Source organism: Micromonospora parathelypteridis (assembly GCF_014201145.1).
GTDB lineage: Bacteria > Actinomycetota > Actinomycetes > Mycobacteriales > Micromonosporaceae > Micromonospora > Micromonospora parathelypteridis.
The window spans coordinates 5,432,122-5,488,083 of sequence record NZ_JACHDP010000001.1 but is presented as its reverse complement, the minus strand read 5'-3'; the positions used below and the strand labels follow the sequence as shown (position 1 = coordinate 5,488,083).

The window sequence follows — 55,962 nt, the reverse complement described above, 5'->3', positions numbered from 1 at the left end:
CTTCGACTTCACGTCACCGTTCGGCGACCCGCAGGCGGTGCTCCTGTTCCACCTCGGCGCGCACGCCACCTCGACGGTCCGGCTGGACAACATCTTCCTCACCCCGCTGGCCGTCGACCCCGCCACCGACCCGATCCTCTACTGGAACGGTGTCCTGCTGGCCACGTACAAGGCGCTGGACCTGCCACCCACCTCCTCCTCCCGAGAGGCGGCCATCCTGCACGCGGCGATGCACGACGCCGCCGTCTCGGTCACCGGTGTCGGCAACCCCTACCGGGTACGGGTGCCGGTCAGCTACCCGGGCACCCCGGAGAATGTCGTGGCGCCGTCGCTGCACGCGGCCATCGACCGGGCCGCGTACGACGTGCTGACCGCCCTCTACGGCGGCCAGGGCCAGTCCTACTCCCAGGCCCTCGCCGGCGCTGTCGCCCTGCGGCCATCCGGGGTGAACGCCGCCGAGGTCGCGCGGGGCGACACCGTCGGCGTGGCGGCCGCCGCCGCCAACCTGCAGGCCCGAGCCAACGATGGCGCCGGCAACGACACGGCATACCAGCTGGACGGCGTGCCCGGGTCGTGGCGGCCGACCAACGGACAGGCAGCGGTCAGCCCGAACTGGGGGTCGGTCACCCCGTTCACGCTCACCTCGGGCCGGCAGTTCCGGCCCGGCCCACCGGCCGGCGCCACCGGACACGCCGACCTGCTCGGTAAGCAGGAATACCGCACCCAGGTCCAGGAGATCCGCGACTACGGGGGCCGGACGTCATCGCTGCGGACCCCCGACCAGACGCAGATCGCGTTCTTCTGGGCCAACGACCTGGCGGGGACGTACAAGCCGCCGGGCCAGCTCTTCACGCACACCCGGATCGTGGCCGAGCACCGCAGGCTCGGCATCCTGGCCAACGCCCGACTCTTCGGGCTGGTCGCCCTCGCGCTCGCCGACGCCGCCATCGCCGCCTGGGACGCCAGGTACCAGACCCCCATCGACCTGTGGCGGCCGGTGACCGCCATCGAGGCGACCGATGGCCCCGGTTGGCAGCCGCTGTCGCAGACCCGCGACGGCGTGGCGTACACGCCGGCCTCCCCGGCGTACATCTCCGGGCACGCCACCTTCGCGGGGGCCTGGGCGGCGGTGCTGCAGAGGTTCTTCGGCACCGATGCGATCGCCTTCGACGCCACGACAGACGACCCGCACGCCGAGGGCGTGGTCCGGCACATGACCGGCTTCGGCCACGCCGCCGAGGAGAACGCGATGAGCCGGATCTACCTCGGCGTGCACTACCGGTTCGACGCGGACGCCGGGCTCGCCACCGGCCGTTCCGTGGGCGCGTACGTCTACGCCAACCGGCTGCGTCCCTGAGTCGCAGCCGGTGTAACGGGGGGATGCTCCCCGTCCGGTCCACGGACCGGACGGGGAGCATCACGTTGTCACCGCGACGAGACGCACTGCCAGTGGTCGAAGCCACCGGTACGCGACCAGACGTCCCGCGCCGCCCGGATGTTCCAACCCGGGTCCAGCGCGGTCGGGCGGTCGACACCGAGCCGGGACAACTCCATGTCGCTGAACTGGAACAACCCCCAGCGCCGGGCACCGTCCGCAACGACCTCCACCCGGTACGGGTCCAACCCGGACAGGCACCGCGCCACCTGCACCGCCCCCGTCGGATCCTCCGGGAAGACCCCCCGCAGGTACGTGCCGATCCGCTCCTCCGGCCAGGTGGCCGGCACCCTCGTGTCCGACAACTCGTCGAGCACCCGCCCGTCCACGATGCCGCTGACCGGCAGGCCGTCCAGCGCCTGGAAGGCCATCACCCGGCCGGTGGTGTCCGAGCCGAACCAGCCGTCCACCGGCACGTCCAGTCCGCCGGCCACCAGCCGCTCCTGGAGGTCCAGCACGCAGGGGCCGGACATGCCCTGCTGCAGCACCGCCGGGCAACCGTCGGTCGGCGAACCATCCGCCGTGTCGGTGCCGCCGGGTCGTAGCGCCCCGGACGCCCCGACCGTCAGCACACCGAGCACCGCGAGCACCGCCAGCCGACGCCAGCGCCGGGCCGGCCCGAGCGCCTCGGGTCGCGACGGCACCGACGAGGCTGGGCCGCCGATCGTGGACGGGTCGACGGCGGTCGGCGTCGGTTGGCTCTCCCGTCGTTCCCGCTCGCTGGCACGGGCCTCAAGGTCACGCCGCATCTCCACCCACCGCTCGACCTCGGCCGCCGAGGCCCCGCAGGCCGCCAGCAGCGCCAGGACAGTGCGTTCCCGAGGCAGGGTGGTCCGCCCCAGCATCGTGGCGAGAGTGCTCGGCGGCAGCCAGTGTCCGGCCGCCGAGGCCCGCCGGGAGATCTCCCGATAGGTCAGGCCGGAGCAGCGCCGAACGTCCCGCAGCAACGCGACGTACTCCCCCGCCGTGGCCGCCTGCGGCACCGGATCCCGGGCAGCGTCATCCATCGAATCCCCCGTGTCGTCGATGTCGTCGGGCCCGGACCGGTGCCGGTCGGCGCCCGCTGGCCGTACGCCGTTCGGCGGCGCCGCCATCGAGAAACGACGCTAGATAAACCCACCGGCGGGGACAACGCCCTGGTCACCGCTGGGCGCTGTCCGCGCAGCTCAGGGGCGCGTGTCCGGGTTTTGTCCGACCACCTCGGACAGTCGCTGGGCCCCCAACTTGCCCGGGCCCCGGGAGGTCTGGACAATCGGGCGATGACCATGGGTGAGCCACGGCCGGACGACGCGGCCGACCCGGCGGAGTTCGTCGACCTGTTGCGCCGACTCAAGGACCGGTCCCGGCTCACATACCGCCAGCTGGAGCAACGCGCCGCGTCGGCCGGTGACGTGCTGGCCCGCAGCACCGCCGCCGACATCCTGCGTCGGTCCACTCTGCCGCGACCTGAGGTGGTGGCGGCATTCGTCCGAGCCTGCGGCGCCGAGGACCAGGTCGAGGCGTGGTTGCAGGCGCGGCACCGCCTCGCGGCGGGCGCGTACGCGGTGACGTCGCCCGCCGACCAGCCGGGCGACGGCACCACCTCAGATCGCCCACCGGGCGACGGCACCACCTCAGCTCGCCCACCGGGCGACGGCACCACCTCAGCTCGCCTCCCGGGCGACGGCACCGCGGCGGGCGTCGCCCCGGCGGCGAGGCCCTTGAGCGTGACGCGACCGCGGTGGTTCGCGCGACCCGCGCCGCTGGCGCTGCTCGCCGTCGGTGCCCTGCTGGCTGCGCTCGCGGTGATCTGGATTCAGCGACCCGACGACGAGCCGCGAACGCCAACCCAGCTCTCCGAACCGAACAGTTCGGCGAGCGGCAGCCCCTCAGCCACGCCGGCCGGCAGCGCCAGCCCGTCGACCGCGCCGGGCGCGGGCCGCAGCCAGATCCGCCCCGCCCGCAACCCCCAGCTCTGCCTCACCGAGGGGCGGGACCGCACCGGCCAGTACCCGGCGGAGATAGCGGTCCAGCGGCCCTGCGCGGAGGCGACCCCACCCGACACCTACCTGGAACTGGTGACCGGCGGTCTGTACTACATCAAGTGGAACCATCCGGCGCACGGTCCGGGCTGCCTCACCATCCGCGACGCCGACCCCGGCCGGGACCTGCTCGAACCATGGCAGGACTGCCGCCCGGACAGGTGGATTCAGCTGTTCCGCTTCGAGCCGACCGGATCGACGCCGAGCGCGTTCCGCATCCGGCCGGCCCACACCGACCTGTGCGTCGGTCTCCGCGACGACGACACCGAGATCTCGGCCGAAGCGCTGGTCGAGCCGTGCACCACCAAGGAGGACCAGGTGTTCCTGGTCGACACGCTGCCGGAGGATTGACCGCCAGCGCGGGTCAGCGGGCCGGCGGCACCTGCTCCCAGCCGGCGGGCAGTGGGGGCGCCGACCAGGTCGGGTCGGGCTGCCACTTCGCCCACGCCGGGTCCCACCAGCGCTCGCCCGCGTCGAGCAGCGCGGCGATCCGGTCACCCTCGGCCTGGATCGCGTCTCCCATCCCCGGGTAACGCCCCTCGACGAGGCGCTGGGCGAACATCTCCACGTCCTTCCAGACGTACCGGTCGGCGTCCGCCGCCCACCACAGGTCCAGCTCGTGGTCCAGGGTGTCCACCCCGATCGGCGTACGTCGCACCGGGTCCTGGAGGTTGAAGTACCACCCGACGAAGTCACGGTCCGGGCCGGTCCAGAACACGTCGACCGAGTGCGCCTCGCCGGGACGTTGCAGCATCAGCTTGCCGTGCCCCCACCAGGAGCGGTGCCCGGCGGTCTCCCACGGGTGCCGCCCACAGGGAAAGACGCCGCTCTGCGGAAAACCGAACTCGGCTCCGGTCGGGAGGTAGAGGGCGAGCAGGTCGGGCGAGTCCTCGACGCAGATCGTCGGGCAGCCGAACCACACCTCGCCACGCAGAACCTCACGCCGAACGACCACGTCGCCCGGCGAAAACCGGTGTGCCGTCACTCCCGAACCTCCTCGTTGGCCGCCGAGGAAGCCTACGGGCTCGCGAGTGCCGGGCCGCTCCAACGGTCGCTTGATCAACTCCGTTTCGCCGATACTGCGGTAACCCGGTGCTTCGGATACCCCCACATCGGCGGAACGGAGTCGATCATCGCGCAAGCCGAGCGGAGACGATCAGGCGTCCACTGCCGCCATGACGTCGTCGGAGATGTCGAAGTTGGCGTAGACGTTCTGCACGTCGTCGCAGTCTTCCAGGACGTCGATCAGCTTGAAGATCTTGCGGGCGCCCTCTTCGTCCAGCGGGATGTTCATGCTGGGGATGAGCGAGGACTCGGCCGACTCGTACTCGATGCCGGCGTCCTGCAGCGCGGTCCGCACCGGGATCAGGTCGGTCGGCTCGGAGACCACCTCGTACGCCTCACCGAGGTCGTTGACCTCCTCGGCGCCGGCGTCGAGGACGGCCAGCATCACGTCGTCCTCGCTGGTGCCCTCCTTGGGCACGATCACCACGCCCTTGCGGGAGAACATGTACGACACCGAGCCGGCGTCGGCGAGCGAGCCGCCGTTGCGGGTCAGCGCGGTGCGCACCTCGGTCGCCGCCCGGTTGCGGTTGTCGGTGAGGCACTCGATGAGCATGGCCACGCCGTTCGGGCCGTACCCCTCATACATGATCGTCTGCCAGTCGGCGCCGCCCGCTTCGAGGCCGGAGCCGCGCTTGACGGCACGGTCGATGTTGTCGTTCGGCACCGAGCTCTTCTTCGCCTTCTGGATGGCGTCGAAGAGCGTCGGGTTGCCGGAGGGATCGCCGCCGCCGGTTCGTGCGGCCACCTCGACATTCTTGATCAGCTTGGCGAACATCTTGCCGCGCTTGGCGTCGATGACGGCCTTCTTGTGCTTGGTCGTCGCCCACTTTGAGTGGCCGGACATCTTCTACCTCCGTTGCTACCCGCCGTCTGCATCGACCGCACCGCTCACGCCCCGCTCCCGCCGGCGCACGCGGAGGTGCCGGTCAGCTCTGGTGGAAGCCGTGGCGGGCAGATGGCCCTGCCGAATCTCCGCAATCCTACCGACGTCCCCCGGGTCGCTGTCATGCACCGCGCGCGACAGCGCCGTCCCGTCCGCCCGGACCAGGGCAGACGGGACGAAAATCCCTGGACCGGCTACGTTCCCAGCAGCGCCCGGTCCGCCGGGCGCACCGCCCGGGACCAGCTCACGACCTCGGCGAGCATCGTGGACAGCTCCGCCTCCCGACCGTCGCGCGGTGCGAAGCGGCCAGCGGTCCGGTCACCAGGGTCGGCCTCGGTGAAGTCGAAGTCGGTGAAGATCGACAGCGCCACTCCCGTCGGCACCACCACGGTCCGCACCTCGGTCAGGATCGCCCGCAGGTGATCGGCGGCCCGATTGCCACCCTGCGCGCCGTAGCTCACCACCCCAGCCACCTTGTCCGCCCACTCCGCGTACAGGTAGTCGATGCCGTTCTTGAGCGCGGCCGGAATCGAGCGGTTGTAGTCCGGGGTGACGAAGACGAAGGCGTCGCAGGCGTCCACCACGGCCGCCCACCGCCGAGTGTGCGGGCGCCGGTAGTCGCCGAACAACGCCGGCACCGGCTCGTCGAGCAGTGGCAACGCCTGTTCCGCGAGGTCGACCAGCGTGAAGACGGCGTCCCCGGCGCGTACCGCCTCGTGCCGCTCGGCCACCTCCAGAGCCCAGCGGGCGATCGCCGCGCCGCGCCGGCCGGGACGGGTGCTGCCCACGATCAGACCGATCCGCAGGGGTCCTGTGCTCTGTGCGTTTCTCATGGCCATGAGCCTGCGAGCCGCGGGGCGATCCGGGGAGACCGCCGCGAGGATGGCCCTGCCAGGGCCACCCACCCACCGGCGCCGGCTGCCAGACTGACCCGATGATGGACGGAGAGCTGGGCGCCTTCCTCCGCAGTCGTCGCGAGGCCCGACGGCCAGCCGAGGTCGGCCTCGCCGAAGGCCCTCGCCGACGCACCCCGGGCCTGCGCCGGGCCGAGCTGGCGACATTGGCGCAGGTCAGCGTGGAATACCTGACCCGGCTGGAGCAGAGCCGGGACACCCGGCCGTCGCCGGAGATCCTCGCCGCGCTCGCCGACGCCCTGCGCCTGGACAGCGCCGACCGGGAACACCTGCGGCAGCTCGCCTCGGCCCAGCACGCCCGACAACTGTGCTCAGGCGACCGGCCAACGGTCTCCCGCACCGTGCGGCCAACGGTCCGCGCCATGCTCGACGCGCTGCGCGACACCCCGGCGTACGTGCTCAACCGGCTCGGCGACGTGCTGGCCTGGAACGAGCCGTTCGATCGGCTGGCCCGCCCGATCGGCCTGCTGAACGGGTCGCGGCCGAACCTGACCTGGTTCGTGCTGACCGACGAGCGGGCCCGAGAGCACTACCCGCACTGGTCGGCGCTCGCCGACCAGCAGGTCGCGGAGCTGCACCTGCTGCGCCGGGGTGACCCGGCCATCGACGCGTTCGCCGAGCGGCTCGCCCGGACGGTCGGCGCGCCGTTCACCGACCGCTGGCGGCGGCGACCGGTGACCGCCGCGCGGACCAACCCGCTGACGGTGCGCCATCCGGCGGTGGGGCTGCTGCGTTTCGACGTCGAGACGATGGAGCTGGCCGAGATCGACCCGCAGCGACTGGTGGTGCAGTTGCCCGCCGACGCCGCCACGGCGACCGCGCTGGACGAGTTGGCGGGCCGCCGCCCGGGGCAGCTACGCGCGGTCGCCGGCTGAGCGGCGGCACCGTCAGGAGACGCTGCGGACCAGGTCCACGAAGTACGCGTGCACGCGCAGGTCACCGGTCAACTCCGGGTGGAACGAGGTGGCCAGCAGGTTGCCCTGCCGGACCGCCACGATCCGGTCGGCGGCCGGGCCGCCGGTCACCGATCCGATCACCTCGACGCCGGCACCGACCCGCTCGACCCACGGCGCGCGGATGAAGACCGCGTGGAACGGCTCACCCGGCACCCCGGTGATGTCCACCGGCGCCTCGAACGAGTCGACCTGCCGCCCGAACGCGTTGCGCCGGACGGTCATGTCGATGCCGGAGAAGCCCCGCTGGTCGGGTCGGCCGTCGAGCACCTCGGTCGCCAACATGATCATGCCGGCGCAGGAGCCGTAGACCGGCATGCCGTCGACGATCCGCTTGTCGATCGGCTCGCGCATCTCGAAGATGTCGGTGAGTTTGCTGATGGTGGTGGACTCGCCGCCGGGGACGACCAGGCCGTCCACCGCGTCCAATTCCGCCGGACGGCGGACCGGGCGGGCGTCCGCGCCCGCCGCTGCCAACGCCGCCACGTGCTCGCGGACATCCCCCTGCAGCGCGAGCACACCGATCACGGGTACGGCCATGGCCCTTACCTCACCAGCCGCGCTCGGCCAGGCGGTGCGGCTGCGGGATCTCGTCGACGTTGATGCCGACCATGGCCTCGCCGAGGCCACGGGAGACCTTCGCCAGCACGTCCGGGTCGTCGTGGAAGGTGGTGGCCTTGACGATCGCGGCTGCCCGCTGAGCCGGGTTGCCCGCCTTGAAGATGCCGGAGCCGACGAAGACACCCTCGGCGCCGAGCTGCATCATCATCGCCGCGTCGGCCGGCGTGGCGATCCCACCGGCGGTGAACAGCACCACCGGCAGCTTGCCGCTCTCGGCGACCTCCTTGACCAGCTCGTACGGGGCCTGCAGCTCCTTGGCCGCGACGAACAGCTCGTCAGCCGGCAACGAGGACAGTCGACGGATCTCCTGACGGATCTTGCGCATGTGGGTGGTGGCGTTGGAGACGTCCCCGGTGCCCGCCTCCCCCTTGGAGCGGATCATGGCCGCACCCTCGGTGATCCGCCGCAGGGCCTCGCCCAGGTTGGTCGCGCCACAGACGAAGGGCACCGTGAACGCCCACTTGTCGATGTGGTTCGCATAGTCGGCCGGGGTCAGCACCTCGGACTCGTCGACGTAGTCCACGCCCAGCGACTGGAGGATCTGCGCCTCCACGAAGTGGCCGATGCGGGCCTTGGCCATCACCGGGATGGAGACCGCCTCGATGATTCCGTCGATCATGTCGGGGTCGCTCATCCGGGACACCCCGCCCTGCGCGCGGATGTCGGCGGGCACCCGCTCCAGGGCCATCACCGCGACAGCGCCGGCATCCTCAGCGATCTTGGCCTGTTCGGCGTTGACCACGTCCATGATCACGCCGCCCTTGAGCATCTCGGCCATGCCACGCTTCACGCGGGCGGTGCCGACAACGGGGGCGGTACCGGTGTTCGAGGCGGTGTTTTCGGGCACGGGTCATCGCTCCTTGGAGGCACTCTGGGGGTGGCAGCGAAAATGCTACGCGCAGGTCAACGCCTCACCGACAGCCAATCAGACCCCCGGTGGCCTGCACTGTGGCCCTGCTCACCGGTCCCGACGGGCGGGTCGGCGGCGGCTCCAGGAGCCGGCGCGCGGCGACAGGTCAGGTGGCGGGAACGTCCGCCGGGACGGTGAGGGTCGGATCGTCGATGTCGAAGTAGCGCGGCCACTCCCGGCCCCGCCCCATCCGCAACAACCGCACCAACGGACGGCTACGCGCCGAGCGGGCGTCGCGGACCAGATCCGTGTGCACCTGCCGGGACAGCGCGAGCCGACGACTGGCGGCGATGACCGCCCCGCAGTCCGGATCGCCCGGATCCAACTGGACGGCACGCAACTGCCGGGTGAGGTCGTTCTCCGCCGCCTCCCGCTCATCCGGGCTGGCGTCCAGAGCGATCCGGGCCGCCGCGTACAGCTCGACGCCGAAGCGCCGCTCGGCCAGCACGGCGGCTGCCGCGGCCCGGCGCAACAGGTGGGCGTCGAGGGCCCGAGCCGCCAGCTCCGCGCGGCCCTGCAGCCGCTCCACCCGGCCGGCCGTCCAGATGAGGTACGCCGCGACCAGCCCCAGGACCACGCTCGCGGCCACCACCCACCACATGTGCCGCATCGTAGTGCTGCTCCGTTTCGCCTCCGCTGAGGCGCGGCCACACCGGTCACCCCAGCGTCATCCGCACCATGTGCCACACCGGTTCAGCCCAGCCCCACCCACTCCTGGTCGATGACCCGCCCGTCGGTTGCCTCGATCGCCGCTGCGTATACCTCCAGAACGCGGCGAGCAACCACCGGCCAGTCGAAATTCGCCACCACCTGATCGCCGCAGGCCGTCAACGCGGCCCGCCCGGCCGGGTCGTCCAGCAGCTCGGTCACCGCGTCGCGCAGCCCGACCGGGTCACCGGTGGGGAAGAGTCGACCTGCGCGCCCGCCGTCGAGCACCCGCCGGAACGCGTCCAGATCGCTGGCGACCACGCTCGTACCCGCGGCCAGCGCCTCGGTGAGGATCATGCCAAACGACTCGCCGCCGGTGTTCGGTGCCACGTAGAGGTGCACGCTGCGCAGCATTCGCGCCTTGTCCGGTTCGGTAACCAGGCCGAGGAACGTGACCCGCTCATGCAGCTCGGCCGGGAACTGGTCGTACAGGTCGTCGGGATCACCCGGGCCGGCGACGAGCAACCGCAGCCCGGGCCGGGTGGCGGCCATCGCCACGAACGCGTCGCGCAGCACCGGGAAGCCCTTGCGCGCCTCGGTGAACCGGCCCAGGAAGCCCAGGGTGCCGCCGGTGCCCGGCGCGCACTCCCCCGGCCAGCCCGGCAACGGCTCGGCGTCGGCGAACTTGGCCACCGCCACCCCGTTGGGGATCTCCACCGCGCCGCCGTCCATGTGCTCGACCTGAACCTTGCGGGCCAGCGCACTGACCGCGATCCGGGCGGTGATCCGCTCCAACACGATCTGCAGCACGCCCTGCGCGGCGGCCAGCACCCGCGAACGGGTCATCGCGGTGTGGAACGTGGCCACCACCGGGCCGCGGGCGGACAGCACGGCCAGCAGGGACAGGCTCAACGTGAGCGGCTCGTGCACGTGCAGCACGTCGAAGTCGCCGTTGGTGAGCCACCGGCGTACCCGGGCGGTCGAGACCGGGCCGAACGCGATCCGGGCCACCGACCCGTTGTACGGCAGCGGCACCGCCCGACCGGCGGACACCACGTACGCCGGCAGCGGCGAATCCTCGTCAGCCGGGGCGAGCACGCTGACCTCGTGGCCGAGCGTGATCAGCGCCTCGGCCAGGTCCATGACGTGGTTCTGCACCCCTCCGGGCACGTCGAAGGAGTACGGGCACACGATGCCGATCCGCATGTGTCAGCGCCCCCCGTCCAGGACGGTGGGCCACCACGGCGACGCACTCCTCGCACCTATCGTGCCCACCTCCTCAGGCCTGACCGGAGGCCGGCGAGGGCAGCGCCGTGCCGTCCCCCGACCCCCGCTGATCCAGCCACATCCGCTGCAACATGTGCCAGTCTTCCGGATGCCGGGCGATACCCGCCGCCAGACGGTCGGCGATGAGCTGGGTCAGCGACCGGACCCGCTGGTCCAGAGGCCCCACCTCGGGCCCCGGCACCGGCAGCGGGCCGGCGAGCGACGCGCACGGCGCGTCCGGTTCGTACCACATCGAGGCCACGTAGAGCGGCGCGCCGGTGTGCAGCGCGAGCAGCGCCGGCCCGGCCGGCATCCGGGTCTTTCCGCCGAAGAAGTCCACCTCCACCCCACGGGCGGAGAGGTCCCGGTCGGCCAGCAACGGCACCACCGCACCGGCACGTACGCGGTCCAACAGCACGTCGAACGCCGGACGCGACCCGCCGTGGGTCGGCAGGATCTCCATCCCCAGGCTGGCCCGGAAGGCCATGAAACGCTTGTACACGCCCTCCGGCTTGAGCCGCTCCATGACCGTGGCGATCGGCCAGCCGTTGGCCGCCACCCAGGCACCCGCGGCGTCCCAGTTACCGGCATGGGGTAGCGCCACCACGGCGCCCCGGCCCGCGGCCACGTCGGCAGCGAGCAACTCCGCGCCATCCAGTCGGAAGCCGGACAGGATCTGCGCACGGCTCAACGCGGGCAGCCGGAACGCCTCCATCCAGTACCGGGCGTACGAGCGGAGCCCGCGCTTGACGAGATCGTCCAGCTCGGCCTCGGGCAGCTCCGGACCGACCACCCGGCGCAGGTTCGCGCGCAGTCGAGCCGTACCCCCGCCCGGGCGGCGGTGGGCGCGGTCCGCGCCCGCCTGAAACGCCGTCGCCACCAGCGGCCGGGGCAGAGCGCGGACCACCCGCCAGCCGGCGATGTAGCCCAGCTCGGTGAGGTTCACGCGGCCCGGCCGCGAGTCGTCCGGCACCGGGCCGGCGACGCGCCGCTCACGCCTGGCCGTTCGGCTGGAGCTGCTGGGCCTGGCGGTAGACGTGCGTCATCCGCTGCCCCACCGTAAAGATCGACACCGCGGCGAGCAGCCAGAGCGCGATCTCCAACGCCGGGTCGACACCGACGCCGGTGAGGATCCCGCCGACCCCGACGATCAGCAGCCGCTCGGTGCGCTCGGCGATGCCCACGTTGCAGGTCATGCCGAGCCCTTCGGCACGGGCCTTGACGTAGGAGACCAGACTGCCGGCGGCCAGGCAGACCAGCGCGGCGGCCACCCCGGAGTGGTCGCCCTGCGTGGCCAGCCAGTACGCGACGGCGCCGAAGACGGCGCTGTCGGCGACCCGGTCCATGCTTGAGTCGAGGAACGCGCCGAACTTGGTGGAGCCGCCGCTCATCCGGGCCATCGTCCCGTCGAGCAGGTCGGTGAGCGCGAAAACGGTCACGATTAACGCGCCCGCGACCAGGTGGCCGCGAGCACCGAAGCCGAGCGCGCCGACGAGCACACCAACGGTGCCCGCAACGGTGACGGCATTGGGGGTGACGCCCGCGCGCAGAAGGGCACGGGCAATCGGCTCGACGACGCGGGTCATCCCCGCGCGGGCCGACACTTGGAAGATCTTCGCCATGGCGGTCCCCACGATAACGGTCCGCCCAGCTCCGGCGATACGGCCGGTCCCTCCGACCCGCCCGGGGGAGGCTTGTGCCTACCCGACAACGGGTGTGAGATCGAGCCGGAGGGTGAGCCAGCTCACCCGTCCACCCGTCCCGTTCCCGCTGTGCAGCAGACCACCGGAGGATATCGCCGCGCACTCGCCCCGGGCCGCTTCCCGTCGCGCGGCGGTCGCCACCACCACCGGCTGAGGGAGGTGCGCCCCATGGCGCAAAAAAATCAGGACAAGGGTTCCACCGGCGGTACGCCGGTGGTGACCGAACCCGAGCGGGTACGCAACGTGGTGCTCGTCGGGCACTCCGGGGCAGGCAAGACGACCCTGGTCGAGGCCCTGCTCGCGGCGACCGGCACGATCGGCCGGGCCGGCACCGTCGTCGACGGCACCACGGTCGGCGACCACGACCCCGCCGCCGTACGTCAGCAGCGTTCGGTCAGCCTGTCCTGCGCACCGCTGCTGCACAACGGCATCAAGGTCAACCTGCTGGACACCCCCGGGTACGCCGACTTCGTCGGCGAGCTGCGCGCCGGGCTGCGGGCTGCCGACGCCGCCCTCTTCGTCGTCTCCGCGGCGGGCGGCATGGACGCGGCCACCGTCGCGCTGTGGGAGGAGTGCGCGGCGGTCGACATGCCCCGCGCGGTCGCGGTGGCCCGGCTGGACCAGCCCCGCGCCGACGTCGACGAGACGGTGGCGCTCTGCCAGCGCCTCTTCGGCGACAACGTGATGCCTCTTTACCTGCCGATGCTCGGCGACGACGGCGTGTCCACCGAAGGCCTGCTCGGCCTGATCACCCGCCGGGTCTTCGACTACACCGCCGGGCTTCCGGCCGACGTACGCGACCCGGACCCGGAGCACCAACCAGCCATCGACGAGTCGCGCAACGAGCTGATCGAGGGAATCATCGCCGAGAGCGAGGACGAGACCCTCATGGACCGCTACCTCGACGGCGAGGAGATCAGCACCGAGGTGCTCATCGACGACCTGGAGAAGGCCGTCGCCCGAGGCCACTTCTACCCGGTGGTGCCGGTCTGCGCCCAGACCGGCGTCGGCCTGGACGTGCTGCTGGAGGTGCTGACCGCCGCGTTCCCGTCGCCGCTGGAGCACGAGTTGCCGGCGGTGAGCGGCGTGGAGGGCTCGCCCCGCCCGCCGCTGACCTGCGACCCGGACGGGCCGCTCGTCGCCGAGGTCGTCAAGACCACCGTCGACCGGCACGTCGGTCGGGTCTCGCTGGTCCGGGTCTTCTCCGGCACACTGCGCCCCGAGCAGACCGTGCACGTCTCCGGGCACGGCATGGCCGAACGCGGCCACCCCGACCACGACGCCGACGAGCGGGTCGGGCACATCTACACCCCGCTGGGCGCCACCCTGCGCGAGGTGCCGCTCTGCGTGGCCGGCGACATCTGCGCGATCACCAAGTCGGGCAGCGCCGAGACCGGCGACACCATCTCCGCCAAGGACGACCCACTGCTGATCGCCCCCTGGGAGATGCCCGAGCCAATGCTGCCGGTGGCGGTCGTGGCCCACAGCCGCGCCGACGAGGACGCCCTGGCCCGCAACCTCGCCCGCCTCGTCGCCGGCGACCCCACGCTGCGCCTCGAACGCAACCCGGATACCCACCAGCTGGTGCTCTGGTGCATGGGCGAGGCACACGCGGACGTGGTGCTCGACCGGCTACGCGCCGGCGGCGTCGAACTGGACACCGAGCCGGTCAAGGTGTCGCTACGCGAGACGCTCACCGTGCCCGCGAAGGGGCACGGCCGGCACGTCAAGCAGTCCGGGGGCCACGGCCAGTACGCGGTCTGCGACATCGAGGTCGAACCCCTGCCCCCGGGCAGCGGCTTCGAGTTCGTCGACCGGGTCGTCGGCGGCGCGGTGCCCCACAACTACATCCCGTCGGTCGAGAAGGGCGTCCGCGCACAACTCGACCGCGGCCTGGTCGCCGGCCACCCGGTCGTGGACCTGCGGGTGACCCTCGTCGACGGCAAGGCGCACAGCGTCGACTCCTCCGACGCGGCCTTCCAGACCGCGGGCGCGCTCGCCCTGCGTGACGCCGCCGACCGTGGCCAGCCAGCGCTACTGGAGCCGATCGACGAGGTCACCATCCGGGTGCCGGACGGCTCGGTGGGCACGGTGATGGGCGACCTGTCCGGCCGCCGCGGTCGAGTGCTCGGGACCGAACCGGACCCGGACGCCGACGGCCGCACCCTCGTCCGCGCGGAGGTGCCGGCCACCGAACTGCTCCGGTACGCCGTCGAGCTGCGCTCGATGACGGCCGGCACAGGCACCTTCCGCCGCCACTTCGTCCGCCACGACCCCATGCCCACCCACCTCGCCGACCAGATCCGCAAGGAACAAACCCCGTAACCTCCCCCGCCGCGCCTGGGCAGCGGGGCCCAGCCCAGGCGCGCTTCAGCCCAGGCGCGTTTCAGCCCAGGCGGCCCCTGCCCAGCCCGGTCCAACTCGCCCAGCCCTGCCCGATCCGCCCCCGCACCGCCTCGGCTCGCCCCGCATCGGCTCGGCCCCGCCCCGGCCCGCCGCGTCCGACCCGCGATCTTGCACTTTGTGTCGCGTTAATGTCGCTATTGCCCTAGAAGTCCCGACAGGAAGTGCAAGATCGCGGGGATGGGGCGACGGGGGCGAGGTCGGCCGGGTCGGACCCGACCTTGCTGCCGCCGATCATGGAGTTGCGGTGCCTCGCAAAGGGTGCACTAGCCACCAAACCAGGCACCACAACTCCATGATCGACTCCGGCGGTCATGGGGGCAGCACGAGCGCGGCGGACCGGGGCAGCACGAGCCGAGGCAGCACAAGCCGAGGCAGCACGGGCGGGCAGCACGGGCCGGGGCAGGGGCGTGGGTGCGAGGGCAGCGGGGTCGGGGGTGGTTTAGGGGTGGGTTGTGGGGTCGGTGGGGCGGGGCCAGTGGGGGCGGTCGGCGTCGCGGAGGGCAGCGGTACGTAGTGCGGCCAACTGACGTTCCACCTCGGTGAACTGGTCCGCCGGCAGTGGACCCCGGTGCAGGGCCGCGGCGTTCTCCTCGACCTGCGCGACCGTACGGCAGCCCGGGATCGGGATGGTGCGACCGCTGCGGGCCCAGATCCAGCCCAGCGCACCCTGGGCGAGGCTGCGTCCGTCGGCGGTGAGCGCGGTGCGGACCGCGGCGACCCGGCGCAGCCACTCCGGTGCCGGCCGGCCGCCACGGAACCACTCCAACCAGCCCGGGGCCAACCCGCGTACGTCGTCCTGGGGCAGTATCGATCCGGCCGAGTACTTGCCGGTGAGCAGGCCCATCCCCAGCGGACCCCGGTTGACGCTCGCCAGGTCGTACTTGTCGCAGACGGCGAGCAGCTCGGGGGCGTCCCGCAGCACCGACAGAGTGTGCTGCACGGCGGTGGCACCGGCGGCGGCGTGCCCGAACGTGGCGGCCCGGTCGGGTCGGTCGGTACTCCACCCGTACGCCCGGATCAGCCCCTCGGCGACCAGGTCCTCGCAGGTGCCGACCAACGCCTGCGCCCGTGGCACCGGCAGGTCGGCCAGGTGCAGCTGGTAGAGGTCGATCCGGTCGGTGCCGAGCCGGCGCAGCGAGGCGGTCACGGCGCGCCGCAGGTACGCGGGCGACGCGTCCTCCCCGGTCGCCTGCCGGCTCGGCTCGTCGAAGGTGTACCCCCACTTGGTGGCGATCACGGCGTCGTCCCGGCGGCCGGCGAGCGCCCGGCCGAGCACCCGCTCACCGTGCCCGGCGCCGTACGTGTCAGCGGTGTCGAAGAGGGTGATGCCCAGATCGAGGGCCCGACGTACCGCCCGCGCGGACTCGTCGTCATCGACCGCGCCCCAGCCCAGCGGCTGGGAGCCCTCCGCCCAGGGCCCGCCGATCGCCCAGCACCCCATGCCGAGGGCGCTGACCTCGATGCCGCTGCGCCCCAACGTCCGTGTCGTGACTGCCATCGGCCGATCGTGCCACCTTCGCAGGTCGGGGCGTAGCAGATCCCGGGGGCGGAAACCCGGGTATGCGTCGACCTGCCCGTGCGGCATGATCGGCCGCATGCGGAGGCTGGGCGTGGACATCGGGGGCGTGATCATCGAGCCGGCCGACGGGGACGCCGACACGTCGTTCTTCGGCGCGCACTACCTGCGGACCCCCGTCGTCGACGGGGCTTTCGAGGCGCTGGCGGCGGTGGGTCCGGCGTTCGACGAGGTGCACCTGGTGTCCAAGTGCGGGGAGTCCACCGAGCAGCGCACCCGGGAGTGGTTGGCCCACCACGACTTTCCGGCGCGCACCGGCATCCCCGAGCAGCGGGTGCACTTCTGCCGCACCCGGCCGGACAAGGCGCCGATCGCCCGACGACTCGGGCTGACCCACTTCGTGGACGACAAGCTGGAGGTGCTCGGCTACCTCGACACGGTGCCGCGCCGCTTCCTGTTCCGACCCCGCCCGGCGGAGGTCGCCGCACACGCCGCGCTGCTACCTGGCGTACACCGGGTGGAGAGCTGGCCGGAGCTGACCCCGCTGCTACGCGCCGACTAGCCCGACCGGCGCGGACGCCGCACAACGCGGACGCCGCGCAACGTGGACGCCGGTCAGGACGGCCAGGCGCGGGTGAGCAGGTCGCGGGTGTCGCCGAGCAGTTGCGGCAGGACCTTCGTGCGGCCGATCACCGGCATGAAGTTCGCGTCACCGCCCCAGCGCGGCACGACGTGCTGGTGCAGGTGGGCGGCGATGCCGGCGCCGGCCACCCCGCCCTGGTTCATGCCCAGGTTGAAGCCGTGCGCGTTGCTCACCTTGCGGATCACCCGCATCGCGGTCTGGGTGTACGACGCCAGCTCGGTGGTCTCCGGCACGTCCAGGTCGGTGTAGTCGGCGACGTGCCGGTAGGGGCAGACCAGCAGGTGCCCCGGGTTGTACGGGTAGAGGTTGAGCACCACGAAGACGTGCTCGCCACGGGCTACCACGAGGCTCTCGTCCGGCGGCAGCTTCGGTGCCCGGCAGAACGGACAACCGGTGGGCTTCTCGTAGCCCTCGGCTGGGCGGTCCTCGCCGGATATGTAGGTCATCCGGTGCGGCGTCCAGAGCCGCTCCAGGCCGTCCGCCATGCCACCGATGTCCGTATGCCGTTCCGCGCCTGTCACGAGCCGATCCTACGGAGCCGCTCAGGCGAGCCGCGACACCTGCCGCCGGGGAAAATCCTTGCTGCAAATTCTTGACGGATCGATGCCCACGCCTGAAAATTCCATGCATCCACGAACTTCCATTTATTGATGGAGGGTTACATGATCCGACGGCTCGGCAGGCTTCTCGCGGCACTTGCGCTGACCGCCGCCACCACAGTGGCCGGCATCACCCTCACCGCCGGAGCGGCACAGGCGGACGGCTGCTACACCTGGGGTCGCAGCCTGTCCCAGGGGGCGTCCGGTGAAGACGTCCGGCAACTCCAGATCCGGGTCGCCGGCTACCCCGGCTACGGCGCCGTGCTGACCATCGACGGCGCGTTCGGCCCGGCCACCCGCTCGGCGGTGATCCGCTTCCAGCAGGCGTACGGGCTGTCCGCGGACGGGATCGCCGGCCCGCAGACCTTCAACCGGCTCTACGCCCTCCAGGACGACGACTGCACCCCCGCCAACTTCAGCTACGCCGAGTTGAACAACTGCAACAGCACCTGGGCCGGCGGGGCGGTCGCGGCGAGCACCGCACGATTCAACGCGCTCGTCTCGATGTGGAAGCTCCAGGCCCTGCGGCACGCCCTCGGTGACGTCGCCATCGCGATCAGCAGCAGCTTCCGCAGCTACGCCTGCAACAGCGCGGTCGGCGGGGCGTCCAACAGCCGGCACCTGTACGGCGACGCGGTGGACCTGGTCGGGTCACCGTCGTTCTGCCGGCTCGCCCAACAGGCCCGCTACCACGGCTTCGGCCAGATCCTCGGCCCCGGCTACCCGGACCACAACGACCACACCCACGTGGCGGCGGTCGGCGGCTGGTCCGCGCCGAGCTGCGGCATCTGACGCCCGAGCGTGATCTGCTGCGGTCGACCGCCGGAGATCACGCTCGAACATAGAAGTAGTGGCCTCCCCGTCGCGGGAGGCCACTACTTCCTGGATCGAGCACGATCATGAGCGGCCGCACGGACGGACGCACGGACGGACGCGCGGACGGACGCGCGGACGGACGCGCGGACGCGTCAACGGCCGCGCGACCTACTCCGCGGCGGCCGACGGGCCGATGTTGGTCCGCGAGCTGACCACGTCCAGGACGTGGGTCACCGCCTCGGCGATCGGTACCCCGTTGCGCTGGGAGCCGTCGCGGTAGCGGAAGGACACCGTGCCGGCGGCCACGTCGTCGTCACCGGCGATCACCATGAACGGGATCTTCTGCTGCTGGGCCGTGCGGATCTTCTTCTGCATCCGGTCGTCACCCGCGTCCACCTGCGCCCGGATGCCCTCGGCGCGCAGCGCCGCGACGAAGCCGTGCAGGTAGTCGGTGTGGTCCTCGCGGATCGGGATGCCGACCACCTGCACCGGCGCCAGCCAGGCCGGGAACGCCCCCGCGTAGTGCTCGGTGAGCACCCCGAAGAACCGCTCGATCGAGCCGAACAACGCCCGGTGGATCATCACGGGCCGCTGCCGGCTGCCGTCGGCGGCCTGGTACTCCAACCCGAACCGCTCCGGCTGGTTGAAGTCGACTTGAAGAGTGGACAACTGCCACGTCCGGCCGATCGCGTCCCGCGCCTGCACGGAGATCTTCGGCCCGTAGAACGCCGCGCCACCCGGGTCGGGGACCAGGTCCAGGCCGGAGGTCTCGGCGGCGGTCCGCAGGGCCTCGGTCGCCTCGGCCCAGTCCTCGTCGGCGCCGATGAACTTGGGCGAGTCGTCCCGGGTCGACAGCTCCAGGTAGAAGTCGTCCAGGCCGTAGTCGCGAAGCAGGTCCAGCACGAAGCTGAGCAGCGTGGTCAGCTCGCCAGCCATCTGCTCGCGGGTGCAGTAGATGTGCGAATCGTCCTGGGTCAGACCACGCACCCGGGTCAGGCCGTGCACCACACCGGACTTCTCGTACCGGTAGACGGTGCCGAACTCGAACATCCGCAGCGGCAGCTCCCGGTACGACCGCCCGCGCGCCCTGAAGATCAGGTTGTGCATCGGGCAGTTCATCGCCTTGAGGTAGTAGTCCGCGCCCTCCAACTGCATGGGCGGGAACATGGTGTCCGCGTAGTACGGCAGGTGACCGGAGGTCTGGAACAGCTGCGCCTTGGTGATGTGCGGGGTGTTGACGAACTCGTACCCCGCCTCCTCGTGCCGGCGCCGCGAGTAGTGCTCCATCTCCCGGCGGATGATGCCGCCCTTGGGGTGGAAGACCGCCAGGCCGGAGCCGATCTCGTCGGGGAAGCTGAACAGGTCGAGGTCCGCGCCGAGCTTGCGGTGGTCGCGTCGGGCGGCCTCCTCCAACAGCTTCAGGTACGCCTTGAGCTCATCGCGGGTCGGCCACGCGGTGCCGTACACCCGCTGCAGTTGCGGGTTCTTCTCCGACCCGCGCCAGTAGGCGGCGGCCGAGCGCATCAGCTTGAACGCGCCGATCAGGCGGGTGGTCGGCAGGTGTGGCCCCCGGCACAGGTCCGACCAGCAGACCTTGTCCTCCTTGGCGTCGAGGTTGTCGTAGATGGTCAGCTCGCCGCCGCCCACCTCCATCACCTCGTCGGTGTCCAGGCCCTCGCCCTTGACCTCGATCAACTCCAGCTTGAACGGCTCGTCGGCCAGCTCGGAGCGCGCCTCGTCCAGACTGCCGAAGCGGCGACGGCGGAACCGCTGCCCCGCCTTGATGATCTCCTGCATGCGCTTCTCGAGCTTGCTGAGGTCATCGGGCTGGAACGGCTTGTCGACGTCGAAGTCGTAGTAGAAGCCGTTCTCGATCGGCGGGCCGATGCCCAGCTTGGCCTCGGGAAAGATGTCCTGCACGGCCTGGGCGAGCACGTGCGCGGTGGAGTGGCGCAGCACGTTGAGCCCGTCGGGCGAATCCAGGCTGACCGGCTCGACGACGGTCTCCTCGGCCGGCGCCCAGTCCAGGTCACGCAGCTGACCCGCCGGGTCGCGGACCACCACGATCGCCTTGGGGCCGTTCGCGGGCAGTCCGGCCGCGGCCACCGCGTCGGCCGCCGTGGTCCCGGCGGCGACGACGACGGGGTCGGCCACGGCGGGGGTACGGGGTGCGGACACGGTGACTCCTCCAAGCGGTACGAAACGGTGCCGATCCTCGGCTCCTGCCGATGCTATCGGTCGCCCCGCCCCCGACCGGGAAGGGCACCTACTCACGGCCGCGTTGAACCTTTCGCGCCTCGCAGCCGAACTACCAGGTGTGGCCGGAACCGGTGCCGGCCGCGTCGATACGGATGGGGGCACAGGATGGCGAGCACGCACGGCGGTGGACGTCGGCGGCGGATCGCGGCGGTGACCGCGCTGACCGCCGCCGGGCTGCTGTTCTGGCCCGGCATGGCGCACGCCGCGGACGTGACGACCACGCCGACCGAGGCTCGGCAGGGCGACGCCGTACGCCTGGAGTTCACCGTGCCGGAGGAGCGGGCCGGCACGAAGACCCGCGAGATCGAGGTCCGGATGCCGGCAGACGCGCCGATCGCCGAGGTCTACCCGATGTCGGTGGACGGCTGGGCGCCCCGGATCAGCTCACGCGACCTGGATCAGCCGGTGACCGGTATCCACTCCAGCGGGGTGAGCACGGTGACCACCGCGGTGACCTGGGTCCGGGTCGGCGAGAGCGAACCCGGGCCGGCCCGGCTCGCGCTGTCCATGGGGCCGATGCCTCAGGCGGAGAAGATCACCTTCGAGGTCGTCCAGACGTACGCCGATGGCACGGTCATCCGGTGGGCGGACGCCACCGGCGCGCACCGGGCCCCGGTGCTCACCCTGCTGCCGGCGGCCGCTGGCGCGGCCGGACCGGTCGGGCACGGCGGCCATGGCGCCCCCGCTGCCGGTGCCCCGGCTGCCGGTGCCCCGGCCGCTGCGGACACCGGTGTCGACGCGGCACCGGCCGGCGGGGCGGACGGCGAGTCCGGCAGCGCCGACGGGATGCTGGCCGCCGGCCTGCTGGCGGGGTTGGGCGGCGGCGCGGCGATCGGTTGGCTGGTCAGTCGGTGGCGCCGACGCGACCCGGCCGAGCACGCGGCACTCGCCGAGGTCACCGGCAGCGGAGCGGCGACCGGCGACGGAGAGGCGACCGGCGACGGAGAGGCGACCGGCGACGGAGAGGCGACCGGCGACGGAGAGGCGGCCGGCAGCGGAGAGGTGGCCGGCAGCGGAGCCGATACGACCGAGACGGCCACGACGCCAGGTGCCGATTCGAGGCTTGCAGCGCCCGTCACCGACCCGGTCTCCGACACGAAGCCGACCGAGGTCGGCACCCCCGCCCGCGTCGGCTGATCGGCAACCGCCGCCGCGGTCCCGCGATATCCCAGCCATGCGCCGCGGCCTGCCCCGCGATCTTCCCGGCATGATCGACTCGACATCGCCGATGTTGGCGTGTCCCGCCGCCCGGGATACCCCCATATTGGCGATACGGAGTGGATCACGGTCTCGCGCCGACGGACGGCGATCAGGGCAGCCAGGTGGGTAACGGTTCGCGGGCGGTCACCCATGACTCGGGCACCCCGCCGGGAGCACCGACACCGGTGTACGCCGCCACCACCGCCCCCGCGATGGCGGCCGTGGTGTCCACGTCCCCGCCGGCCCGCACGCACGTCTGGATCGCCGCCGGATAGTCGTCGAGGTGGGTGGCGGCCACCCAGAGGGTGAACCCGACGGTGTCCTGGGCGGTCACCCGGGAGCCGTTGCCGAGCGCCGCCACCACCGGGGGCAGTGGCCGGCCGAGCAGCCCGGCCGCCCGATTCACGCTCCGGTGCACCTCGGTGCCCGAGTCGAGCGCCGCGGCGATCCCGGCGAGCAGCCGATCCGGAGCCGGACGGTGCCCGTCGAGGCGGGCTCGGGCGGCCAGCGCGGCGGCAACTGCCACCGCGACAGCGCCGGCGATCCCCTCCGGGTGCGCGTGCGTCACCTCGGCCGAGGCGCGGGCCTGTGCCGCGGCACGAGCGGTCGAGTCGGCGAAGTACGCGCCCAGCGGACCGACCCGCATCGCCGCGCCGTTGCCGCAGGAGCCCTGACCGTCGAAGGCGGAGGCGGCGGCCAACGGCCACGGGGTGCCGGTGCGGATCAGCCCCAGGATCAGCATCGCGCCAGCGCCGTAGCCCCGCCGTGGAGCGCACCGCTCGGCGAACGCCAGGGCCAGCCGGTCCCGGTCGATGCCACCGGAGTCGGCCAGCTCGGCGAGGACCGAGCAGGCCATCTCGGTGTCGTCGGTCCACTCCCAGGGCGCCGGCGGCAGTGCGCCCGTGGCGAGATCCGCGGGCGGTGACCCCGGCAGGAAGTACTGCGCGCCGAGCGCGTCGCCGGTGGAGAGACCAGCGAGGCTGTCCCGGGCGAGCGCGAGGCGGGCATCGACGAACAGGGTGAAAGACATCGCCGTACCAGCTTGCCCGCTCGCCAGGCACGTCGCAACGCGATCAACTTGCCAGGCAAAGTACGGTCTTGTCGTGGCCTCCGTACTCCTGGTCGAAGACGATCACGTCGTACGTGGCGCGATGCTGCGGTCCCTCACCGACCGGGGGCATGCCGTGCACGCCGTGGGTACGGCGTTGGACGCCCTGCGTCGGGTCGCCGCGGAGACGCCCGACCTGGTGGTGCTGGACCTCGGCCTGCCCGACCTGGACGGGTCAGACGCGCTGCGGATGCTGCGCGGCATCACCGACGTCCCGATCATCATCGCCACCGCCCGTGACGACGAGCAGTCGGTCGTCAAACTGCTGCGCGCCGGCGCCGACGACTACATGGTCAAGCCGTTCACCGGGGCGCACCTGGACGCGCGGATCACCACCGTGCTGCGCCGGGCCGGCCGGGCCAGCCGGACGGTCCAGCCGGCGGTGCACAGCGTCGGCGGGCTCCGGGTGGACGTGGGCGAGCGCAGCGCCCAGCTCGACGGGGAGCCGCTGGCGCTGACCCGCAAGGAATTCGACCTGTTGGCGTATCTCGCCGCACGACCTGGGCGGGTAGTGTCCCGCCGGGAACTCTTGGAGGAGGTATGGCGGCAGCCATCGGTCGGCGAGGATCAGACCATCGACGTTCACCTGTACTGGCTCCGCAGAAAGATGGGCGAGTCCGCGGCGAAGCCGCGCTACCTGCGCACCGTGCGGGGGGTGGGGTTCCGGCTGGTAGCACCGGACTGAGGACGGCGCTGGCCCTGCTCACGGCCGGCATGTGCAGTCTCGTCGCGCTCGCGTTCCTGATCCCCCTCGGGCTCAGCCTGCGTGAGCAGAGCCGGGACGAGGCGATCGCCGACGCGGCCCGGCGCAGCGCGCTGGTGACCGGCGCGCTGGCGGTGAGCACCGACCCGGCGGTCGTCGAGCGCGCCGTGGTGGCGAGCGCCGAGGGCGCCCCGACCCGGCCCGTGGTGCACGGGCTGGGGCTGGACGAGTCCGCCGGTCGGGCCGGCGGCAGCGACCTGGACCGGGCCCGTGCCGACCGACGGTCGTTGGTCGTCGACGTCGACGGGGGTGTGGTCCGGCTCGACCCGGTCGTCCTCGGTGACCGGACAGCCGTGGTCGAGGTGTTCCTCCCGGATTCGACGCTCGGCGAGGGCGCCGGCGGCACCTGGCTGTTGCTGTTCGCGGTCGGCGCGGCGATGGCCGGCGCGGCGGTGCTGGTGGTCGACAGGGTCGCGGCCCGCGCGGTGGACTCGACCCGAGGTCTGGTGAAGGCCGCGCTCTCCATCGGCGACGGCGACCTGGGGGTGCGCGTCGAGCCGACCGGTCCCCGCGAGCTGGCCGAGGCCGGGTACGCGTTCAACCGGATGGCCGACCGGCTGGACGCGGCCCGCACCGATGAGCGGGAACTGGTCGCTGACCTGTCGCATCGTCTGCGTACCCCGTTGACCGTGCTGCGGTTGGACGCGGAGGCGCTGGAGTCCGATGACACCAGCGTGGGTTCGTTCAGCCCGGCGGAGCTGGACCGCCTACGCGGCATCCGGCGGATCCGGCAGGCGATCGTCACCCTGGAGGGTGAGATCGACGTGTTGATCAAGACCACCCGTAAGGCGGTGGCGCACGAGGCCGGGCCGGCGATGTGCGACGTCAGCGAGGTGGTCCGGGACCGGATGGTGTTCTGGGCCGCGCTGGCCGGCGACCAGAACCGGCCGCACCGGGTAAACGGCGCACAGCTGCGCATCCCGGCGCCGGTGCCACGGGCCGAGTTGGCCGCCGCGCTGGACGCGGTGATCGGCAACGTCTTCCGCTACACCCCGCAGGGCACCGCGTTCGAGGTGGCCGTGTCCCGGCGGGACGGTTACGTGGCGATCCGGATCGACGACGCCGGCCCCGGCATCGCCAACCCGGACCGGGCGCTGCGCCGGGGAGCCAGTGACCAGGGCTCGACCGGGCTTGGGCTGGACATCGCCAAGCGGGTGGCGTTGCAGGCCAACGGCTCGGTGAGCATCGACCGCGCCCGGCTCGGCGGAGCCAGCGTGGTGATGCTGCTCGCCGACCCGGAGGCGACGCCGCGGCAGGTCAGCCGATTCGGTCTGGTCGGCCGGATGGCACGCGACGCCCGGGACACGAAGGGCGCCGCACGTCGCTGGCCCCGCCAGCGCCCCACCGACGACTGACCGGACGCCGGCCCGGGCTGTGCGCCACCGCAAGTCTTCCTTAGATCGCGGTTAACGACCGCGTTGGATCGGCTACGGGCTGACAGGATCAGAACACGAACCAAACAGTTCCACCGGCCAAGCGCACCACGCACCCACGGCCGGTGGAGCCGCGCGCGCGGCGGGAGTTTCAGGTCCCCCCACACCCACGCTCCCGCCGCGCGCCCTGCTCCCCCGACCGGCTGAGCCGGCGGCAGCGAGCCCAGCCGACTCAGCCAGCGGCGGCGAGGTATGCGTCGATCTCGGCCGCGATCCGCTGCTTGCCGGCAGGGTCGAGGAAGGACGCGGTCACCGCGTTGCGGGCCAGCCCGGCCAGACCCTCGGGACCGGCTCCGAGCAGGCGGGCCGCCACCGCGTACTCGTCGTTGAGGGTCGTGCCGAACATCGGCGGGTCGTCGGAGTTGATGGTGACCAGCAGCCCGGCCTCGACCAGCCGGGGCAGCGGGTGCTCGTCGAGGTTGGCCACGGCCCGGGTCCGTACGTTGGACGTCGGGCAGATCTCCATGCCGATCTGCCGCTCGGCCAGGTAGGTGAGCAGCTCCGGGTCCTGGGCGGCGGAGATGCCGTGCCCGATCCGCTCGGCGCCCAGCTCGTTGAGGGCGTCCCAGATCGTCTGCGGCCCGGTGGTCTCCCCCGCGTGCGGCACCGAGCGCAGCCCGGCGGCACGGGCCTGGTCGAAGTAGGGACGGAACTGGGGCCGGGGTACGCCGATCTCCGGGCCACCCAGGCCGAAGCTGATCAGCCCCTCCGGGCGTTCCTCCAGGGCGATGCGCAGCGTCTCCTCGGCCGCGGGCAGGCCCGCCTCACCGGGGATGTCGAAGCACCAGCGCAGTTCGAGGCCGAAGTCGGCCATCGCGCGCTTGCGGGCGTCCTCGATCGCCTCGCAGAACGCCGGCGCGGGGATGCCCCGACGCACGTGCGAGTACGGGGTGATGGTCAGCTCCGCGTACCGGACGTGTTGGCGGGCCAGCTCCCGGGCCACCTCGTGGGTGAGGAGCCAGACGTCCTCGGGGTCGCGGATGAGGTCCACCACGCTCAGGTAGACCTCGATGAAGTGTGCGAAGTCGCGGAACTCGAAGTAGGCGGCGAGCGCCTCCGGGTCGGCCGGCACGGGGGTGCGTCCCTCGTGGCGGGCAGCCAACTCGGCGACGATGCGGGGCGAGGCGGAGCCGACGTGGTGCACGTGCAGCTCCACCTTGGGCAGGCCGGCGATGAAGGTGGGCAGGTCGGTCACAGGTTCTCCTGGGCACGGTCGCCGGTGCGGGCGACGACGAAGACGCGGCGGAACGGGAAGTACACCTGACCCTGCCGCACCGGGTACGCGGCGGTGAGCCGTACCCCCAGCTCGGCACGGAAGGCGGACCAGCCGGCGGCGTCCAGCGCGGCCCGGACCGGGCGCAGCGCGGTGCCCTCCATCCAGGCCAACACCGGGTGCTCGGCGGCGGGCCGAGCCGGCAGCAGGTGCACGTAGGTAGTCTCCCAGGCGTCCACCGCGCAGCCGGCGGCGGTCAGCAGCGCCGCGTAGTCGGCCGGGTCGTCGACCGGGTCCGCTCGCAGCAGCGGGGCGATCTCGGCCCGCCAGGTCGGCAGGTCGGCGACGTCGCGCAACGCGCGATGCGAGGGTGCGGCGAAGTTGCCGGGGACCTGCATGGCCAGCCACGCGCCGACGGGCAGTTCGGCGGCCCAGCGGCGCAGCAGCTCCTGATGGCCGGGCACCCACTGCAGCGCCGCGTTGCTGACCACCACGTCTTCGTCGCCGGCGGGACGCCAGTCGCGCAGGTCGGCGACGGTGAAGTCGACGGGAGCGTCGAGGGCCGCGGCCCGATCGATCATCTCGGCCGAGGAGTCCAGGCCGAGCACCCGGCTCTTCGGCCAGCGCTCGGCGAGGGTGGCGGTGAGCTGGCCGGGGCCGCAGCCGAGATCGACCACCGTCCGGGGCCGCTCGGCCGGGATCCGCGCGACCAGGTCGTGAAACGGCCGGGATCGTTCGTCGTCATAGCGTAGGTAGGTCGTCGGATCCCACATGGTCGCCTCCAAACCGTACGTCCGTCTTGCTGAAAGGTACGGCTCACCTGGCAGGGCCGCAACCCGATCACTAGGCTCGGGGCATGGAACAGCGCAGCTTCAACCGGCTCGGCCGGACCGTCGGGGCGGTCGGCCTGGGCGCGTGGCAACTGGGCGCCGACTGGGGCACCGTCAGCGAATCCGACGCGATGGCGGTGCTCGCCGCCGCCGTGGACGACGGGGTCACCTTCCTCGACACCGCCGACGTGTACGGCGACGGCCGCAGCGAGCAGCTGATCGGCCGCTTCCTGCGCTCCCGACCCGACGCGGGGCTCACCGTCGCCACCAAGATGGGCCGCCGCGTCGAGCAGCTGCCGGAGGCGTACACCCTGGCCAACTTCCGGCAGTGGACCGACCGGTCCCGGGCCAACCTGGGCATGGACACGCTGGACCTGGTCCAGCTGCACTGCCCGCCCACCGCCGTCTTCTCCTCCGACGAGGTCTTCGACGGCCTGGACACCCTCGTCGCCGAGAAGGCCATCGCCGGGTACGGGGTCAGTGTCGAGACCTGCGACCAGGCCCTCACCGCGATCGCCCGGCCAGGCGTCGCGAGCGTTCAGATCATCCTCAACGCGGTCCGCCACAAGCCGCTCGAGCGAGTCCTGCCGGCAGCCGCAGCGGCCGGGGTGGGCATCATCGCCCGGGTGCCGCTGGCCAGTGGCCTGCTCTCCGGCCGATACGACGAGAACACCGAGTTCCCCGCCGACGACCACCGCAACTACAACCGGCACGGCGCGGCCTTCGACGTCGGGGAGACGTTCTCCGGGGTCGACTACGCGCAGGGCCTCGCCGCCGTACGCCGGCTGGCCCCGCTGGTCGACGCGGACCGCACGATGGCGCAGTTCGCGCTGCGCTGGGTGCTCGACCAGGCCGGCGTCACCGTCGTCATCCCCGGTGCCCGCGACGCTGACCAGGCCCGGCGCAACGCCGCGGCGGCGTCCCTGTCTCCGCTCACCGACGGCCAGCTGGCCGCCGTACGCGAGATCTACGACGAGCTGATCCGTCCGCAGGTCCACGACCGGTGGTGACCCGCGCACCCGGGGTGCTCGCACCGCGCCGCCCGACCAGCGATGCTGGTGGGCGGCGCGCCGCCTCGGGCGGCGGAGAGGGGATGCGATGAGGGGCTGGCTTACGCTCACCCTCGGCCTGCTGGCCGTCGTGATCGGTGCGGTGTGGACGGTGCAGGGCCTCGGGTATGTCAGCGGCAGCGTGATGACCGACGAGAAGATCTGGGCGGTGCTCGGCCCGCTGGTGGCGCTGGCCGGGCTGGTGGTGCTCTGGCTCGGTCTGCGCTCGCGTCGGCGGAGCTGACCCGCCGGTCCACACTGGTGCCCGGCCTCGACAGGGGAAAGCCCCGTATCCGGGACGGGATACGGGGCTTTGCAATGACCCTGACCGGATCGTCCCACTGGCCGGCGGGGGCCGGCCAGTTCACTCAGATGGGACGGACCTGCTCGGCCTGCGGGCCTTTCTGACCCTGAGCAATCTCGAACTCCACCCGCTGGTTCTCCTCCAGCGAGCGGTAGCCGCTGGTCTGGATGGCCGAGAAGTGGACGAACACGTCAGCACCCCCACCATCGACGGTGATGAAGCCGAAGCCCTTGTCAGCGTTGAACCACTTCACGGTTCCCTGAGCCATGTGTATCTCCCTCTAAAAACTGGTGGCCGTGCACGCCGTCCGGCCGATTGGCCGTTTTCGAGCAGCGGCGTCTGAGGCGGCCCCCACGAAGGAGACTTCTCTCAACCCACGCCATCTCGCAACAGCGTGGACCAGCAAATCACGTACGCAAAAAGTCTGTCACGACCTCTCCGACGAATTTCTCCGACATGTGACCTGACGGATGCCTCAGATCCGCTGGGCGGCGTCGGACGCCATGCGAAAGCCCCCTTCCCATCGATGCGGGAAGGGGGCTGCAGTCGCTGTGTGGTCAGTCCGGCCAGCTGCCGGTCATCCGGCGGACGCCGACCGCGCCGCCCCGGTCCACGGCAGCCCGGACGACCGCGAAGATGGCGCCCTGCAACGCCGCGGCGGCCAGGACCTCGCCCCAGCCGCGATCCTCGTCGGTCGCGTTGGGCGCCTCACCGTCGCCCGCCGTGACCTTCCAGACCTGCCGGAAGATCGCGCCGGCCACCGCGCCTGCGGCGATACCCAACAACACGCCGACCGGCCGGTACGCGACCCTGCCGATGCTCTTGCTCACCTACGCCTCCCCCGCACGATCATCAGCACCACCACGGTGGCCACCGCGCCGGCGGCGATCGCCGCCCACGGCACCGGGTTGCGGCGCACCAACTCGCCCTTGTCGTGCGCCTGCGCGCGCACCAACCCGCCCTTCTCGTAGGCCTGTGCCCGCGCCATCCCGGCACCCCGCACGGCCTGCCCGCGAACCCGGGCGACGGTCTGCGCCGCCTGCTCGCGCATCCGCTCCTTCGCCTGGCCGGCGGACTCCTTCAGGCGCGCCTTGACGTCGGCCTTGGCGGCCAACGCCTCCATCGTCTCGCCCAACTCGACCCGGGTGCGACGGATCTCCTCGCGGAGCGCCTCGGTGTCGCCGGTCCCGTTGCCCGTCATTGCCGCCCCCTGTCCTTCACTGCGGCGGTGACGGTGTCCATGTCGGCCCGGAGGCTGCGGACCGTGGCCGCCGGCATTGGCGGGACGGCACGGCTGACCTGGTTCTTGCCCACCAGGGCGAGGACGCCGGCCACCAGGAAACAGGCCACCGCCACGATCAACGCGGCGGCCCAGGCGGGCAACACCAGGTCGAGCAGCAGGATCGCCGTGGCGACCAGCGCGCCCAGCCCGAAGAATGCCAGTGCGCCGCCGCCGCCGAACAGGCCGATCCCGATGCCTGCGTGCTTGCCCTTCTGGGTCAACTCTGCCCGGGCCAGCGCCAGTTCGTCCCGCACGAGGCGGGAGACCTGCTCGGTGGCTCGCTGCACCAACTCGGCGGTGGAGGGCTCGCTCCCGTTCTGGGATGTGCGGGCGTTCGCCACGTCAGCCATGCTGTCCTCCTTTCCTCATCACCGCGCTGTATGCCCGGAGTCGCCGCCCGTCAATCCTAAAACGCGCCGAGCAGCTCACCGTCCCCGTTGTCCGGACGCCGCGCCGAGGAGCCCGGCGCCCGTCCCGCTCGATCGCGCCAGAGACGTCCGGCAGCAGATCCCCCACCCAAGCCCGACCAAACCTCTCACCCTGACCCCTCTCCCCCCGCCCACCCACGTCCGCAGCGGTGATCATGAGGTTGGCGAGGACAAACCGTGCATATCCCCCACCCAAGGCCATGATCGTCGTGGTTGGGGGTGCAAGATCGCGCTCGATCCTGGTTGTAGTGGTTTCCCGGGGAACGCCAGGCCACTACAACCAGGATGTCGCGCGATCTTGCGGGGCAGGGCAGGGCAGGGCGGGCAGGGGCGGGCAGGGCGAGGGGGGATGGGGCGGGGCGGGGCGGGGCAGGGCGGGGCGGGGCGGGCAGGGCGAGGCGGGGTGGGGCGGGGCGGGGCGGGGGGGCGGTCAGGGGCGGGTTTCTTCGGGGCCCACGAAGGCTTCGCTGCGGGCATCGCCGTCGTCGCTGCCGCCGAAGACGCGCGCGTCGTCCGGTGCCTCGGTGTCGTTGGCGCGGCGGGCGGGCCGCCTCGGCTGCACCCACTGCCAGGGCAGGTCGCTGTTGGCGTCGCCCAGCTCGGTGCGCATCCGGGGCATCGCGGTCGGGCGGTTGTCCCGGATCCAGGCCACCAGGTGCTCCCGGACGAGGCAGCGCAGGTCCCACAGACTGCCCGCGTCGGCGGCGCTGACCAGCGCGCGCATCCGCACCATCCCGCCGGTGGCATCGGTGACCTGCAGGACACAGACCCGCCCGTCCCACAGCTCGGTGCCCTCGACGAGGCGGCGCAACTCCTCGCGCATGGTCTGCACCGGCACCGCCCAGTCAACGTCGAACTCGGCGGTGCCGAGCACCGCCGACTCGGTCCGGGTCCAGTTCTGGAACGGCTTGCTGGTGAAGTACGAGGTGGGCAGGATCAACCGCCGGTCGTCCCAGATCTGGACGACGACGTAGCTGAGGGTCAGCTCCTCGATCCGGCCCCACTCCCCCTCGACGACGACCACGTCGTCGAGCCGGACGGCGTCGCTGAAGGCGAGCTGCAGGCCGGCGAAGACGTTGCCGAGCAGGCTCTGCGCGGCAAGCGCGGCCACCACACCGACCAGGCCGGCCGAGGTCAGCACACCGGCCCCGATGCCACGCACGCTCGGGAAGGTCATCAGCATCACGCCGACGGTCAGGATGACGATCACCGCGATGGTCAGTCGGCGCAGCATCACCACCTGGGTCCGGACCCGCCGGGCGTGCCGGTTGTCGGGCACGTCGACCCGGAACCGGGCCAGCGCGGTGTCCTCCACGACGACCAGCAGGGCGGCGACCAGCCAGGCGGTGGTGGCGATGACGGCGAGGACGAGCAGGTGCAGCAACTGCTGCCGCCAGCTCTCGCCGACCGCGTACCCGGTGCTGAACCGCACGGCGAACTGCACGGCGAGGACCGTCCCGGCGACCTGGAACGGGCGGTGCGCGTGATCGGTCAGCTCGGTCAGCAGCTGTGACCGGCGGCCGAACCGCCGGGTCAGCCGGTGGACGACCTCGACCAGGAACAGGGCGACCGCCGCCGCGACGAGCGCGGCGACGGCCGTTTCGAGATAACTCTGCACGGCTTCGGTGCTCCCCTTCGACCAGACGTCGGGCTATTCGGGCAAAAGCCCAAGAGTGCCCGACGTCCTCTCAATCGACCAGTCAGACCTTGCGGTACCGGGACTGGAGGAAGCAGTAGAAGCCGAAGGCGGCGATGCCCAGGGCGACGAGGGTCAGCAGGAACACGCCGTACGACTGCTCGCGCAGCGTATGCAGCGCGGCGTCCAGACCACGAGCCTTCTCCGGGTCGTAGTTCACCGCCGCCACGATGACCAGCAGACCAGCGATGCCGTACGCGACGCCCTTGGCGATGTACCCGGCCATGCCCAGCCGGCGGGCCAGCTTGCGGGTCTTCGGGCTCATCTCACCGGTCTTGAGGTGCTTCTCGAACCGCTTGACGGCCCCGTAGATGACCAGGCCGACACCGATCGCGGCGAGCACCAGCCCGGCCAGGCCGACCAGCCAGCGGCCGCCGCTGGAGGTCATCAGCTTGCCGGTCAGCGCCTCCTGCTGGTCGGCGCTGTTCGACCCGACGTCGTTGAAGACCTTGAAGGCGGTCCAGGCGAAGTAGAGGTAGACGATGGTCCGGCCAGCCGAGGCGAGTCGCTCGATGACCCGTTCCTTGCCGCGCTCGGCGCGGTGCCCCACGGCCGCTTCCAGCGCCTGCCAGATCGCCATCGCGAGCAGGCCGACCGCGGTGGCGATGACCAGGAACTTGCCCAGGGGCTGTTCGGAGAGGGTACGCAGTGCGCCGGACTGGTCGCCGTCGTCGGACGAGGTGCCGAACGCGATCTGCAACGCCAGCCAGGCGAAGAGCAGGTGGACGATGCCGTAGCCGATGAAGCCGGCCCGGGCGAGGAATTCCAGCCACCGGCTGTCCGCCGTTCGGGAGGCGGTGGCTTCGGCGCTACGGGTGAGTGACATGGCGTCACAATCTCCGGTTTTGAAGATTCCCAAACGTCGGCCACCGCCGCCCGCCCAGCTCAGCTGCCCGGGTTACGCGATACGCGAATCTTGACCTGCTGGTCGGTGACGCTGTCCAGGGTGACCGCGAAGCCGCCGGCCTCGGCGGCCTGCTGCCCCATGGTGAGGCTGAGTTGCTCGCCGGCGACCTCGACGGTCACCTGGTCGCCCTCGGCGCCGACCAGCTTGGCCTCGACGCCCAGGATGGTGGCGCTCGCGTCGACACCCCGCTCGAAGGTGACCGTGCAGGCGTCCAGCCCGCAGTCGGTGGAGGCGCCCTGGGAACTGCAGCCGGCGAGCACGGCGAGGCCGAGCGCCAGACCGGCGAACAGACCGGCGGCGCGGCGGACGGAGGGCATGGGGATGGTGGCGGGTCGTTTCGTCACCTCAACAAGAGTACGAGACGACCGCGACGCCATCGTCGAACGGTGATCACCCGGCGGCCGACCAGGGCACCAGCGGCACCGGCTAGGGTCCCGACATGCCCTTCGACATCGCCCGCACCCGAGCCGCGTACCCCGCCCTGGCCGAGGGTTTCGTTCATTTCGATGGCGCCGGCGGCACCCAGACCGCGACCGGTGTGATCGACGCGATCACCGACGCCATGCGTACCGCGGTCGGTAATCGCAGCGCCGCCTTCGTGCCGGGTCGCCGGTCGTTGGAGTTGGTGGCCGAGGCCCGCTCGGCGGTGGCCGACCTGCTCGGCGCCGACCCGTCCGGGGTGGTGCTGGGCCCGAGCGCCACCGCGCTGACGTACACCCTGGCCCGCACGCTCGGCGCGACCTGGCGCCCGGGCGACGAGGTGGTGGTCTCCCGGCTCGACCACGACTCGAACGTGCGGCCGTGGGTGCAGGCCGCCGAGGCGGCCGGCGCGACCGTGCGCTGGGCCGAGGTCGACCGGCACACCGGCGAGCTGCCCGCAGCCCAGTACGCCGACCTGGTCGGCGAGCGGACCCGGCTGGTCGCGGTGACCGCCGGCAGCAACGCCATCGGCACCATGCCGGACGTGCCCGCGATCGCCAAGACCGCGCACGCGGTCGGTGCGCTGGTCTACGTCGACGGGGTGCACTCGGTGCCGCACGGGCCGACCGACCTGACCTCGCTCGGCGCCGACGTCCTGGTCACCAGCGCCTACAAGTGGTCCGGACCGCACCTGGCGGCGATGGTGGCGGACCCGGCCCGGTGGGAGGCCCTGCGCCCGGCGAAGTTGGTGCCGTCCTCCGACGCGGTGCCGGACCGGTTCGAGTACGGCACGCCGAGCTTCCCGCTGCTGGCCGGCGTGACCGCCGCGGTGGATCATCTGGCGGGTCTGGACCCGGACGCGGTCGGCGACCGGCGGGCGCGGCTGAGGGCCGGGCTGACCGCCGCCCAGGCGCACGAGGAGGCCCTGCTGGACCGGCTGCTCGCCGGGCTGGCGGCGCGGCCGGCGATCACCGTCTACGGCTCGCCGGTCCGGCGCTGCCCGACGGTCTCGTTCCGGGTCGCCGGGATGTCGCCAGCGGCCACCCAGGAGGCGCTGGGCGCAGCCGGGTTCTGCCTCTCCGTCGGCGACTACTACGCCTACGAGTACTTCCGGCTGATGGGTCTGCGCGACAGTGGCGGCGCGGTGCGGGCCAGCATCTACCACTACAACACCGCCGACGAGGTCGACCGGTTGCTCGGCGAACTGGACGCGCTGATCGACGGTGCGGGGAGAATGGCCGGATGAGCACCCTGGTCGAGGACAACCCGGCGAAGCACCGCTTCGAGATCCTCATCGACGACGCGCTGGCCGGCTTCACCGCGTACCTGGCGCGCGGGGAGGTCCTGGTCTTCACCCACACCGAGGTGGACCGGAGCTTCCAGGGCAAGGGCGTGGGGAGCGCGCTGATGCGGGAAACGCTGGACCAGATCCGCGCCCGCGGCACCAAGGTGGTGCCGCAGTGCCCCTTCATGGCCGCGTTCATCGACAAGCACCCCGAGTACGCCGACCTGGTCGCCGACCTCCCCTAGCGCCGAGCCGTAAGGCCCTCCGGTCAGCGGGTGCCGGTCAGCACCTCGGCGGCGGCCCGCCCGCTGGCCCGGGTGGCGCCGTGGGTGGCCAGGTGCACCGCCCCGGTGATCAGCTCGGGCACACCCAGCTCGACCACGATCGCATCCGGCCGGGCGGCCAACGCGCGCTGCACCGCGGCGCGCATCCAGTCGTGCCGGTGCAGGTCGCGGACCACCAGGACCAGTGGCCGGGGGCCCGCCCCGGCGCCCGGGTCGGCCGGCACGTCGGGTTCGGCGTAGCGGACCGTGTCCGTGCCGGGCAGCAGCTCGCCCAGCGGCGCGCCGATGCCCCACGGGGTCTCCGCGCCGATGGCGATGTTGCGCATTGGCTCGAACTCGACGACGTGCGCGGCGCGGGTCAACGGCAGCGCGACGGTCGCGCTTCCGGCGGCAGTGACCCGTACGGCCCGGCGGGCGGCGACCAGCCCGACGTCGGCGGCGCCGCGGGCTACGGCCGACCCGGCGGTGCGGGCGGCGACCGTCCAGGCGGCGAGTTGACCGACCCGCTTGGCCGCCTCGGCGAGGCGTTCCTCGGGCAGCTCACCGGAGACGACCGCGGCGACGATGGCGTCGCGCAGCTCGCGGGCCGCCTCCTCGTCGGCTCGTTCGCCGCCGATGCAGATCGCGTCGGCCCCGGCGGCGAGGGCACGGACCGTCGCCCCGGCGAAGCCGTACCGGTCGGCGACGGCGCGCATCTCCACCGCGTCGGTCACCACCACGCCGGAGAAGCCCAGCTCGTCGCGGAGCAGCCCACCCAGGATGCGCCGACTCAGCGTGGCCGGCAGCTGCGGGTCGAGGGCGGGCACCAGCAGGTGGCCGGTCATCACCGCCTGCACCCCGGCGGCGACGGCGGCCCGGAACGGGGCCAGCTCGCAGGCGTCCAGCCGGTCCCGGTCGGCGGTGATCCGGGGCAGATCGTGGTGTGAGTCGACGCGGGTGTCGCCGTGCCCGGGGAAGTGCTTGGCACAGGCGGCGACGCCACCGTCCTGGAGCCCGCGGACCCAGGCCGCGGTGTGCCGCGCGACCAGCGCCGGGTCGGCACCGAACGAGCGGACGCCGATCACCGGGTTCTCCGGGTTGGAGTTGACGTCGGCGTCCGGGGCGTAGTTGAGGGTGACCCCTGCCGCGGCCAACTCGACGCCGAGGTCCCGGGCGACCGCCTCGGTCAGCTCCGGGTCGTCGACCGCGCCGAGAGCGAAGTTGCCGGGCCGGGAGCTGCCGTGGACCGACTCGAGTCGGGTGACGTCGCCGGCCTCCTCGTCGATCGCCACGATGACGTCCGGACGCTCGGCGCGCAGCGTCGCGGTGAGCGCCGCCACCTGCGCGGGGTCGACGACGTTGCGGGCGAAGAGCACCACCGAGCCGAGGCCCTCGCCGAGCCAGCGGCACACCCACGGCGGTGGGGTGGTGCCGACGAACCCGGGTTGCAGGACGGCGGCGGCGAGGGCCGGGAGGTGCCCGGTGGGCGTGGTCACGCCACCCCCTCCTGGCGGTTGGCGTCGGTCACCGGCGTCGATGCGCCCCCGTCGACCTGTTGGTTGCGCTCGCTCATGCGGCCCCCGTACCCCATCTCTCGCGCGCCCTCGGCGCACCGCCACCGGCCGGCGGTCCTGCCATGGTCACACCGGGCGATTCAATAGTCAATAAACCTTACAGTTGCCCGACGGCGCGCTCCCCGGGAGAGTGCGGGGATGGACCCCGCCCTGCTGGCCGACGCGACGAGCCCGGCCGACATCCCCGGCGTACGCCTGCTCGGCCTGGTGGTCGGCGCCCTGCTGCTGCTCGCCGCGATCCGGGCGATGTTCGGCCGGCGTTGAGCACGACCCGCCGATCGACACCCCGGCGGACCGGTGTGACCGACCCCGGCCGGGGTACGGCTCTGCCCAACAGCAGGTCCGCGTGCCGAAGGGGAGAAAATGAAGATCGGATACTTCCTGTCCAGTGAGGAGTTCACGCCAGCCGAGCTGTTGGACCAGGCGCGCGGTGCCGAGCGGGCCGGTTTCGAGGCGCTGTGGATCTCCGACCACTACCACCCCTGGGTGGACGCGCAGGGCCAGAGCCCATTCGTCTGGTCGATGATCGGCGCGCTCAGCCAGGTCTGCTCACTGCCGGTGACCACCGCGGTGACCTGCCCGACCCTGCGGATCCACCCGGCGGTGATCGCCCAGGCCGCGGCCACCAGCGGGGTGCTGCACGGCGGACGTTTCGTGCTCGGCGTCGGCACCGGCGAGGCGCTCAACGAACACATCCTCGGCGACGTCTGGCCGCAGGCCGACGTCCGGCTGGAGATGCTGGAGGAGTCCGTCGAGGTGCTGCGGAAGTTGTGGACCGGTGACTTCGTCAACCACCACGGCAAGCACTACACCGTGGCGCACGCCCGCATCTACACGCGGCCCGACACGCCCCCGCCGATCTACGTCTCCGGTTTCGGGCCGAAGGCCATCGACCTGGCCGCCCGGATCGGCGACGGCTACGTGAGCACCCTGCCCGACGGCGAGATGGTGCGCCGCTTCCGCGAGAACGGCGGCGGTGACAAGCCGTGCCAGGCCGGCTTCAAGGCGGCGTACGCCGACAGCGAGGACGAGGGCATGCGCATCGCGTACGAGCGCTGGCCCAACGCCGGGGTGCCGGGTGAGCTGTCCCAGGTGCTCCCCTCACCGCGACACTTCGAGCAGGCCGCCGAGTTGGTCAGGCCGGAGATGCTGAAGGAGGCGTTCGTCTGCGGCAACAGTGTCGACGCCCACCTGGAGAAGATCGGCCAGTACGCCAAGGCCGGCTTCGACGAGCTCTACGTGGCGAACACCGGCCCGCGCTACCAGGGCCTGTTCGACCTCTACCAGCGCGAGGTCCTGCCCCGCCTCCGCTGAGCCCCGCAGCAGTCGGGCCATGATCGTCGGAACGCGTTTCGGCGGTCACGGGCTCGGGTACCTCCGGCCCTCGATGAAACTGTCCACGCACTCGATGACGCTGCGCCGCGCGGCGAGGAGCCTCTTCGGCTGGAAGGCGCTGCGGCCCAACCAACTCGCCGCCATGCGCGCGGTGATGAAGCGCCGGGACGCCCTGGTGGTGTTGCCCACCGGCGCCGGCAAGTCGGCCATCTACCAGATTCCGGCCAGCCTGATCCCCGGCCCCACCGTGGTGATCTCCCCACTGCTGGCCCTCCAGCAGGATCAGATCGCCTCCCTCAACGAGCGGCAACGCCCGGAACTGCGGGCGGTGCGGATCAGCTCGAACGAGTCGCCCACCCAGCAGGCCCAGGCGATCACCGAGATCCGCGAGGGCCGGGCGGAGTTCCTGTTCATCACCCCGGAGCAGCTGAGCAACCCCGACCGGATGGCCGAGGTCGCGGCGCTCAAGCCGGCGCTGGTGGCGATCGACGAGGCGCACTGCATCTCGGCCTGGGGGCACGACTTCCGCCCCGACTACCTGGCGCTCGGGCACCTGATCGAGGGCATCGGCCGGCCGCCGGTGGTGGCGCTGACCGCCACCGCGTCCCCGCCGGTACGCGACGACATCATCGCCCGGCTGCGCCTGCGCAAGCCGGAGGTGGTGGTCTCCGGGCTGGACCGGCCCAACCTGTTCCTGGAGGTGGCGCACTGCCCCACCGAGGACTACCGCTGGCGGCGCCTGATGGCGCTGCTGCGCGACGAGGGCCGGCCCGGGATCATCTACGTGCCGACCCGCCGCGCCGCCGAGGAACTCGCCACCCGGTTGACCGACGCCGGCTTCCCGGCGCAGTTCTACCACGGTGGAATGCCGGCCGGCGCCCGCGCCGAGCTGCACGAGGCGTTCCTCGCCGACCAGGTCCCCATCATGGTGGCGACCTCGGCGTTCGGCATGGGCATCGACAAACCGAACATCGCCTGGGTGGTGCACATGGCGCTGCCCGACTCCCCGGACAGCTACTTCCAGGAGATCGGCCGGGCCGGGCGCGACGGGCAGCCGGCCCGGGTGCTGCTGCTCTGGCAGGCCGAGGACGTGGGCCTGCAACGGTTCTTCAGCGGTGGCCTGCCCGACCCCGACGAGCTGCGCGACCTGGCCGCGCTGTTGCGGCGCAAGCCGGCCACCAAGACCGAGCTGCGTGAGACCACCGGCCTCGGGCCGCGCAAGCTGGGCCAGTATCTCTCCCTGCTGGAGCAGGTCGGCGCGGCCGAGCCCCGGGCCCGGCAGCGCATCGGCGCTCCCCGCTACTCCCCCACCCCGACCGACGCCGCCGCCGCGGCGCTGGGCGAGGCGGAGCGCCAGCAGACGGTGACCCGGTCCCGCACCGACATGATGCGGGCCTTCGCCGAGACCAGCGCCTGCCGGGGGCAGACCCTGCTGGCCTACTTCGGCGAGCAGATGACCGAGGTCTGCGGGCACTGCGACAACTGCCATGCCGGCACCAGCGTCGCCGACCAGGGCGCGGTCGGGCCGTTCCCGGTGCACAGCCAGGTGCGACACCCGGAGTGGGGGCGAGGCATGGTGCTCGGCTACGAGGACGACAAGATGACGGTTCTCTTCGATGAGGTCGGGTACAAGACGTTGTCGGTGCGCGTGGTGTCCGAACAGGGCCTGCTGACCCTGGACTAGCCTGACCCGGGCACCGACGTGGAGCCCGGTGGATCGACCAAGCAGAGCTTCGATGGACCAAGCAGAGCAGGGCGGAAGGGGCGTTGCCGTGATCGAGCAGCCGGCGTACACCGGGTTCGGTTTCTCCGACGGGGAGTGGGGGCTGCTGGTCGGCCTGCCGCAGTCGGTTCTGACCGCGGCGAGCGCCGCCGAGTCCGACGGCACCCGCCGGACCATGGCGGAGACCGCGGCCGGGCTGGAGACCATCTCCGCCGGCCGGGAGTCGGCCAGCCCGCTGGTCGCCGCCGTGGCCGGCGAGATCGTCACCCGGGTCGGTGACCCGGAGACCGGGGCGGAGCTGCCGGTCATCGCGCCCGACGACCCGCGGGCGCTCATCGACGACGTGCTGCAGCGGGCCGGCCAGGCCGCCGCGCTGCTGGCCGGCCGCGTCGACGAGGGCGAGGCCGGCGCGTACAAGCACTGGCTCGTGAAGATCGCCGAGCAGGTGGTGGGCGCCGCGTCGAGTGGTGGGCTGCTGGGCATCGGGGGCGAGTCCGTCAGCGACTCCGAGCGGCGCTTCCGTGACCGGCTCGCGCACGTGCTCACCGACTGACCGACAACGACGTACCGGCCCGGTCGGTCGGCTCAGCGGCCAGCGCCGCGGGGTCGGCCGGCCGGACGCCGCGCAGCGCGACCAGCGCGGTGACCGCGCCCAGCACCATCGCCACCATGGCGGCGATCGCGGCGAGGTGCAGCCCGTCGGTGAACGCGACCCGGGCGGCCTGCAGCACCGCGTCGGCCAGCTCCGACGGCAGCCCCTGCGCCACCGCGAGCGCACCCCCCAAGGTCTCCCGGGCGGCGTCACCGGCCTCTGCGGGCAACCCGGCCGGCAGGCCGTCGACGATCTCGCGGCGGTAGACCGCCGCGCCCACGCTGCCGAGGATCGCCATCCCCAGCGCGCCGCCCAGCTCGCTGCTGGACTCGGTAAGCGCCGACGCGACACCCGCCTGCTCGGGCGGCGCCGCGCCGAGGACCAGCTCGGTGACGAGTGACATCACCATCACCAGACCGCCCGCGTAGACACTCGCGCCGACGAGGAGCAACCACAGCGGCGTCTCCGGCGTGACCTGGGTCAGCACCGCGAAGCCGAGCACGGCGATCCCGAACCCCGCACCGATCAGGTACGCCCGCTCGACGCGCTGGGCGAGCGCGGCGGCGGCCGGCGCGATCCCGCCCACCGCCAGCGACGGCACCAGGCTCCACAGTGCCGCCCGCAGCGGGCTCAGGCCGAGCACCAACTGGAGGTGCTGGGTGGTGAAGATGGCGAAGCCGACCAGGGCGAACATCGCCAGCAGGTTGACCGCGAGCGACCCGGCGAAGCCGCGACGACGGAACAACGCAAGGTCGACCATCGGGTACGCCCGGGTCCGCTGCCGGTGCAGGAACAGCGCGCCCACCAGCAGGCCGCCGACGATGGCGAGCACCCGCACCGGGTTGACGCCGTCGCGGGCCATCTCCTTGATGCCGTAGATCACCGGCAGCAGCGCGCCGAGGGACAGTACGGCGCTGAGCAGGTCGAACCGCCCGGTCGAGGGATTGCGGAACTCGGGCACCAGGACCGGGGCGAGCAGGAGCAGCATCAGCATCGCCGGGATGTTGATCAGGAAGATCGAGCCCCACCAGAAGTGCTCCAGCAGGATGCCGCTGAGCACCGGGCCGATCGCGATGCCGCCGGTGAGGGTGGCGGTCCAGATGCCGATCGCGGTGCCGCGCTGCTTGGCGTCGTGGAACATGTTGCGCACCAGGGCGAGCGTGGAGGGCATCAGGGTGGCCCCGCCGACGCCGAGGACGGCGCGCGCGGCGATCAGCGTCGCGGCGCTGTCGGCGTACGCGGCCAGCAGCGACGCCGCCCCGAACGCGGCGGCGCCGATCAGCAGGAGCCGGCGTCGGCCGATCCGGTCGCCCAGAGCGCCCATGGTGATGAGCAGCCCGGCCAGCACGAAGCCGTAGATGTCGAAGATCCAGAGCTGCTGGGTGCCGGTGGGGCGCAACTCCTCGCTGATGAACGGGACGGCGAAGTAGAGCACCGACACGTCCATCGAGACCAGGAGCAGCGGCAGCATCAGCACCGCGAACCCGATCCACTCCCGCCGGCCCGCCTGCGGTGCCGGTGTGGTCATCTTCGTCATGATCCAGTTCCCTTCTGCGTAGGTCGTACGCTGTAATGCGTAGACCATACGCAGAACTAGGATGGCGAGGCAAGGAGGAAATGTGGCGGCGAGGACAGACGACAGCGGACCGGTGATCCCACCGGCCATCGAGAGCGCCTGGGGGCTGCGGGAACGGCCACCCAAGGGCCCCCGGCCCCAGATGAGCGTGCCCACCATCGTGGACGCCGCCGTCCGGGTGGCCGACGCCGACGGGCTGGCGGCCGTCTCGATGAGCCGGGTGGCGAAGGAGCTGGGCGCCGCCACCATGGCCCTCTACCGCTACGTCGGCTCGAAGGACGAGCTGCTGATGCTCATGGTGGACACCGGGTACGGCCCGCCGCCCGGCCCGCCCCCGCCAGAGGCCGACTGGCGTGCCGGCCTGACCCGGTGGGCCTGGGCCGAGCACGAGGTGCTGCGGCACCGGTCCTGGCTGCTGCACGTGCCGATCACCGGACCGCCGATCACCCCGCAGCAGCTCGGCTGGATGGAGGACGGGCTGCGCTGCCTCGACGACACCACCCTGGCCGAGGGCGAGAAGATTTCCGTGCTCCTACTGATCACCGGATACATCCGCAACGAGGCCTCGCTCACCGCCCAGGTCACCGAGGGCAGCCGGGCCGCCGGGCTCGAACCGGGCGAGATGATGCCCGCGTACAGCCGGATGGTGGCTCGGCTCATCGACCCGGCCCGCTTCCCGGCGCTGCACCGGGTGCTGACCGCCGGCGTACTCGACCAGGACGACGACCCGGACGACGAGTTCACCTTCGGCCTGGACCGGATCCTCGACGGCATCGAGGCCCTGATCCACCGGCGAGCGGCCTGAGGAAACACAATGCTGCACAGGGAAACCCTCGACACGACCCTCCTGCCGCCGAGCGAACGGTTCGGGATGTGGCTCGACCTGGTCGCGCGCACGTCGGCGCCGATGCGGGTCCGGTCCGCGCACGACCACGACTTCGTCGCCCGGGCCGACTTCGTCGACCTCGGCCCGATCCAGCTGATCAGTTACGACTACCCGTCGCTGGAGGCCACCCGGACCCCCAAGCTGATCCGCCAATCGGACCCGGAGCTGTACATGCTCGCCCTCACCATCTGCGGCGTCGGCACGTCCAGCCAGGACGGCCGACAGAGCGAGATCCGCGCCGGCGAGTTCACCTTCTACGACCACTCCCGGCCGCACGATCTCGGCCACCACGCCACCGAGCCGGAGAAGGACCAGGCCACCTCGATCGTCATGATGATTCCGCACGCCGCGCTGCCGCTGCCGCCACAGCGGATGGCCGCGCTCTACGGTGGCCGGATGTCCGGCAGCGAGGGGATCGGGGCGCTGCTGGCGCAGTTCCTGCTGCAGGTGACCCGGCACCCCGAGCAGTACCACGCCGCCGACGCCAGCCGGCTCGGCGCGGTCGGACTCGACCTGGCCACCACCATGCTCGGCCGACACCTGGTCGCCGAGGACGCGGTGCCCACCGAGGTCCGCCGCCGGGCGCTCCTCGCCCAGGTGCAGGCGTACGTCCACCGGCATCTCGGCGACACGACGCTCAGCCCGCAGGTCGTCGCCGACGCCCACCACATCTCGGTGCGGTCGCTGCACCGGCTGTTCGAGGCCGAGGACATCACGGTGGCGTCCTACATCCGGGATCTGCGGTTGACCCGATGCCGGCGCGATCTGTCCGACCACGCGCTGCGCAACCAGCCTGTGCAGACCATCGCGGCGCGCTGGGGCTTCTCCGACAAGGCCCACTTCAGCCGGGTGTTCCGGGCGGCGTACGGGATGAGCCCGCAGGAGCATCGCGAGGGCAGTTCGCATCCGGCGCGGATCGTCAACCGCGCGGCGTCCATGGTCAACTCGTTACCGGCAGACTGACACCAACGCGGCCTACCGCCGCCCGCACAGCGGGCCAAGGTTGGAACGCGCCAACGGGGGCCGCGGCGAGGCGCCCGCCGCGCGTGCGGCGGGCGGCCGCCCGGTGGGCCGGTCAGGCCTCCTCCAGCAACTCCAGGACGAGCCGCTCCGCCTCCTCGCGTGGCGCCCGCGGGTCCACCGACGCCACCACTCCGTCGTGGTAGAGGTCGACCACCCGCGGATCCACGTACGACGCACGAGCCACCGTCGGAGTGTTGCCCAGCAGTTCGGCCACCGCGCGCATCACGGCGACCACCGCCTTACGCCGGGCCGTCACCGAACGGGCCGGACCGGCGGTGGCCAACTCGGTGGCGGCCAGGACGGTGGCGTGCCAGGTGCGGAAGTCCTTGGCGGTCATCGCCCCACCGCTGGCGTCGCGCAGGTAACCGTTGACCTCGTCGCTGCGCACGTCACGCCACTCCCGGCCGTCCCAGTAGCCGAACAGCCGGTCCGCGCGGCGCCGGCGACGGCGCAGATTGACCAGCACCTGGCACAGCTCCGGATCCTCGATCCGGCGTACCTGCTCGATGCCGCCCTTCGCGGGAAACACGAAGACCACGCAGCCGCCCCGGGACCGGGCATGCTCGGGACGCAGGGTGGACACCCCGTACGTCGGGTCGTCGCCGGCCGCGTACTGGTCGCTGCCGACCCGGAACATCCCCATGTCCAACAGTCGGGCCACCGTGGCCAGCACCCGGTCCCGGCCCAGCCCTCGGCCGTCCAGGTCACGCCCCACCCGTTCCCGCAGCACGGGGAGCCGCCGGGCCACCTCCAGCATGTGGTCGAACTTCGCCTCGTCCTGCTTCTCCCGCCACAGCGGGTGGTAGACGTACTGCTTGCGACCGGCCGCGTCGATCCCGATCGCCTGGATGTGCCCGTTCGGGTACGGCGAGATCCAGACGTTCTGCCAGGCCGGAGGGATGACCAGCTCCCGCAGCCGGGCCAGGACGGCCGGATCCCGGACCGGGGCGCCGGTCGGGTCGACGAAGAGCCAGCCCCGTCCGCGCCGGCGCCGTCCGTACCCCGGTCGACCCGGGTCGCTACGCCGCAACCGCACCGGAGACCCGCACCACCCTCTCCACCTCGGACACGGCGGCCAGCACCTCGTCGAGGCGTAGAGCGGCCATCGTCGGGTGGCTTCCGACCCCGTCCCACCTGGGCCAGTCCCCCTCGCCGGCCCAGAGCACCCGATGTCGGGGCCGGTCCGGTGGCGGTCCCCAGTGCGTCGGCGGCACCGGCCCGAAGAGGACCACCGACGCGGTGCCGTACCCGGTGGCCAGGTGGGCCACCCCGGTGTCCCCGCTGACCACCAACCGGGCGTGGGCCACCAGCGCGGCGAGCGCGCCGAGGTCGGTCCGGCCAGCCAGCACGGAGTCGGACGGCAGGCCGGCCGCGTCGGCCACCCGGGCCGCCAGCGTCCGTTCGTCGGCCGAGCCGGTGAGCAGCACCCGGTGCCCCCGGTCGGTGAGCGCTCGGGCCAGCGCGGCGAACCGTTCGGCGGGCCAGCGCTTGGCGGGGATCTTGCTGCCGGGATGCAGCACGGTTGCTCCGGTTGGCAGCCCGGTCGAGCCGGGCCGACGCAGGCCGAGGTCGGTCCGGTCGGCCGGGATGTCGTACCAGGACAGCAGCCGGCACCACCGGTCCACCTCGTGCTCGTCGGCGACCCACCGGGGGCCGTCCGTGCAGCCGGCCTCCAGGTTGGCGAAGGCGAGCAGCCGGCCGGGCCGGGTGGCGGCGAGCAACCGGTGCGACTGCGGGCCGCGCCCGTGCAGGTTGACCGCGACCTGTGGGGCCGAGCCGACCCGCAGGGGCCGATCCAGCCCGGCGGTGTCGACCAGCCGGTCGACGCCGCCGACCAGGTCCACCAGCGGGGCCAGCCAGGCGGGAGCGGCGAGCGCCAACTCCCGACCGGGGTACGCGGCCCGCAGCGCCCGCAGCGCGGGCACCGCGGTGACCAGGTCGCCGACGCCGAGGGCGCGCAACACGAGGATCACGGGTACGAGGTCTCCTGCTCGGCGCAGACCACCATCTCGCGCACCGCACAGCCGGGCGGCTGGTTCAGCGCGAACATGACCGCGGCCGCGGTGTGGACGGGATCGTTGAGGATCGCGTCCGCCCCCGGCTTGTACTGCGGGTCACGCTCGTCGAAGAACGCGGTGCGCATCCCGCCCGGGATGAGCAGCGTGACGCCGACCTGACCGGCGAGCTCGGCGGCGAGGGCACGAGTGAAGCCGACCACGCCGAACTTCGCCGCGCAGTACGCCGTCGCGTCACTGACCGCCTTGACGCCCAGGGTCGAGGCGACCGTGACGATGCGGCCCCGAGACGTCAGCAGGAACGGCAGCGCGGCACGGATCACCGCCGCGGTGGCCAGCAGGTCGACGGCGACGATCCGGTCCCAGGTCTCCCCCGGCACGTCGGCGAGGCGACCCGGGACGTCGGTGCCGGCGGCGGTGACCACCGCGTCCAGGCCGCCGGCCTGCTCGGCGAGGTGTTGGGTGGCCACCTCGGCCGCCCGGGTGTCGGCCAGGTCGCACTCGGTCCAGGACACCCCGTCGGCCGGCGGCTGCCGGTCCAGCACGATCGGTCGGCCGCCGGACGCGGCCACCGCGGCCACCACGGCGGCACCGAGCCCGCTGGCGCCTCCGGTGACCAGGACGGTCGGCCCGGCACCGGATCGCGTGGCGGTCATCGGGTCCGCTCCCCGATGGAGCGAACGATCATGTCGGTGGTGGAACGACCGTCCAGGTAGGGCACCACCACGGTGTTTCCTCCCCACCGGCGCAGGACCTCCGCCTCCGGCAGGGTGGCGGCGGCATCGCCACCGCCGGTGGCGTAGTCGCCGCCCTTGACCCAGATGTCCGGGCGTACCCAGGACAGCGCCGCCTCCGGGGTCGGCTCGTCGAAGACGAGAACCGCGTCGACGCAGCTCAACGCGGCCAGCAGCCGGCTGCGGTCACCCTCGGACATCACCGGCCGATCCGGCCCCTTCAGCCCGGCCACGCTGGCGTCGGAGTTCACGCAGACGATCAGGCAGTCGCCGAGCTGGCGAGCGGCCTGCAGGGTCGCCACGTGCCCGGCGTGCAGCAGGTCGAAGCAACCACCGGTCGCCACCACCGTGCCGCCCGCGGCCCGTACCTCACCGAGCAGCGCGGCAACCGCCGCGACTCCCACCCGTTCACCCCCCGGGCCGACAAGGCTCGTCGACACTCGGCCGCCCTTCGTTCGCGACTGGGGGGCTCGCATCACCGGCTCGCTCCTCGCGCTCACCGGAGGCGCCGGCGTGGGCAGCGCCGCCGCCACTCCCCCACCAGCCACGTACGCGGACGCCTCGGCGACCGCCGCCTGCACCGCCTCGGAGACCAGCGCGCCCTGAGCCAACGCGAGACTGGCCGCGGCCGCGAACCGGTCGCCGGCCCCGCAGGTGTCCCCCTCGGCGCTGCCCGGTGTGGGCACCACCAGCGGTGTCGACCCGGCGTGGCAGAGCAACGCGCCGTCACCGCCCAGCGTCACCGCGACCGCACCAGCCCGCCAACGCCGTCGCAGCCCCTGCGCGCCGCGCGACGCGGTGGCCAGCCGGGAGGCGCCGGGCAGAGCGGGGACCAGCTCGCGCACCTCCGACTCGTTCGGCGTGGCCAGATGCACGCCGGGGATCGCCGCCGGGCCGCGCGGGTGTGGGTCCCACACCACCGGCGCGCGGGTGGCGGCCAGGGCGTCACGCAGCGCGGGCTGCCGGGCCACCCCCCGGCCGTAGTCGCTGACCAGCACCGCGGACGCCGAGCCGATCACCCGGAGCACCTCGTCGGAGGGCTGACCCGGCTCCCCGGAGGTGCCGCCGCGGTCGTGGCGCAGCAGCACCCGACCCCGGGCCCGCAGCCGGATCTTCTCCGGCGTCGCGCCGGACAGGGCCAGCGGATACACCTGCACGCCGGCGGCGGCGAGCAGCGCGCTCAGTCGGGCTCCGCCGGCGTCGTCGGCGAGCGCGGTCACCAGCACCACCTCGGCGCCCTGCGCGGCGGCGAACACCGCCGCCAGGCCCGCACCACCAGGTCGGTCGCTGGCCGCGGTCTCGTCGAGAACCGGCACCGGCGAGTCCGGGCAGAGCCGGTTCACCACCCCTTCCACGTCCCGGTCGAGCAGGGTGTCCCCGAGCACCACCACAGGTCCCCTCACGCTTGCCTCCCCATCGTCACGCGTCGACCTGCTGTCCGGTCCCGCCGTCGAGCACCACTTCGACCCCGGTGCGCACCGGCCCGGACGGGAGCCGACCGGCCGGTGCGGGCTCCGCCGGCACGTGGTGGCGAACCGCTGGGTCGGTGGCCGCGGCCAGTGCGGCGGGCAGTTCCTGTTCGAGGTACTCGCAGAGCAGGTGACTGGTCACCAGGTGCAGCTCCTGGACGACCTGGGTGTCGGGGGACGCGACGGCCAGCACGTCGTCGCAGGCCTCGGCGAGGGGATTGGGGGCGGCGCCGGTGAGCGCCCAGGTCGTCAGGCCGACGTCGCGGGCAGCCTGCGCGGCGCTGATCAGATTGGGGCTGGTGCCGCTGGTGCTGAGCAGCAGCAGGACGTCGCCGGGGCGACCGTGTGCGCGCACCTGACGGGCGTAGACATCGGTGTAGCCGTAATCGTTGGCGATGGCGGTGAGCGCGCTCGTCTCGGCGTGCAGCGCGATCGCGGACAGCGGCTGACGGTCGTCGTGGAGCTTGCCGACCAGCTCGGCGGTGAGATGCTGGGCTTCGGCGGCGCTGCCGCCGTTGCCGGCGACCAGCAGGCGACCCCCGGCGGCCAGCCGGTGGGCCAGGTCCGCGCCCCAGCGCGCCAGCTGCGACTCACACCGCCGGTACGGCACCAGCGCCGCGGCGAGATTCGTCAGGTGGGTGTCGAGCAGACTGCCCGCCGGCATCAGGCCACCACCCGGGCCGGCCGGCGCACGGCGGCCACCTCGCTGTAGACCTCGACCAGCCGTTCGGCGGTGGCCGCCCACGAGTACCGCGCCCGGGCCCGCTCGCGCGCCGCCGCGGCGTACGCGAAGCGCCTGATCCGGTCGTCGAGCAGCCCCTGGATCGCGGTGGCCAGCGCGTGCGGGTCCCGTGCCGGCACGAGGTCACCGGTCGTCCCGTCGACCACGGTGTCGCGGATGCCGCCGACGGCGGTGCCGACCACCGGCACGCCGCAGGCCATCGCCTCCAGTGGGGTCAAGCCGAACGGTTCGTACCAGGGTGCGGCGACCAGCAGGTCCGCCGAGCGGTACCAGCGGCCCATCTCCTCCCGGGGTACCGCGCCGACCAGGTGCACCCGGTCGGCCACCCCGCACGACTCCGCGAGGGCCCGCAGCCGCCGGGCGTACGGGTCGGTCTCCAGCAGCCCTTCGGGCGGGCCGCCGACCACCACGCACTCGGCGTCCGGAACCAGCGCCATCGCGCGGATCACGGTCTGGAAGCCCTTGCGCTCGACCAGCCGGCCCACGGTCAGGATCCGGGCCCGACCCGGCTCGCGGTCGGCGGCCGGCCCGAGCGGGGCGAACGTGGCGAGGTTGACTCCGGAGGGCACGACGGTCATCCGGGACCGGGGCACACCCATCCGGACCAGCTCGCCCACCTCGTCGCGGCACTGCGCGACGATCCGGTCCACCGAGCGGCCCAACTCCCGCTCGTAGGACACCCGCCGGGCCGGGCTGGTGTCCTGCACGCCCTGGTAGCGGCGCTTCACCGTGCCCAACGCGTGGTACGTCTGCACCACCGGCACCCCGGTCTGTCGGCCGGCCGTCAACGCCGCCAGGCCACTCATCCAGAAGTGCGCGTGGATCACCTCGGGCACCCACTCCCCGCCCCGCCAGCGCTCGATCAGCCAGCGACTGAACTCCCGCATGTGCGGCAGCAGCGCGTCCTTCGCCACCGGCTCGGCCGGGCCGGCCGGTACGTGCACCACGTCGTACCCGTCCGGGCTGCGAACGGTCACCGGCAGGTCGAGGGCGTCCCGGCGGGTGTAGACCCGCACCTCGTGCCCAGCGGCGGCGAGCGCGGCGGACAGCTCCGCGACGTGCGTGTTCTGGCCGCCGGCGTCCTCCCCTCCGAGGACGGCGAGCGGGCTGGCGTGCTCCGAGATCATCGCGATCCGCATACTTCCTCCTCCAGCAGCCGGTCCCAGTCAGCGAGGAAACGGTCGAGGCCGTACCTGTCGCGCGCGGCGGTTCGCGCCGCCGCGCCGGCCTGGCGCGCGGTCGCCGGTTCGGCGATGAACCGGCGGGCGGCGTCGAGCAGGGTGTCGGTTCGGGTGGCGAGGGCCCCCGCCTCCGGAGGCACCGCCATCACCGCCTCGGTGGTGGCGAGCGCGACGACCGGCATGCCGATCGCCATCGCCTCGATGAGGCTGAGCCCGAGCGAGGTCCACCGGCACAGGTGCAGGTACGCACGCCGCCGCGCCAGCTCGGCGTGCATCCGGTCCTGGGGTACGTCGTCGTGGCTGGTGAGCCGGTCGGCGGGCAGCCCGAGGTGGTCGGCGAGGCCGGCGACACCCATGCCGAACACGTCCAGCGGCGCGATCTCGGCGAACTGGGGCAGCAGGTCGGTGCCGGTGACCCGGCCTCGCCGTACCGGCTCGTTGATCACCACGGCGAGCCGGTCGAGCTCGCCGGAGTAGGACACGGCGGGGGCGACGATGCCGTGGTCGACCACGGTGGTGCGGGAGGCGCCGGTGTCCCAGAAGATCTGGTTGAACCCGGTGACGTGGGCGATGAGCAGGTCGTCGCGGTCGGCCATCGGGTGACGCGTGTTGGGCACGTCGCCCTTGGGGGTGTTGTGTTCGACGTAGATGGCCGGCACGTCGCGGCCGGGTCGGCGGCGCAACCACGCCTCGGCCCGGTCGATCTCCTCGGGGCGTTGCAGGATGACCAGGTCGACGTCGGTGCCGGGCAGGTCCTCCGGGGTGACCTCGACCGCGCTGTCCGGCCAGGGGTAGGTGCGGGCCCGGCCGAGGCCGTAGGGGCCGCGGTCGGGTGTGGTGGGAATCAGGTAGCGGTGGCTGCCGTGCACGAACGACGTGGTCCAGGAGCCGTGCACGTGCCAGAGCAGGATGTTCATCGGCCGCCACCACCACCGCTGACGGCGAGCGTTCGCAGCGCGTCGACCACCTCGTCCGGGTCGATGCCGCTGAGGCACGGGTGCCCGGAGACCGGGCAGCTGGCTGCGCGGGTGTCCCGGCAGGGCGTGGCGGCATCGCCGAGCCGGACGGTGGGCACCCGGTAGGGCCCCCACTGGCCGAACGGCACTGTCGGCGCGAAGAGACTCACCACCGGCACGCCGGACGCGGCGGCCAGGTGCGCGGGCCCGGTGTTGCCGACCACGACCGCGCCGGCGTCCGCCACGATCGCGGCCAGCCCGGCCAGGTCGGTCCGGCCACCCAGGTCGGTGCCGCCGGCCGCCGCGACCTGGGCGGTGACCCCGCGCTCAGCGGAGCTGCCGGTGACCAGCACCCGGTGCCCGGCCGCGGTCAGCGCCCCGGCGATCCGGGCCGCCAGATCGGGCGGGCAGGCCCGGCTCGACGCGGCCGAGCCGGGATGCAGCACCACGTACCCCGGATCACCGAATTCGGCCGGGCGCGGCGCCACGGCGTCGCGGCGCAGCCGGAGCAGAGGTTCGTCGCCGTCGGGCAGGCGGTGGCCCGCGGCGGCGGCGAGGGAGAGGGCACGTTCGGGTTCGGGTACGCCCACCGGCACCCGGTGCCGGACGTCCAGCAGCGAGCCCGGGTAGTCGTCGCTGATCGCCGCGATCCGGCCGATCCCCGCCATCCTCAGCAGCAGCGCCAGGGGCAGGGCGGACTGGTGGAACGAGGTGAACACCACCGCCTGGTCCGCGCCGACCGCGCCAAGCCGTGCGGTCAGGCCACCCATGACCTCCAGGTCGACCGGCGCCGGCGTCGGATCGATCCACGGCAGCGGGTGCTCGATGATCTCGTCGACGCCGGGCAGCAGGTCGGCGGCGGCGCGGCCGCGCGGCCCACACAACAGCACCACCCGCTGCGCTCCGGCCGCGACGGCGCGGATCGCCGGGCCGGTGACCAGCACGTCCCCCGCCGAATCCGACCTGACCACCAGCGCTGTCCGCACCGGTTCGCCGGGCGGGGTGGCGGGCTGCACGGCTTGTTGGCGGCGCAGGATCTCGTCCACCGCCGCCGGCAGGTCGTTGGCGAGCCATCCGGCGGCGGCGACCTCCTCCGGGCGGGTCACCGGGGTTGGCACCAGCACTCCCGCAGCACCCGCGGCCAGCGCGGCGGCAACGTCCCGGCCGATGTCACCCACCAGGACGCACCTGGACGCGGTCGTGCCCAGCTCCCGGGCGGCGGCGTGCACCAGGCCGGGCGCCGGCTTACGGCAGTCACAGCCGTCCGCGTCGTCGTGCGGACAGACCAGCCACGCGTCGAACCGGCCCAGCAACTCCTCGACGCGGGCGTGCACCGCCCTCATCTGTTCGTCGGTGAAGTAACCGCGGGCCAGACCCGACTGGTTCGTCACGACCGCCAGCCGCAGTCCGGCCGCCCGCAACCGGTCCAGCGCCGCCCGCGCTCCCGGCACCGGCCGCACCTTCTCCGGGTCGCCGTTGTACGGCACGTCCTCGATCAGGGTGCCGTCGCGGTCCAGCAACACCGCGTCGTACAGGACTCCTCGGGGGCTCCCGACAGACCCGGAACCGGCGCGGTCAGCAGCGGCGTACGCCCGGGCTGACCTGCGCTGATACGGATCCTCCTGGTCCTGTCGCACAGCCGGCGGGTTCCCTGCGCCCCGAGGAGTAAACGTCGTCACCGAGGCGGTGGCCAGCGCTGCGGCGGTGCCCGTGTCGGCCTTACCCGCCGCGCGGGAGAAGCTAACCCGCCAACCGTTACCCGTGCCGTGGCGCGGGTATGGAAGCCCAGTGGCGATTGTGGAGAAAGTGATCCAAGCCCCCCCGCAGCAGGTGTTCGACGTGCTCGCTGACGGGTGGTCGTACAGCGACTGGGTGGTGGGTACGACACACGTGCGGAACGTGGACGACGCCTGGCCCCGGGTGGGCAGTCAACTGCACCACAAAGCCGGGCCGTGGCCGTTCTCGTTGCAGGACGCGTCGACGGTGCTGGTGTCCGAGCCGCCGCACCGGCTCGTGCTGAGGGCGGGTCTCTGGCCGGCCGGCGAGGCGATCGTGGCGTTCACTCTGCAACCGGCCGACGGGGGCGCCACCCGGGTCCGCATCGGGGAGGATTTCGCGTCCGGCCCGCTGCGTTGGGTCCGCAACAAGGTCAACGACCTGGTGCTGCACCTGCGCAACCGGGAGACGCTCGACCGGCTCGCCGACATCGCCACCCGGCAGAAGGGGTCGCAGTGACGCAGACCGTGGTGGTGACGGGCGCGAGCGCTGGCGTCGGCCGCGCGGTCGCGCACGCGTACGCGGCGCGGGGCGCCCGGCTGGCGCTGCTGGCCCGGGGAGACGCCGGCCTGGCCGCCGCCGAGCGGGAGTGCCGGCTGCGCGGCGCCGCCGACGTACGCGTGTACCGGGTCGACGTGGCCGACGCGGGTGCCGTGCTGCAGGCCGCCGACGACACGGTGCACCGGTGGGGCCGCATCGACGTGTGGGTCAACAACGCCATGGTGTCGGTGTTCGCGCCGGCCTGGGAGATCCCGGCGCGCGAGTTCCGGCGGGTCACCGAGGTGACCTACCTCGGCACCGTGCATGGCACCCTGGCGGCGCTGCGGCACATGCGGGCGCATGGACAGGGCACGATCGTGCAGGTGGGCTCCGCGTTGGCGTACCGGGGGATTCCGCTGCAGTCGGCGTACTGCGCGAGCAAGCACGCCGTACAGGGGTTCAACGACTCGCTCCGCGCCGAGCTGCTGCACGACTGCCCGGGGGTGAAGCTGTCGATGGTGCAGTTGCCGGCGGTGAACACGCCACAGTTCTCCTGGGTCCGCACCCGGCTGCCCCGGCATCCACAGCCGGTCCTCCCGATCTTCACGCCGGAGTTGGCCGCCCGGGCGATCGTGTGGGCCGCCGACCGCGGCACCCGGGAGCTGAACGTGGGCGGCCCGACGTGGAGGGCCCGACTGGCCGACATCCTGTTCCCCGGCCTGCTCGACCGGAAGCTGGCCCGCGACGGGTACGAGAGCCAGCAGACCGGGGACGAGATCGACCCGACCACCTGGCGGGACAATCTCCACCATCCTGCCGATGAGGACATAGATCGGGGCACAGCAGGCGTGTTCCATCAACAGGCGCGTAACCGGTCGGCGGCACTCTGGGTCGGCACCCACAAGCCGGCGCTGTCCGGTGTCGCGCTCGCCGCTGCGGCGCTCGCCCTCACCGTGGTGGCCAGTCGCAGACGTTGATCGCCCGCGACAGACGCCGGCACGCACGCCCCGACCAGCGCATCGATACCCGGACTACTACGAAGCGCCGCCATCACGCAACGCCCGGACGGGGTGCCTCTTCAACCCGCACGTGACAACTGGATACCCTTTCCGGGAGCCCCTGTCCGCAAACCGAGGATGTCCGCATGATCGAGCCTGTGCAGCTGCCGTCGCCGTGGCGGGACGCACGCCTGACCGTTGTCGTGCCCACCTACAACGAGGCGGGCAACCTGCCCACGCTGGTGGAGCGGCTGCTGGCCCTACCGCTGCCCGGCCTGCGCATCCTCGTCGCCGACGACAATTCCCCCGACGGCACCGGCGATGTGGCCGACAAGCTGGCCATCGAGCATCCGGACCGGATCGAGGTCGTGCACCGCGCCGGCAAGGAGGGCCTCGGCCGGGCGTACGTCGATGGCATGACTCGGGCGATCGAGGGCGGCGCCGAGTACGTGGCGCAGATGGACGCCGACCTGTCGCACCCGCCGGAGGCGCTGCCCGGAATGCTGGGCGCGCTGGTCTCCACCCAGGCCAGCGTGGTGATCGGCTCCCGCTACGTGCCCGGCGGAGAGCTCGACGAGAACTGGCCGCTGTACCGCCGGGCCCTCAGTGGCTGGGCGAACCTCTACGTGCACACCCTGCTGCGGGTGCGCATCCGGGACCTCACCGCCGGCTTCAAGATCTGGCAGGCCGACGCGCTGCGCGACATCGGTCTGAACCGGGTGCAGTCCAACGGCTACAGCTTCCAGGTGGAGATGCACTACCTCGCCACCAAGCTGGGGCACACCATCCTGGAGGTGCCGATCCGCTTCGAGGAGCGGCGCGACGGCGTCTCGAAGATGACCACCGCGACCAAGGTGGAGAGCGCCCTGATGCCGTTCCGCCTGCGCAGCAAGCACCGCAACATCACCCGCTAACCCCCCGCCCCGCCCTCCTCCCGCCGTCCCCCGCCCCGCGCCGCCCACGCCTTCCGCCGTTGATCATGAAGTTATAGCCACTCGCCCCGGCGTGTCGGCGCAATAACTTCATGATCAACGGCGATGGACCGCGAGGGCCGGCGGGCCGGGAGGGCCGGGGGGCCGGGGTCAGGTGGTGGGGTAGAGGGCGCGGTGGGCTGTGGCTATTGCTGCGGCGTAGGCGCGTCCGGTCAGCGCGCGGTCGCGGGCCAACGCCGCGCGGGCGGCGTTCGCGCCGGGTGCGCCGTGCACCCCGCCGCCGGGGTGCGCCGAGGCGCTCGCCAGGAAGAGCCGGTCCACCGGGGTGTCCGCCCGGCCCAGGCCAGGGATCGGGCGCAGGAAAAGCTGCTGGTACGCGGCGGCGGTCCCGCCGCCGAGAGCCCCGCCGACCAGGCTCGGGTTGCCCTTCTCCAGGTCGGCCGGCCCGGCCACGTGTCGGCCGACGATCAGTCGCCGGAAACCCGGCGCCGCCGCCTCCAGCACGTCCTCCATCCGCTGTACGTGCCCGGCGACGTCCTCGGCCCGCCAGTTGCGGCGAAACGGCAGGTGGGTGTACGACCAGAGCGACTCGGTGCCCGGCGGGGAGTGGCTCGGATCGGCCACGGACATCTGCCCGACCAGCAGGAACGGATCGCGGGGCAGCTCACCACGGGCCAACTCGCCCGCGTAGTGGGTCAGCCCGTTCAGGTCCGCACCGAGGTGCACGGTGCCCGCGCCGACCAGCTCCCGGTTCGCCCACGGCACCGGCGCGGAGAGCGCCCAGTCCACCTTCAGCGTCGAACCGTCCCACCGGAAGTGCGCCAGGTCCTCCACCAGCCGCGACGGCAGCGCCGCCGCGCCGACCAGGTCGAGGTACAACGCTGGCGCCGGCACGTCGGCGAGTACGGCCCGACGGGCCCGCCACAGCGCGCCGCCCTCCGTGCGTACCCCCATCGCCCGGCCCCGCGCGGTGAGCACCCGGTCGACGCGGGCGCCGTAGAGGATCGTCCCTCCCCGCTCCTGCAGCCGGCCCACCAGCGCGTTGGTGATCTGCTGCGCGCCGCCGACGGGCACCGGCCAGCCGACCTGCTGGCCGAGCATGGCCAGCAGCCAGCCGTACACGCCGGAGCC

Annotated in this window: 56 protein-coding genes (2 of these 56 cut by a window edge); 22 read left to right on the top strand and 34 right to left on the bottom strand. The window is 72.6% G+C overall.

The annotated features are described in order from the left end of the window. Positions 1-1,357, top strand: partial view of a carbohydrate binding domain-containing protein gene (locus HNR20_RS24885; protein ID WP_184184359.1) — the 3' portion only. Its footprint begins 443 nt before the window's first position; the window shows 1,357 of its 1,800 coding nt (coding positions 444-1,800); its start codon lies off the left edge, out of view; its stop codon occupies positions 1,355-1,357. Between the two features lie 68 nt (positions 1,358-1,425). On the opposite strand, the gene HNR20_RS24880 is transcribed toward HNR20_RS24885, so the two are convergent. Continuing rightward, complete coding sequence (locus HNR20_RS24880) at positions 1,426-2,529, bottom strand: peptidoglycan-binding protein (RefSeq protein ID WP_184184356.1); 1,104 nt, start codon at positions 2,527-2,529, stop codon at positions 1,426-1,428. A gap of 165 nt (positions 2,530-2,694) precedes the next feature. On the opposite strand from HNR20_RS24880, the gene HNR20_RS24875 reads away from it, so the two are divergent. Further along, positions 2,695-3,807 (top strand): helix-turn-helix domain-containing protein, encoded by a 1,113-nt coding sequence (locus HNR20_RS24875; RefSeq protein WP_184184353.1) that lies wholly within the window; start codon positions 2,695-2,697, stop codon positions 3,805-3,807. Positions 3,808-3,820: 13 nt separating this feature from the next. On the opposite strand, the gene HNR20_RS24870 is transcribed toward HNR20_RS24875, so the two are convergent. The 3 genes from HNR20_RS24870 to HNR20_RS24860 form a co-directional block, all read right to left on the bottom strand. Further along, the gene (locus tag HNR20_RS24870) at positions 3,821-4,441 is read right to left on the bottom strand and encodes a ribonuclease FAU-1 family protein (protein ID WP_184184350.1); all 621 of its coding nucleotides are present in this window, start codon (positions 4,439-4,441) and stop codon (positions 3,821-3,823) included. A gap of 171 nt (positions 4,442-4,612) precedes the next feature. After that, entirely contained in the window at positions 4,613-5,365 is a 753-nt protein-coding gene (locus HNR20_RS24865) for a YebC/PmpR family DNA-binding transcriptional regulator (protein WP_184184347.1), read from the bottom strand. Between the two features lie 233 nt (positions 5,366-5,598). After that, positions 5,599-6,237, bottom strand: coding sequence for an NADPH-dependent FMN reductase (locus HNR20_RS24860; RefSeq protein ID WP_184184344.1), 639 nt, complete (start codon positions 6,235-6,237; stop codon positions 5,599-5,601). A 101-nt stretch (positions 6,238-6,338) separates the two neighbouring features. On the opposite strand from HNR20_RS24860, the gene HNR20_RS24855 reads away from it, so the two are divergent. Further along, a complete protein-coding gene (locus HNR20_RS24855; RefSeq protein ID WP_184184341.1) occupies positions 6,339-7,193 on the top strand; it encodes a helix-turn-helix transcriptional regulator in 855 nt (284 codons plus the stop codon). A gap of 12 nt (positions 7,194-7,205) precedes the next feature. Here HNR20_RS24855 and pdxT read toward each other — a convergent pair whose 3' ends face one another. The 6 genes from pdxT to pgsA all read right to left on the bottom strand — a co-directional run bounded on the left by pdxT (position 7,206) and on the right by pgsA (position 12,338). Further along, positions 7,206-7,811, bottom strand: coding sequence for a pyridoxal 5'-phosphate synthase glutaminase subunit PdxT (gene pdxT / locus HNR20_RS24850; RefSeq protein WP_184184338.1), 606 nt, complete (start codon positions 7,809-7,811; stop codon positions 7,206-7,208). Between the two features lie 10 nt (positions 7,812-7,821). Next, complete coding sequence (gene pdxS / locus HNR20_RS24845) at positions 7,822-8,739, bottom strand: pyridoxal 5'-phosphate synthase lyase subunit PdxS (protein WP_184184335.1); 918 nt, start codon at positions 8,737-8,739, stop codon at positions 7,822-7,824. Positions 8,740-8,908: 169 nt separating this feature from the next. Next, complete coding sequence (locus HNR20_RS24840) at positions 8,909-9,403, bottom strand: hypothetical protein (protein ID WP_184188941.1); 495 nt, start codon at positions 9,401-9,403, stop codon at positions 8,909-8,911. A 92-nt stretch (positions 9,404-9,495) separates the two neighbouring features. Next, entirely contained in the window at positions 9,496-10,656 is a 1,161-nt protein-coding gene (locus HNR20_RS24835; protein ID WP_184184333.1) for a glycosyltransferase family 4 protein, read from the bottom strand. Between the two features lie 73 nt (positions 10,657-10,729). Next, positions 10,730-11,662 (bottom strand): phosphatidylinositol mannoside acyltransferase, encoded by a 933-nt coding sequence (locus tag HNR20_RS24830; RefSeq protein WP_184184330.1) that lies wholly within the window; start codon positions 11,660-11,662, stop codon positions 10,730-10,732. A 46-nt stretch (positions 11,663-11,708) separates the two neighbouring features. Next, positions 11,709-12,338 carry a phosphatidylinositol phosphate synthase gene (gene pgsA / locus HNR20_RS24825; RefSeq protein ID WP_184184327.1) on the bottom strand — a complete coding sequence of 210 codons (630 nt, stop codon included), beginning with the start codon at positions 12,336-12,338 and terminating at the stop codon, positions 11,709-11,711. A gap of 249 nt (positions 12,339-12,587) precedes the next feature. On the opposite strand from pgsA, the gene HNR20_RS24820 reads away from it, so the two are divergent. Further along, complete coding sequence (locus HNR20_RS24820) at positions 12,588-14,744, top strand: elongation factor G-like protein EF-G2 (RefSeq protein WP_184184323.1); 2,157 nt, start codon at positions 12,588-12,590, stop codon at positions 14,742-14,744. Positions 14,745-15,264: 520 nt separating this feature from the next. Here the strand turns inward: HNR20_RS24820 and HNR20_RS24815 are convergent. Continuing rightward, the gene (locus HNR20_RS24815; RefSeq protein WP_184184320.1) at positions 15,265-16,323 is read right to left on the bottom strand and encodes an aldo/keto reductase; all 1,059 of its coding nucleotides are present in this window, start codon (positions 16,321-16,323) and stop codon (positions 15,265-15,267) included. Between the two features lie 97 nt (positions 16,324-16,420). Between HNR20_RS24815 and HNR20_RS24810 the strand changes: the two genes are divergently transcribed. Further along, positions 16,421-16,903 (top strand): hypothetical protein, encoded by a 483-nt coding sequence (locus HNR20_RS24810; protein ID WP_229687343.1) that lies wholly within the window; start codon positions 16,421-16,423, stop codon positions 16,901-16,903. Between the two features lie 53 nt (positions 16,904-16,956). On the opposite strand, the gene HNR20_RS24805 is transcribed toward HNR20_RS24810, so the two are convergent. Beyond that, positions 16,957-17,469 (bottom strand): HIT family protein, encoded by a 513-nt coding sequence (locus HNR20_RS24805; RefSeq protein WP_184188938.1) that lies wholly within the window; start codon positions 17,467-17,469, stop codon positions 16,957-16,959. Between the two features lie 177 nt (positions 17,470-17,646). On the opposite strand from HNR20_RS24805, the gene HNR20_RS24800 reads away from it, so the two are divergent. Next, positions 17,647-18,375, top strand: a complete 729-nt coding sequence (locus HNR20_RS24800) for a D-Ala-D-Ala carboxypeptidase family metallohydrolase (RefSeq protein WP_184184314.1) — start codon at positions 17,647-17,649, stop codon at positions 18,373-18,375. Between the two features lie 192 nt (positions 18,376-18,567). On the opposite strand, the gene thrS is transcribed toward HNR20_RS24800, so the two are convergent. Continuing rightward, a complete protein-coding gene (gene thrS / locus HNR20_RS24795; protein ID WP_184184311.1) occupies positions 18,568-20,577 on the bottom strand; it encodes a threonine--tRNA ligase in 2,010 nt (669 codons plus the stop codon). Positions 20,578-20,763: 186 nt separating this feature from the next. Here thrS and HNR20_RS24790 point away from each other — a divergent pair, with 186 nt between their 5' ends. Beyond that, entirely contained in the window at positions 20,764-21,795 is a 1,032-nt protein-coding gene (locus tag HNR20_RS24790; protein ID WP_184184308.1) for a DUF1775 domain-containing protein, read from the top strand. 172 nt (positions 21,796-21,967) lie between these two features. Here HNR20_RS24790 and HNR20_RS24785 read toward each other — a convergent pair whose 3' ends face one another. Further along, a complete protein-coding gene (locus HNR20_RS24785; RefSeq protein ID WP_184184305.1) occupies positions 21,968-22,888 on the bottom strand; it encodes an ADP-ribosylglycohydrolase family protein in 921 nt (306 codons plus the stop codon). Between the two features lie 73 nt (positions 22,889-22,961). Here HNR20_RS24785 and HNR20_RS24780 point away from each other — a divergent pair, with 73 nt between their 5' ends. Both HNR20_RS24780 and HNR20_RS24775 read left to right on the top strand, forming a co-directional pair. Beyond that, positions 22,962-23,651 (top strand): response regulator transcription factor, encoded by a 690-nt coding sequence (locus HNR20_RS24780; RefSeq protein ID WP_030489108.1) that lies wholly within the window; start codon positions 22,962-22,964, stop codon positions 23,649-23,651. 29 nt (positions 23,652-23,680) lie between these two features. Then, a complete protein-coding gene (locus HNR20_RS24775; protein WP_184184302.1) occupies positions 23,681-25,084 on the top strand; it encodes a HAMP domain-containing sensor histidine kinase in 1,404 nt (467 codons plus the stop codon). A 250-nt stretch (positions 25,085-25,334) separates the two neighbouring features. Here the strand turns inward: HNR20_RS24775 and HNR20_RS24770 are convergent, their stop codons facing one another. Together HNR20_RS24770 and HNR20_RS24765 are read right to left on the bottom strand one after the other, a co-directional pair. Next, on the bottom strand, positions 25,335-26,357 hold the full coding sequence (locus tag HNR20_RS24770; RefSeq protein WP_184184299.1) for an adenosine deaminase: 1,023 nt from the start codon (positions 26,355-26,357) through the stop codon (positions 25,335-25,337). Beyond that, positions 26,354-27,148 (bottom strand): trans-aconitate 2-methyltransferase, encoded by a 795-nt coding sequence (locus HNR20_RS24765; protein WP_184184295.1) that lies wholly within the window; start codon positions 27,146-27,148, stop codon positions 26,354-26,356. Before HNR20_RS24765 ends, HNR20_RS24770 begins: the two co-directional genes overlap by 4 nt. Positions 27,149-27,231: 83 nt before the next feature. Between HNR20_RS24765 and HNR20_RS24760 the strand changes: the two genes are divergently transcribed. Both HNR20_RS24760 and HNR20_RS24755 read left to right on the top strand, forming a co-directional pair. Further along, positions 27,232-28,215: an aldo/keto reductase gene (locus HNR20_RS24760; RefSeq protein ID WP_184184292.1), complete on the top strand. Its 984-nt coding sequence runs from the start codon at positions 27,232-27,234 to the stop codon at positions 28,213-28,215. Positions 28,216-28,303: 88 nt separating this feature from the next. Continuing rightward, a complete protein-coding gene (locus HNR20_RS24755) occupies positions 28,304-28,498 on the top strand; it encodes a hypothetical protein (protein ID WP_184184289.1) in 195 nt (64 codons plus the stop codon). A gap of 124 nt (positions 28,499-28,622) precedes the next feature. Here HNR20_RS24755 and HNR20_RS24750 read toward each other — a convergent pair whose 3' ends face one another. The 7 genes from HNR20_RS24750 to HNR20_RS24720 form a co-directional block, all read right to left on the bottom strand. Continuing rightward, positions 28,623-28,826, bottom strand: a complete 204-nt coding sequence (locus tag HNR20_RS24750) for a cold-shock protein (RefSeq protein ID WP_030338233.1) — start codon at positions 28,824-28,826, stop codon at positions 28,623-28,625. A gap of 289 nt (positions 28,827-29,115) precedes the next feature. Next, on the bottom strand, positions 29,116-29,388 hold the full coding sequence (locus tag HNR20_RS24745) for a DUF4235 domain-containing protein (protein WP_184184286.1): 273 nt from the start codon (positions 29,386-29,388) through the stop codon (positions 29,116-29,118). Then, the gene (locus tag HNR20_RS24740; RefSeq protein ID WP_184184283.1) at positions 29,385-29,759 is read right to left on the bottom strand and encodes a DUF3618 domain-containing protein; all 375 of its coding nucleotides are present in this window, start codon (positions 29,757-29,759) and stop codon (positions 29,385-29,387) included. Before HNR20_RS24740 ends, HNR20_RS24745 begins: the two co-directional genes overlap by 4 nt. Next, the gene (locus tag HNR20_RS24735) at positions 29,756-30,190 is read right to left on the bottom strand and encodes a phage holin family protein (protein WP_184184280.1); all 435 of its coding nucleotides are present in this window, start codon (positions 30,188-30,190) and stop codon (positions 29,756-29,758) included. Before HNR20_RS24735 ends, HNR20_RS24740 begins: the two co-directional genes overlap by 4 nt. A gap of 508 nt (positions 30,191-30,698) precedes the next feature. After that, positions 30,699-31,886 carry a mechanosensitive ion channel family protein gene (locus HNR20_RS24730; RefSeq protein WP_184184277.1) on the bottom strand — a complete coding sequence of 396 codons (1,188 nt, stop codon included), beginning with the start codon at positions 31,884-31,886 and terminating at the stop codon, positions 30,699-30,701. Positions 31,887-31,968: 82 nt separating this feature from the next. Then, positions 31,969-32,790, bottom strand: a complete 822-nt coding sequence (locus HNR20_RS24725; RefSeq protein WP_184184274.1) for a DUF1206 domain-containing protein — start codon at positions 32,788-32,790, stop codon at positions 31,969-31,971. A gap of 59 nt (positions 32,791-32,849) precedes the next feature. Next, the gene (locus HNR20_RS24720) at positions 32,850-33,215 is read right to left on the bottom strand and encodes a hypothetical protein (RefSeq protein WP_229687344.1); all 366 of its coding nucleotides are present in this window, start codon (positions 33,213-33,215) and stop codon (positions 32,850-32,852) included. Positions 33,216-33,310: 95 nt separating this feature from the next. On the opposite strand from HNR20_RS24720, the gene HNR20_RS24715 reads away from it, so the two are divergent. After that, positions 33,311-34,537 (top strand): cysteine desulfurase-like protein, encoded by a 1,227-nt coding sequence (locus HNR20_RS24715; RefSeq protein ID WP_184184271.1) that lies wholly within the window; start codon positions 33,311-33,313, stop codon positions 34,535-34,537. Next, positions 34,534-34,821 carry a GNAT family N-acetyltransferase gene (locus tag HNR20_RS24710; RefSeq protein WP_184184267.1) on the top strand — a complete coding sequence of 96 codons (288 nt, stop codon included), beginning with the start codon at positions 34,534-34,536 and terminating at the stop codon, positions 34,819-34,821. The genes HNR20_RS24715 and HNR20_RS24710 overlap by 4 nt, the downstream gene beginning before the upstream one ends. A gap of 23 nt (positions 34,822-34,844) precedes the next feature. Here HNR20_RS24710 and HNR20_RS24705 read toward each other — a convergent pair whose 3' ends face one another. Further along, positions 34,845-36,335, bottom strand: coding sequence for a glycoside hydrolase family 3 protein (locus tag HNR20_RS24705; RefSeq protein WP_184184264.1), 1,491 nt, complete (start codon positions 36,333-36,335; stop codon positions 34,845-34,847). A gap of 216 nt (positions 36,336-36,551) precedes the next feature. Between HNR20_RS24705 and HNR20_RS32450 the strand changes: the two genes are divergently transcribed. From HNR20_RS32450 to HNR20_RS24690, 4 genes are all read left to right on the top strand, one after another. After that, a complete protein-coding gene (locus HNR20_RS32450; protein WP_255421242.1) occupies positions 36,552-36,677 on the top strand; it encodes a hypothetical protein in 126 nt (41 codons plus the stop codon). Positions 36,678-36,776: 99 nt separating this feature from the next. Continuing rightward, positions 36,777-37,727: a TIGR03557 family F420-dependent LLM class oxidoreductase gene (locus HNR20_RS24700; RefSeq protein WP_184184261.1), complete on the top strand. Its 951-nt coding sequence runs from the start codon at positions 36,777-36,779 to the stop codon at positions 37,725-37,727. A gap of 73 nt (positions 37,728-37,800) precedes the next feature. Then, on the top strand, positions 37,801-39,432 hold the full coding sequence (locus tag HNR20_RS24695) for a RecQ family ATP-dependent DNA helicase (RefSeq protein WP_184188932.1): 1,632 nt from the start codon (positions 37,801-37,803) through the stop codon (positions 39,430-39,432). 88 nt (positions 39,433-39,520) lie between these two features. Then, positions 39,521-40,024: a hypothetical protein gene (locus HNR20_RS24690; RefSeq protein WP_184188929.1), complete on the top strand. Its 504-nt coding sequence runs from the start codon at positions 39,521-39,523 to the stop codon at positions 40,022-40,024. On the opposite strand, the gene HNR20_RS24685 is transcribed toward HNR20_RS24690, so the two are convergent. Beyond that, a complete protein-coding gene (locus tag HNR20_RS24685) occupies positions 40,014-41,600 on the bottom strand; it encodes an MFS transporter (RefSeq protein WP_221309902.1) in 1,587 nt (528 codons plus the stop codon). The two genes, HNR20_RS24690 and HNR20_RS24685, sit on opposite strands and share 11 nt — an antisense overlap. 82 nt (positions 41,601-41,682) lie before the next feature. Here HNR20_RS24685 and HNR20_RS24680 point away from each other — a divergent pair, with 82 nt between their 5' ends. Further along, a complete protein-coding gene (locus HNR20_RS24680) occupies positions 41,683-42,444 on the top strand; it encodes a TetR/AcrR family transcriptional regulator (protein ID WP_184184259.1) in 762 nt (253 codons plus the stop codon). Between the two features lie 9 nt (positions 42,445-42,453). Further along, a complete protein-coding gene (locus HNR20_RS24675; protein WP_184184256.1) occupies positions 42,454-43,488 on the top strand; it encodes an AraC-like ligand-binding domain-containing protein in 1,035 nt (344 codons plus the stop codon). Positions 43,489-43,600: 112 nt separating this feature from the next. On the opposite strand, the gene HNR20_RS24670 is transcribed toward HNR20_RS24675, so the two are convergent. From HNR20_RS24670 to HNR20_RS24635, 8 genes are read right to left on the bottom strand one after another with little or no spacing between them, the layout of a single operon-like run. Then, positions 43,601-44,584, bottom strand: coding sequence for a DNA topoisomerase IB (locus HNR20_RS24670; RefSeq protein ID WP_184184253.1), 984 nt, complete (start codon positions 44,582-44,584; stop codon positions 43,601-43,603). After that, positions 44,568-45,521, bottom strand: a complete 954-nt coding sequence (locus tag HNR20_RS24665) for a glycosyltransferase family 9 protein (protein WP_184184250.1) — start codon at positions 45,519-45,521, stop codon at positions 44,568-44,570. Before HNR20_RS24665 ends, HNR20_RS24670 begins: the two co-directional genes overlap by 17 nt. After that, positions 45,518-46,219, bottom strand: a complete 702-nt coding sequence (locus HNR20_RS24660) for an SDR family oxidoreductase (protein WP_184184247.1) — start codon at positions 46,217-46,219, stop codon at positions 45,518-45,520. The genes HNR20_RS24665 and HNR20_RS24660 overlap by 4 nt, the downstream gene beginning before the upstream one ends. Next, a complete protein-coding gene (locus tag HNR20_RS24655) occupies positions 46,216-47,700 on the bottom strand; it encodes a PfkB family carbohydrate kinase (protein ID WP_184184244.1) in 1,485 nt (494 codons plus the stop codon). Before HNR20_RS24655 ends, HNR20_RS24660 begins: the two co-directional genes overlap by 4 nt. A gap of 16 nt (positions 47,701-47,716) precedes the next feature. After that, a complete protein-coding gene (locus tag HNR20_RS24650) occupies positions 47,717-48,433 on the bottom strand; it encodes a D-sedoheptulose-7-phosphate isomerase (RefSeq protein ID WP_184188923.1) in 717 nt (238 codons plus the stop codon). Next, positions 48,430-49,647 carry a glycosyltransferase gene (locus tag HNR20_RS24645; RefSeq protein WP_184184241.1) on the bottom strand — a complete coding sequence of 406 codons (1,218 nt, stop codon included), beginning with the start codon at positions 49,645-49,647 and terminating at the stop codon, positions 48,430-48,432. Before HNR20_RS24645 ends, HNR20_RS24650 begins: the two co-directional genes overlap by 4 nt. After that, positions 49,632-50,606: a glycosyltransferase gene (locus tag HNR20_RS24640; RefSeq protein WP_184184238.1), complete on the bottom strand. Its 975-nt coding sequence runs from the start codon at positions 50,604-50,606 to the stop codon at positions 49,632-49,634. Before HNR20_RS24640 ends, HNR20_RS24645 begins: the two co-directional genes overlap by 16 nt. Further along, a complete protein-coding gene (locus HNR20_RS24635) occupies positions 50,603-52,282 on the bottom strand; it encodes an HAD-IIIA family hydrolase (protein WP_184184234.1) in 1,680 nt (559 codons plus the stop codon). Before HNR20_RS24635 ends, HNR20_RS24640 begins: the two co-directional genes overlap by 4 nt. Before the next feature lie 169 nt (positions 52,283-52,451). Between HNR20_RS24635 and HNR20_RS24630 the strand changes: the two genes are divergently transcribed. From HNR20_RS24630 to HNR20_RS24620, 3 genes are all read left to right on the top strand, one after another. Then, the gene (locus HNR20_RS24630) at positions 52,452-52,880 is read left to right on the top strand and encodes an SRPBCC family protein (RefSeq protein WP_308425476.1); all 429 of its coding nucleotides are present in this window, start codon (positions 52,452-52,454) and stop codon (positions 52,878-52,880) included. Further along, positions 52,877-53,878 (top strand): SDR family oxidoreductase, encoded by a 1,002-nt coding sequence (locus HNR20_RS24625; RefSeq protein ID WP_184184227.1) that lies wholly within the window; start codon positions 52,877-52,879, stop codon positions 53,876-53,878. The genes HNR20_RS24630 and HNR20_RS24625 overlap by 4 nt, the downstream gene beginning before the upstream one ends. 167 nt (positions 53,879-54,045) lie before the next feature. Then, complete coding sequence (locus HNR20_RS24620; protein WP_184184224.1) at positions 54,046-54,813, top strand: polyprenol monophosphomannose synthase; 768 nt, start codon at positions 54,046-54,048, stop codon at positions 54,811-54,813. Positions 54,814-54,981: 168 nt separating this feature from the next. Here HNR20_RS24620 and HNR20_RS24615 read toward each other — a convergent pair whose 3' ends face one another. Continuing rightward, positions 54,982-55,962, bottom strand: partial view of a phytoene desaturase family protein gene (locus HNR20_RS24615; protein WP_184184221.1) — the 3' portion only. 630 nt of this gene lie beyond the right edge of the window; the window shows 981 of its 1,611 coding nt (coding positions 631-1,611); its start codon lies off the right edge, out of view — the gene reads right to left on this strand; its stop codon occupies positions 54,982-54,984.

Excerpts from the sequence above, each read along its gene's own strand:
- HNR20_RS24880 (WP_184184356.1), bottom strand. The coding sequence starts at position 2,529 with ATGGCGGCGCCGCCGAACGGCGTACGGCCAGCGGGCGCCGACCGGCAC.
- HNR20_RS24875 (WP_184184353.1), top strand. The coding sequence starts at position 2,695 with ATGACCATGGGTGAGCCACGGCCGGACGACGCGGCCGACCCGGCGGAG.
- HNR20_RS24865 (WP_184184347.1), bottom strand. The coding sequence starts at position 5,365 with ATGTCCGGCCACTCAAAGTGGGCGACGACCAAGCACAAGAAGGCCGTC.
- HNR20_RS24860 (WP_184184344.1), bottom strand. The coding sequence starts at position 6,237 with ATGAGAAACGCACAGAGCACAGGACCCCTGCGGATCGGTCTGATCGTG.
- HNR20_RS24855 (WP_184184341.1), top strand. The coding sequence starts at position 6,339 with ATGATGGACGGAGAGCTGGGCGCCTTCCTCCGCAGTCGTCGCGAGGCC.
- pdxT (WP_184184338.1), bottom strand. The coding sequence starts at position 7,811 with ATGGCCGTACCCGTGATCGGTGTGCTCGCGCTGCAGGGGGATGTCCGC.
- HNR20_RS24840 (WP_184188941.1), bottom strand. The coding sequence starts at position 9,403 with ATGTGGTGGGTGGTGGCCGCGAGCGTGGTCCTGGGGCTGGTCGCGGCG.
- HNR20_RS24835 (WP_184184333.1), bottom strand. The coding sequence starts at position 10,656 with ATGCGGATCGGCATCGTGTGCCCGTACTCCTTCGACGTGCCCGGAGGG.
- pgsA (WP_184184327.1), bottom strand. The coding sequence starts at position 12,338 with ATGGCGAAGATCTTCCAAGTGTCGGCCCGCGCGGGGATGACCCGCGTC.
- HNR20_RS24820 (WP_184184323.1), top strand. The coding sequence starts at position 12,588 with ATGGCGCAAAAAAATCAGGACAAGGGTTCCACCGGCGGTACGCCGGTG.
- HNR20_RS24815 (WP_184184320.1), bottom strand. The coding sequence starts at position 16,323 with ATGGCAGTCACGACACGGACGTTGGGGCGCAGCGGCATCGAGGTCAGC.
- HNR20_RS24810 (WP_229687343.1), top strand. The coding sequence starts at position 16,421 with ATGCGGAGGCTGGGCGTGGACATCGGGGGCGTGATCATCGAGCCGGCC.
- HNR20_RS24805 (WP_184188938.1), bottom strand. The coding sequence starts at position 17,469 with ATGGCGGACGGCCTGGAGCGGCTCTGGACGCCGCACCGGATGACCTAC.
- HNR20_RS24800 (WP_184184314.1), top strand. The coding sequence starts at position 17,647 with ATGATCCGACGGCTCGGCAGGCTTCTCGCGGCACTTGCGCTGACCGCC.
- HNR20_RS24790 (WP_184184308.1), top strand. The coding sequence starts at position 20,764 with ATGGCGAGCACGCACGGCGGTGGACGTCGGCGGCGGATCGCGGCGGTG.
- HNR20_RS24785 (WP_184184305.1), bottom strand. The coding sequence starts at position 22,888 with ATGTCTTTCACCCTGTTCGTCGATGCCCGCCTCGCGCTCGCCCGGGAC.
- HNR20_RS24775 (WP_184184302.1), top strand. The coding sequence starts at position 23,681 with ATGTGCAGTCTCGTCGCGCTCGCGTTCCTGATCCCCCTCGGGCTCAGC.
- HNR20_RS24765 (WP_184184295.1), bottom strand. The coding sequence starts at position 27,148 with ATGTGGGATCCGACGACCTACCTACGCTATGACGACGAACGATCCCGG.
- HNR20_RS24760 (WP_184184292.1), top strand. The coding sequence starts at position 27,232 with ATGGAACAGCGCAGCTTCAACCGGCTCGGCCGGACCGTCGGGGCGGTC.
- HNR20_RS24755 (WP_184184289.1), top strand. The coding sequence starts at position 28,304 with ATGAGGGGCTGGCTTACGCTCACCCTCGGCCTGCTGGCCGTCGTGATC.
- HNR20_RS24750 (WP_030338233.1), bottom strand. The coding sequence starts at position 28,826 with ATGGCTCAGGGAACCGTGAAGTGGTTCAACGCTGACAAGGGCTTCGGC.
- HNR20_RS24740 (WP_184184283.1), bottom strand. The coding sequence starts at position 29,759 with ATGACGGGCAACGGGACCGGCGACACCGAGGCGCTCCGCGAGGAGATC.
- HNR20_RS24735 (WP_184184280.1), bottom strand. The coding sequence starts at position 30,190 with ATGGCTGACGTGGCGAACGCCCGCACATCCCAGAACGGGAGCGAGCCC.
- HNR20_RS24725 (WP_184184274.1), bottom strand. The coding sequence starts at position 32,790 with ATGTCACTCACCCGTAGCGCCGAAGCCACCGCCTCCCGAACGGCGGAC.
- HNR20_RS24715 (WP_184184271.1), top strand. The coding sequence starts at position 33,311 with ATGCCCTTCGACATCGCCCGCACCCGAGCCGCGTACCCCGCCCTGGCC.
- HNR20_RS24710 (WP_184184267.1), top strand. The coding sequence starts at position 34,534 with ATGAGCACCCTGGTCGAGGACAACCCGGCGAAGCACCGCTTCGAGATC.
- HNR20_RS32450 (WP_255421242.1), top strand. The coding sequence starts at position 36,552 with ATGGACCCCGCCCTGCTGGCCGACGCGACGAGCCCGGCCGACATCCCC.
- HNR20_RS24700 (WP_184184261.1), top strand. The coding sequence starts at position 36,777 with ATGAAGATCGGATACTTCCTGTCCAGTGAGGAGTTCACGCCAGCCGAG.
- HNR20_RS24695 (WP_184188932.1), top strand. The coding sequence starts at position 37,801 with ATGAAACTGTCCACGCACTCGATGACGCTGCGCCGCGCGGCGAGGAGC.
- HNR20_RS24685 (WP_221309902.1), bottom strand. The coding sequence starts at position 41,600 with ATGACGAAGATGACCACACCGGCACCGCAGGCGGGCCGGCGGGAGTGG.
- HNR20_RS24675 (WP_184184256.1), top strand. The coding sequence starts at position 42,454 with ATGCTGCACAGGGAAACCCTCGACACGACCCTCCTGCCGCCGAGCGAA.
- HNR20_RS24660 (WP_184184247.1), bottom strand. The coding sequence starts at position 46,219 with ATGACCGCCACGCGATCCGGTGCCGGGCCGACCGTCCTGGTCACCGGA.
- HNR20_RS24645 (WP_184184241.1), bottom strand. The coding sequence starts at position 49,647 with ATGCGGATCGCGATGATCTCGGAGCACGCCAGCCCGCTCGCCGTCCTC.
- HNR20_RS24640 (WP_184184238.1), bottom strand. The coding sequence starts at position 50,606 with ATGAACATCCTGCTCTGGCACGTGCACGGCTCCTGGACCACGTCGTTC.
- HNR20_RS24620 (WP_184184224.1), top strand. The coding sequence starts at position 54,046 with ATGATCGAGCCTGTGCAGCTGCCGTCGCCGTGGCGGGACGCACGCCTG.